Below are 54,731 nucleotides of genomic sequence, written 5' to 3'. Positions count from 1 at the left end.
ACCGCCGCCGCGAACGGAACGATCTTCGCCTCCGCCAGCGCACGCACCGACTCACGGAGCATGTCGTGCTCCTCGGAGGGCCGATACAGGTCGAAATCAGACGAACCCGCCACGTTCACTCACTCCCACGCTTGCTAACTACCGTTAAGTAACTCAAAGGGTACGGGCGCGCCCCGGCTCCGGGCCAGGGCACGACTATGCTCGGGCAGGCATTCCGCCCGACCTCACTGGAGTACCGCATGGCCCTCAAGATCACCGTGATCGGCACCGGCTACCTCGGCGCCACCCATGCCGCGGCGATGGCGGAGCTGGGCTTCGAGGTGCTCGGTCTGGACGTCGTCCCCGAGAAGATCGAGCTGCTGTCCTCCGGGCGCGTCCCGATGTACGAGCCGGGCCTCGAGGAGCTGCTCGCGAAGCACGTGGCCGGCATCGAGGGGTCGACCGGCCGGCTGCGCTTCACCACCTCCTGGGAGGAGGTCGGCGCCTTCGGCGACGTGCACTTCGTCTGTGTGAACACCCCGCAGAAGCACGGCGAGTACGCCTGCGACATGAGCTACGTCGACGCCGCCTTCGCCTCCCTCGCCGCGGTCGTCCGCGAAGGGGCCCTGGTCGTCGGCAAGTCGACCGTCCCGGTCGGCTCGGCGGAGCGGCTCGCGGGCCTGCTGCCCGAGGGCGTCGACCTCGCCTGGAACCCGGAGTTCCTGCGCGAGGGCTTCGCCGTCCAGGACACCCTGCGCCCGGACCGCATCGTCGTCGGCGTGCGCGAGGAGCGCGCCGAGAAGACGCTGCGCGAGGTGTACGCGGTCCCCGTCGGCGCGGGCTCGCCGTTCGTGGTGACCGACTTCCCGACCGCCGAGCTGGTCAAGACGTCCGCGAACTCCTTCCTCGCGACGAAGATCTCCTTCATCAACGCGATGGCCGAGCTGTGCGAGGCCACGGGCGGCGACGTCGCCAAGCTCGCGGAGGCCATCGGCCACGACGACCGGATCGGCGCCAAGTTCCTGCGCGCCGGCATCGGCTTCGGCGGCGGCTGCCTGCCCAAGGACATCCGGGCGTTCATGGCCCGGGCGGGCGAGCTGGGCGCCGACCAGGCGCTGACCTTCCTGCGCGAGATCGACTCGATCAACATGCGGCGGCGCGGCCAGATGGTGGAGATGGCGCGCGAGGCGCTCGGCGGGTCCACCTTCCTGGGCCGCCGCGTGGCCGTGCTCGGCGCGACCTTCAAGCCGGACTCGGACGACGTCCGCGACTCCCCCGCGCTGAACGTCGCGGGCCAGATACACCTCCAGGGCGGCCAGGTCACCGTCTACGACCCGAAGGGCATGGAGAACGCGCGCCGCGTCTTCCCGACCCTGGGGTACGCCGAGACGGCCCTGGACGCGGTGCGCGGCGCGGACGTGGTGCTGCACCTGACCGAGTGGCGGGAGTTCCGCGAGCTCGACCCGGCGGAGCTCGCCGCGGTCGCCTCCTCGCGGGTGATCCTCGACGGCCGCAACGCCCTCGACGGCGAGCGGTGGCGCGCGGCGGGCTGGACCTACCGCGCGATGGGCCGCCCGCGGGCCTGAGACGACGAGACGTCGGACCTGAAACGACGAGACGTCGGACCTCGACGAGGAGGAGGGGCGCACCGCCACAGCGGTGCGCCCCTCCTTCATACGTGGCCCTGTGCGGCCCGTGCGCGCCGTCAGGCCGCGGCCGGGCGGATCCGGTTCGTCCGAGCCAGGAACTCCGTCTCGCGCAGCGCCCTGGTGACGTTGGCGTGGGCGAGCCCGACCAGGTCCTGGGCGGGCCAGCCCCGGCGGAGGAGCTCCGCGAAGAGAGGGACGTAGCCGCGGGCCGGGACGGTGGTGTGGGAGACGCCCGTGGAGCGCGGACCCGCCTCCGTACGCACCCGGTCGAGGACGTCGGCGTCGGCGGCCGGGTCGTCGGTGACCGTGACCATGCAGACGGCGCCGTTCTCGCCGAGCAGCCGCAGCACGTCGTCCGGGAGGCCCTCCGGCGCCGCCCTGGTCAGCAGGGCCGGGGCCCGGGTGACCGCGAGGGCGCGGCGGACCGTGTCCTGGTCGGCGCCCGAGAGGTCCACCGCCAGGCCGAGCCGGTTCATCTCCCGTACCGCGTCGCGGGCGAAGCGGTCGAAGCGGGTGAGGTTCACGGCCCGTACGCCCAGGGCGTGGTAGGCCCGCAGGGTGGCGGCCGAGCCGCCGAGCGCGGGCCAGCCGACCGGTCCCAGCAGGGCCGCGACCCGGCCGCAGTTCCCGGCGTGGGCCATCTCGGCCGTGGTGTGCACGAGCCGCAGGTCCTCGGGGCAGGCGGCGACGAGGGCGCGGATCGCGTCGATCCGCCGCAGCGTGCCGATGACGCCCTCGTCGGTGTCCACGTGCAGGGACCAGAACTGCGCTCCCGCCTCACCCGCGCGCACGGGTGGGAGGTCCTCGGGGTCGAGGGACGGGGGCAGTTCGGTGTGGCCCTCGACGACGGGCTGGGCGGCCAGGATGGCGCGGGCCCGGGCCGTCTCGTCGAGCGGTGGTGGGGACTCGGGGGGATCCAGCGCGCCGACGGCGGCGGGGGCGGCAGAGAAGGGGGAATGGTCGTCGTCGAGATCTGCCATGGTGTTACTCCGAACTCGGTGTTGCAGTACCGCCCCGCCGAGAGCGGCGGGGCAGTACCGTCCACCGTGCCACCGGCCGGGGACCGGGGCGCGCCGGAGTGGACCGTTCGGGTGATCGGACCATTACGGAGCGTCGTACGCCGTCGGAGTGTCCCGCGGCGGGACGCCCCGCACGGCCGGACGTCCTACTCCGCCGGAGCGTCCTGCGCCGGCGGTGCGTCCAGGACGTCGATCGTCGCGTTCGACGGGGACGTGCGGGCGCGCAGGTCGCGGGAGACCGCTTCCGCGTCGCGAAGGGCGCGGACCGCGTTGGACCAGGTCAGCTTGGCGAGGTCCGGCTGCGACCAGCCGCGGTGCAGGAGCTCCGCGATCAGGTTCGGGTAGCCGGCGACGTCGTCGAGGCCGGCCGGGGTGAAGGCCGTCCCGTCGTAGTCGCCGCCGATGCCGATGTGGTCGATGCCGGCCGCCTCGCGCATGTGGTCGAGGTGGTCGGCGACCGTGGCGACGGTCGCGATCGGGCGCGGGTTCTCCGCCTCGAAGGCGCGGTGCAGCTTCATGGCCGCCGCGGTGGTGTCGAGGTGGTCGAAGCCGTGCGCCCGGAGGTTGTCGTCCGCCCGCGCGGTCCACTCGACGGCCGCGGGGAGGATGAACTTCGGCACGAACGTGGCCATCGCGACGCCGCCGTTGGCGGGCAGCCGCTCCAGGACGTCGTCCGGGATGTTCCTCGGGTGGTCGCAGACCGTCCGGGCCGAGGAGTGCGAGAAGATCACCGGCGCGGTCGAGGCGTCGAGCGCGTCCCGCATGGTCGTGGCGGCGACGTGCGAGAGGTCGACGAGCATGCCGGAGCGGTTCATCTCGCCGACGACCCGCCGGCCGAAGGCGGAGAGCCCGCCGACGCCGGGCGCGTCGGTCGCCGAGTCGGCCCAGTCGTTGTTGTCGTTGTGCGTGAGCGTCATGTAGCGGACGCCCAGGGTGTGCAGCGCGCGCAGGGTGGCGAGGGAGTTGTTGATCGAGTGGCCGCCCTCGGCGCCCTTGAGGGAGGCGATACGGCCCTGCTCACGGGCCGCCTCCATGTCGTCCGCCGTCAACGCCGGGGCGAGGTCGGCGGCGTACCGCTCCAGGAGCTGGTCGACGATGTCGATCTGCTCCAGGGTCGCGCTGACCGCGTCGTCGCCGGCCAGCCGGCAGGGGACGTACACCGACCAGAACTGGGCGCCGACGCCGCCGGCCCGCATCCGGAGGAGGTCGGTGTGGAGGGCGCCGGTCTGGTCCGCGCCGATGTCCAACCGGTCCAGGTCGTACCGCACGTGCTCGCGGAGCGCCCACGGGAGGTCGTTGTGGCCGTCGATGACGGGGTGGCCCGCGAGCAGTTCGCGGGCCTCCGCCAGACGGTCCGCCGCCGTGCTCACTTGGCGAAGCCGAAGGACTCCGCGCCCTCGACCTTGGCCCGCAGGCGCTTGCCCTTCTCCGTGGCCTGGTCGTTGAGCTCCTGGAGGAACTCGTTCATACGGGTCAGCAGCTCGGGGTCGTGCGCGGCGAGCATCCGGGCCGCGAGCAGGCCCGCGTTGCGCGCGCCGGCGACGGAGACCGTGGCGACGGGGACACCGGCCGGCATCTGCACGATGGAGAGCAGCGAGTCCATGCCGTCGAGGTACTTCAGCGGCACCGGCACGCCGATGACCGGGAGCGGGGTGACGGAGGCGAGCATGCCGGGCAGGTGGGCGGCGCCGCCCGCGCCCGCGATGATCGCCTTCAGGCCTCGGCCCGCGGCCTCCTCGCCGTACGCGATCATCTCGCGGGGCATCCGGTGCGCGGAGAGGACGTTGACCTCGTACGCGATCTCGAACTCGTCCAGGGCCTGTGCGGCGGCCTCCATGACGGACCAGTCGGAGTCGGATCCCATGGCGATGCCGACGACGGGGGCGGTGCTCATGCTGCTCACTCGGTGATCGTTCCTCGCAGGTAGCCGGCGGCGTGACGCGCGCGCTCCAGCACGTCGTCCAGGTCGTCGCCGTAGGTGTTGACGTGCCCCACCTTGCGGCCGGGCTTCACGTCCTTGCCGTACATGTGGATCTTGAGCTGCGGGTCCCTGGCCATGCAGTGCAGGTACGCGGAGTACATGTCCGGGTAGTCGCCGCCCAGGACATTGCACATCACGGTCCACCGGGCGCGCGGCCGCGGATCGCCGAGGGGGAGGTCGAGAACCGCCCGGACGTGGTTCGCGAACTGCGAGGTGACCGCGCCGTCCTGGGTCCAGTGGCCGGAGTTGTGCGGGCGCATCGCCAGCTCGTTGACGAGGATGCGGCCGTCCGTGGTCTGGAAGAGCTCGACGGCGAGGTGGCCGACGACCCCCAGCTCCTTGGCGATGCGGAGCGCCAGCTCCTGCGCCTGCCCGGCGAGCTCGTCGTCGAGGTCGGGCGCGGGCGCGATGACCGTGTCGCAGACGCCGTCGACCTGACGGGACTCGACGACCGGGTAGGCCACGGCCTGGCCGTGCGGGGAGCGGACGATGTTCGCCGCGAGCTCGCGGGTGAAGTCGACCTTCTCCTCGGCGAGGACCGGGACGCCCGCGAGGAAGGGGTCGCGCGCGTCGTCCGCCGTGCGGACGAACCAGACGCCCTTGCCGTCGTAGCCGCCGCGCACGGTCTTGAGGATGATCGGGAAGCCGCCGACCTCCGCCGCGAAGGCCACGGCGTCCGCCGGGTCCGCGACGATGCGGTGGCGCGGGCTCGGCGCGCCGATCTCGTCGAGCTTGGCGCGCATCACCCCCTTGTCCTGGGCGTGCACCAGCGCGTCGGGCCCCGGCCGGACGGGGATGCCGTCCGCCTCCAGGGCACGCAGGTGCTCCGTGGGGACGTGCTCGTGATCGAAGGTGATCACGTCGCAGCCGCGCGCGAAGTCACGCAGCGTGTCCAGGTCGCGGTAGTCGCCGATGACGACCTCGCTCACCACCTGGGCCGCGGAGTCCTGCGGGGTGTCGCTGAGGAGCTTGAACTTGATACCGAGGGGGATACCCGCCTCGTGGGTCATGCGCGCGAGCTGACCGCCGCCGACCATGCCTACTACGGGGAACGTCACCCTCTTAGGGTATCCGCCCAATCGGGGAACACTCGTCCGCCTGTGGTTTGCGACAAGGACAGCGCAGGTCGGAGCAGGCTTTCCCCGTGCTTTGCGAGGTACTCGGGCGGGTGACAGGGGGGCTGGTTAGCATGGTTGGGTTGACGTCGCCCGGACGTCACCCGGACGGACGGGACAGGCCCATCACCATGAGTGAACCCGGCGCGCTGCGCATGCGACTCAACGGGCTCTTCCGTGAGGTCGCCAAGTTCGGGGCAGTGGGGGCTGTCGGTGTCCTGGTCGACCTCGGGGTGTTCAACCTCGTACGGCACTTCACGGACCTTCCGGTCGTGCGCGCGAGCATCATCGCCACGCTGGTCGCGATCGCCTTCAACTACGTCGGGTTCCGTTACTTCACGTACCGCGACCGGGACAAGAGCAGCCGCACCAAGGAGATGTCGCTCTTCCTCCTCTTCAGCCTGATCGGTCTGGTGATCCAGAACGGTCTGCTGTACGCGGCGACGTACGGCTTCGGCTGGGACGGGCCGCTCGCGAGCAACTTCTTCAAGTTCTTCGGCATCGGCATCGCGACCCTGTTCCGCTTCTGGTCGTACCGCACGTGGGTGTTCCGCGCGCTGCCCGCGAAGGAGGCCGTGCAGGCCGCCGAATCGTTCCTTGAGCAGCCTCCGCACCAGACGGCCCGCCGCCAGCCCGACCGCGTCTGACTCCCGCCGTCGGCCCGACCGCGTCTGACTCCCGCCGTCGGCCCGACCGCTTCTGACTCCCACCGCCAGCCCGACCGCTTCTGACTCCCACCGCCGGCCCGACCGCTTCCGATCACCTGACGGGGCGCTCCCGCGCGTCGTCCGAGACGCTCCTGACCTCCCGGCTCAGGAAGAGCGCGAAGACCGGCGGGTGCTGCTGGAGGAGCTCCAGTCGCCCGCCGTCCGCCTCCGCGAGGTCCCGGGCGACGGCCAGGCCGATGCCCGTGGAGCTGCGGCCGCTCACGGCCCGCTCGAAGATCCGGGCGCCGAGGTCGGACGGGACGCCGGGGCCCTCGTCCGTGACCTCGATCACCGACTGGTTGCCGGTGACCCGGGTCCGTACGGCCACGGTGCCGCCGCCGTGCATGAGCGAGTTCTCGATCAGCGCGGCGAGGACCTGGGCGACCGCGCCCGGGGTGCCGACGGCCCGCATCCCCTGCTTCCCCGAGTGCACGATGGCCCGCCCCGCGCTGCGGTAGGCCGACCGCCACTCCTCCAGCTGCTGCTTGACGACCTCGTCGAGGTCGAAGGCGACGGCGGAGCCCGTGCGGGGGTCGCGGGAGTTCGTCAGGAGCCGTTCGACGACGTCGGTGAGCCGCTCGACCTGGGTGAGCGCGATGGTGGCCTCCTCCTTGACCGTGTCCAGGTCGTCGGCGAGGGCGACCTCCTCCAGGCGCATGGAGAGGGCCGTGAGGGGCGTACGGAGCTGGTGCGAGGCGTCGGCGGCGAGCCGGCGCTCGGCGGTGAGCATCCGGGCGATGCGCTCGGCGGAGGCGTCGAGGACGTCCGCGACCCGGTCGAGCTCGGGCACCCCGTACCGCCGGCGCCGGGGCCGTGGGTCGCCGGAGCCGAGGCGCTCCGCGGTCTCGGCGAGGTCGGTCAGCGGGGAGGCCAGCTTGTCGGCCTGGCGTACGGCGAGGAGGACGGCGGCGATGACGGCGAGCAGCGCCACCGCGCCGATGATCAGCAGGGTGCGGCCGACCTCGGCGGTGACCGTGGAGCGGGACTCCTCGACCGTCACGGTCTCGCCGCGCTCGCCCTTGGCGACGCCGCTGATGACGTCCCCTTCGGGGCGGGTGCCGATCTCGATGGTGTCGCGGCCGGGGATGCGGATCTGCGCGTACCGCTTGGCACCGCTCTGCTCGGCCAGGATGTCGGGGTTGACCGGCTCGCCGCCGATGAGCCGGCTGTCGACGATGGAGACGATCCGCACCGCCTCCGCGTCCACGCTGTCCTGCGCGCTGCTGGAGATCGTGCGGGTCTCGACGATGACGAGCGAGACGCCGAAGACGGCGATGACGACGAGCACCACGGCGAGCGTGGAGTTGATCAGACGGCGGCGCACGACGCTTCCCTGGCTTCCTCGGCTTCCCCGGCGTCCCTAGCTCTTCTCGAAGCGGAAGCCGACTCCGCGCACGGTGGCGATGTAGCGCGGGTTGGCGGCGTCGTCGCCGAGCTTCTTGCGGAGCCAGGAGATGTGCATGTCGAGGGTCTTGGTGGAGGACCACCAGGTGGTGTCCCAGACCTCGCGCATCAGCTGGTCGCGGGTGACGACCCGGCCGGCGTCCCGGACCAGGACCCGGAGCAGGTCGAACTCCTTGGCCGTGAGCTGGAGCTCCTCGTCGCCCATCCAGGCGCGGTGCGACTCGACGTCGATCCGCACGCCGTGGGTCGAGGGGGCGGCGACGGGCTCGCTGGAGCCGCGCCGGAGCAGGGCCCGGACGCGGGCGAGGAGTTCGGCGAGGCGGAAGGGCTTGGTGACGTAGTCGTCGGCGCCCGCGTCGAGCCCGACGACGGTGTCGACCTCGTCCGCCCGCGCGGTGAGGACCAGGATCGGGACCGCGTGGCCCTCGGCGCGCAGCCGCCGGGCGACCTCCAGACCGTCCATGCCGGGCAGCCCCAGGTCGAGGACGACCAGGTCCACTCCGCCCTGGAGTCCGGCGTCGAGGGCGGTCGGACCGTCCTCGCGGACCTCGACCTCGTACCCCTCTCTCCGCAGGGCGCGGGCCAGCGGTTCCGAGATGGATGCGTCGTCCTCGGCGAGCAGTACACGGGTCATGGAGTGATGGTAGTCCGCACGGCCACCGGGTCGTGGCGGGATCGGATCACCCCGGACGGCCCCTGGGGATCCTGTGGCCATCCTGCTCATGACCTTCGAATGGCCTTGCGCGGTTGCACTGACGCCTGTGATCCATCTCTCAAGTCCTTCCATATCCGGCACTGTCGTGTCGTATGGTGGCGAGACGTCTGTAGCGGTAATCGGGGACCTTTGGCCAGCTTCATGCGCCAAGGTCCTCTTTCTGCGTGAGGTTGGCTCGGCCAATCTCGAAGACGGCGAACGACCTGTGGGCCGGGTCCCGGGACGCGATGACGCGCCTCCCGGGGCGTGGATCCCGGTGGAGTCCAACGGCTCCGCCGGTGCCGGCCTCCCCCACCGGGCGCACCCCGCTCACAAGGCGAGCGTCCCGACAGAGCAAGGATCGACATGGCGTCCAGCCTGACGACGGCTTCGAGCGGAACCTCTGGTTCCGAGAAGACGTTCCTCGGCCACCCCCGCGGCCTGGCCACCCTCTTCTTCACCGAGATGTGGGAGCGCTTCTCCTACTACGGCATGAGGGCTCTTCTCGTTCTGTACCTGGTCTCCGGCGGCGCGGACGCGGCCACCGGCAGCCAGGGCGGCGGCCTCGCGATGACCGCGGCCACGGCCACGGCCATCTACTCCGTGTACGTGTCGATGGTCTACCTGATGGCCATGCCCGGCGGCTGGTTCGGTGACCGCGTCTGGGGTGCCCGCAAGACCGTCACCATCGCCGGTTTCGTGATCATCGCCGGTCACGTCTCGCTGGCCCTCCCCGGCCAGGCGATGTTCTTCGTGGGTCTCGCGCTCGTCGCGGCCGGCTCCGGTCTGCTCAAGGCCAACATCTCGACGATGGTCGGCCACCTCTACGACGGCCCGGACGACCCGCGCCGTGACGGTGGCTTCACCCTCTTCTACATCGGCATCAACCTGGGTGCCTTCGTCGCGCCCTTCGTCGTCGGCACCCTCGGCGAGAAGGTCAACTGGCACCTGGGCTTCGCCCTCGCCGCCCTCGGCATGGCCCTCGGCCTCGCGTGCTTCCTGTCCTTCAGCAAGAGCCTGAGCCCGAAGAGCAACGTCGTCCCGAACCCGCTCTCCCCGGAGGAGCGGAAGAGCATCCTGGTCAAGGTCTCGCTCGTCGTCGTGCTCGCCGCCGTCTTCTACGGCGTCGTCGTGGCCCTGGGCATGTACACCCTGAACTGGGCGCTCGTCCCGATCACCCTCGCCGGTCTGATCATCCCGGTCGCCGTCCTCGTCCGCATCAAGCGCGACAAGGACCTCGACAAGACCGAGCAGTCGAAGATGACCGGCTACATCTGGTTCTTCGTCGCCGCCGCCGTCTTCTGGATGATCTACGACCAGGGTGGCTCCACGCTGTCCCTGTTCGCCGACGGCAAGACCGCCGACAGCGTCCTCGGCTTCGGCTTCCCGGCCACCTGGTACCAGTCGCTCAACCCGCTCTTCGTCATGGCGCTGGCCCCGGTCTTCGCCTGGCTGTGGCTGTGGCTGTCCCGCAAGAACCAGGAGCCGAACACCATCGTGAAGTTCGCGATGGGTCTCGTGCTGGTCGGCGCGTCCTTCTTCGTCTTCGTCGTCCCGATGAACATGGCGGGCGACGGCACCAAGGTCTCCCCGATGTGGCTCGTCTCGATCTACATGATCCAGACCATCGGCGAGCTGTGCCTCTCCCCCGTCGGCCTCTCCGTCACGACGAAGATGGCGCCGCAGAAGTACGCCTCCCAGATGATGGGCGTCTGGTTCCTCGCCGTCACCGCCGGCGACTGCACCACCGGTCTGCTCTCGCTGGCCGGCGTCGACCTCAACGGGACGGGGATCATCGCGATGGAGGCCTCGTTGGCCGTCCTCGCGGGCATCGCGATCTACATGTACCGCAAGAAGGTCCAAGGGCTCATGGGCAGCGTCCACTGACCTGCTCGCCCTGCCGTACGCGCGAAGGCCGCCGCACCGTTCCGGTGCGGCGGCCTTCGCCGTTCCCCTACCTCCTGAGACGCGCCCACGGTGTGAAGGTGAACACCGCGCCGCCGACGAGGATGACCGTGCCCGCGACCAGGGCGAGGGCGCGCAGGGCGCCGTCGCTCTCGGCGCCGGTCTCGGCGAGGTTCCCGCCGGAGGACGTGCTGCCGCCGGAACCTGAGCCGGAGCCGGAGCCCGAGGTGCTCGAACCGCCGCCCGACGCCCCGCCGGCCTGCTTGCTGGTGTCCAGTTCGAGCGAGGCGTTCACCGCGCCCTTGACCTGGCACGGGATGTCCATCTTCGCCCCGCCGAGCGTGACCTTGATGGTCAGCGCGCCCGGGCTCAGCGTGGACTTCCCCGTCGCGCCGGGCTTGTACGTGCCCTTCATGTCCTCCAGGCTCACCGGGGCGCCCGCCGCGACCGCGGTGGGGTTGGGGGCGCCGGTGACCGTCACCGTGCCGCTGTCGGCTCCGCCGATCTTGACCGCCATGGTCGGTACGAGCGCCCCCTTGGGGAGGGGGGCGGGGCTGTCCATGACGCCCTTGGCCGTCTTGACGGTGAGGTCGTAGACGGCGCCGTTCTTCTTGGCGCTGATCGTCACCTTGGAGTTGATGTTCGGCGGGCCGGGGGACTGGCAGGCGAAGGCGACGGTCACCTCCTTGCCGGGGAAGTCGGTCTGGCCGCCGCCGCCACCGGACCCGCCGGAGGACGAGGAGGAGGCCGAGCCGCCGGAGGAGGAGGACGCCGAGCCGCCCGTACCGCCGCTGGAGCTGGCCGCGGCGCCGCCCGTGTGGCCGCCGTTGGTGGAGGTGCCTCCGGAGGTGGTGGTGCTGTTGCCTCCGCCGGACGTGGTGCTGCTGTTGCCGCCGCCGGACGTCGTCGTGCTGTTGCCGCCGCCGGACGTGGTCGTGCTGTTCCCGCCACCCGACGTCGTCGTGCTGTTGCCGCCGCCGGACGTGGTCGTGCTGTTCCCGCCACCCGACGTGGTCGTGCTGCCGCCGCCGGAGCTGGTGCCGCCGGCCGCCGTGACCTTGATCGTCGCGGCGACCGGGACCGCTTCCTTCGGCGCGCACTTCGTGTCCGTCGACAGCGGCTTGGACACGTTGATCGTGTACTTGTCGGGCGTCAGCGTGATGTCGCCCGCCTTGTCCAGCTTCAGCTTCCCCTTCATCTCGGGCAGCACCATCGGGCTGTTCTTGGGGATCGGCGGGTTCTTCCGCGGTCCCTCCATCGCGACGGTGCCGCTCCCCGCGCCGCCCACCGTGAGGACACCGCTCGGCTTCACCGTGTCCGCTCCGAGGTCGAGCACGTCGGGGTTCTTCGAGGCGGCCTGGACCGTCTTCCAGACGATCTCGACCTCGTCGCCGACCTTGGCCTCCGCCGGTGCGGTGATGAGCACCTTCGTGGTGCCCTGCACGGGCGGGAGCCCGGAGATGGACGGCGGGATGCACTCCGTCTTGTACGAGACCTCGGCGGCCTGTGCGGGGCCGGCGGAAATCAGGATCCCCGCGCCGCCGAGCATCAGCGCGACCCCGGCCGCGCTCATCCTCCGTTGCGTACTCACGCATGTCCCTTCGTCGTCGGACTGCTCTCTGGCGCTGACGGTGCGGAGTCAGGGCTGAACCACGGCAGGGCCGTGGCCGGTTCGTCGTCCCTCGCTTCCCCGGTGGCGGGGGCGGGGACGGACGCGCGGGTACGGCGGCGCGGTGCGGCCGTACGGGGAAGGCGGAGGCCCGGCCGCCCGGCGGACGGGCGTCCCTCAGCGGGACGTCCGGCGGGTCGGGCGCGGTCCACCACGGCCATCCCGATGCGGAACAGCGCGGCCGGCACGACGACGGCGAGCAGCACCCAGAAGAGCGTCACGCCCCAGGGGCGGCCCACCCCCCACGGCTGCTCGACGAGGACCTTGCCCGCATACCGCACGGAGACCTGGTAGTCGCCGTGCGCGCCCGCCGCGAGTTCGGCCGGGAGCCGGACCTGGGCCTTCTTGCCGGGTTCGATCGTGCCGCGCCACTGGCGTTCCTCGTACTGCGGCGCGAAGACGCCGTGGCTCGTGCCGACCTCGAAGACCGGGTCCTTGACGGCGGCCGAGCCGAGGTTGCCGACGGTGAAGACGACCTCCCGGCTCGGCGGCGCCCCGAACCAGACGAGGAGGCCGCTGGAGCCGTCGAGGCGGACGGCGGCGAGGACGGCGAGCCGCCCGTTGCCCGAGGGTTCGGGAAGCGGGGCGGTGGGGTGTCCGGCGACCGTGAACTCCTTGTCGACCGCTTCCTGTTGGCCGGTGACACCGGCCACGTGCACGACGCAGGGGCAGGGTGCGGGCGGTTCGGCGACCGGGAGCTTCGCGCTGAAGGCGCCCCGGGCGTCGACCGTGGCGGCCCGGCCCTCGCTGTTGGCGCAGGAGTTGGTGCCGCCGATGACACCCGTGCCGGGGGCGGACCGGCCGCAGATCAGGAGCATGAGGAGCGCGCCCGGTTTCCAGCCGCTGCCGCTGACGGTGATCGTGCCGCCCTTGTCGGCCTCGGTCTCCGAGAGCTCGACGACGGGCCCGGGCGCGGCCGTCGCGGTGACCGCGGGCGGCAGGGCGAGGGCGAGAACCGTGAGCAGGGCGGTGACCAGGGCCGCGGCCGTGCGCGACCCTCTCGTCGGGCTCATGATGTCGCTCCCGTCGACGCGCGCTGGGTACGGGTACGGGGGCCCGCGCCCGTACGGCTCCGGGCCCGGCCCCGTCGTCGTACCGCCCAGCCTCCGCCGCCCGCGGTGGCGAGGAGCAGCCCGGCAGCTCCCGCGAGGGCGGGGAGTTCGGCGAAGGCGGCCTCGGCGCGGGCGGTGGCGTCGGGCGCGCCGGGGGCCCCGGCGGTGAGCCGGACGGTGACGGAGTCGAGGGCGGGCGGGTCGGGCCAGGGCTCGGTGCGGGTGGTCCGCTCGCCGGGGCGGAGGGTGAGCGGCAGGGCGCGCTCCGGCCGGTCGAGGACCGTGCCGAGGAGGCCTTCGGCGCGGACGGCGAGGGTCGGGGCGAGGACAGTCGTGCCGCGGTTGACCAGGGTGTAGCGGAGGGCTCCGGTGGCCTCGTCGACGCGGACGTCCTCGACGGTGAGCGCGGCGAGGCGCGGGCCGCTCACCCGCAGGCGCAGCTCGACGCTCCGCTCGCGTCCGGCGGCCGTGGCGCGCACGGTGCCGCGGTGGTCGCCGGGCGGGGTGTCCGCGGTGACGGTCACGGCGAACGGCACGTCGGCGCGGGTCCTGGCCGGGACGGTGACGGTCCGCTCGGCGAAGGCGACCGGCGCGCCCTCGCCCGCGAGCCGTACGGTGAGCGGTCGCGCGCCCGGGTTGGTCACGGAGAGGCTGTCCTGGAGGACGCTCCCCGCGGGGCCCTCCAGGTAGGCGTACGGCCGTCCGGCGGCGGGCGCCGCCGTCCAGGCCTGGGCTGCCGGGGGTGCCGCCGCGACCGCGCCGAGGAGGGCGGCCGCGGCGGCGAGCAGCCCGGAGCGTGTCGCCGCCGCCCGCATCAGCGTGCCGTGCGCCGCGTGAGCCAGAGGACTCCGGCGGCGCCGGTCAGCAGGACGGTGCCGCCGAGGGTCCCGAGGGCCACGGCGGAGTCGAGCGGGCCGGTCTTGGGCAGTTCGGCCCCGGAGCCGTTGTCGTCGCCTTCGTCCTCCGCGGGCGGGTCGGTGTCACCGCCGCCGGAGAGGCCCGCCACCTCCAGTTCGAGGGAGGGCGCGGGGTTGTTCTCGGGCTTGCAGACGGCGGCGTCCATGCCGAGGGCGTGCACGATGAGCGTGCCGGCCGTGAAGGTGACCTTGCCGTTCTTCGTCGGCGTGAACGTCCCGGTCAGTGTGCCGATCCTGATCGGCGTGTCCGGCGGGATGGCGGCCGTGTTCGGCGTGCCCTTGACCTTCACCGTGCCCGAGGCGGCGCCGCCCAGGACGAGCTCGGCGCGCGGGGTCATGACGCCCTTGCCGAGCTCGATGGGGCTGTCGGAGACGCCCTTGTCGAAGGACATCGTGATCGTGTAGCTGCCGCCGTTCCTGACGGCCTTGATGTCGACGGGTGAGACGGCGTCCTTCGGCCCGATCTTCGTCTCGCACGCGTAGTTCACGTCGACGACGGTCGCCAGGGCGGCGGGCGCGCCGGCCAGCACGGCGGCGCCCGCCACCGCGACCGCCGCCGTGAGGCCGGCGGCCGTTCTCCTTCGGTTCGGCACCTTGGACACCCGAGCACCCCTCACCGCAACGTAACTGACGGTCTTTCAGATTGGCCGTCAAGGTACGCCCGGGGCCTTGCGGAGGGAAGGCAGGGGAACGGGTGAACTTGTGAAAGTCCTCGGGGGTTCCTGCCGATCGGGCCCTGCTCGATCGGCAGGAGACCCTCTAGGGCGTGTTGCGAAAGTAGCGCCGGCCGCCCGAAGGGCGGGCCCGACGGCGTCTGGTGCGTGCGATCGCAAGGCGGAGGGTCGCCCCGATACTGGATGTATCGGGGTGATCCCGACAACGCGGCGAGCGTGCGTGCCAGGCGCCGTCGGGCAGGCGGGACTTTCGCAACACGCCCTAGGGTGCGGCCAGTTCGGCCCAGACCGTCTTGCCGGGGGCGCCGGGGGTGCGGTCGATGCCCCAGTCCAGGCAGAGGCGCTGGACGATGAACATGCCGTGGCCGCCGGGGCGGCCGGAGCGGTGCGGGGTGCGGGGGGCGGGCTGTCCGGCGCCGCGGTCGGTGACTTCGAGGCGGACGACCTGGGGGCCGCGCAGGACGCGCAGCCGCTCGGGGCCCTCGGCGTGCAGGCAGGCGTTGGTGACCAGTTCGGAGACGACGAGCAGGACGTCCTCGGCGGCGGCCCTGCGGTCGGCGGTGGCGGCCGGGAGCCAGCCCCACTCCGTGAGCGCCGAGCGCGTGAAGTCGCGGGCGAGCGGGACGGTGCCGCTGGTCTCGCCGAGGGCGAGGGTACGGACGTCGGTAGCTTGGTCCATCAGCGCTTCACCTCACCGATTGACGAGACAGAGGGGTGGTACGTACGGAGCGGAGGGGCCCGCCGGGCTCAGCCGGGGAGGGCCGTGCCGAGCGTGTCGTGCAGCGTGAAGACGGCCTCCGCGCCGGTGATGCGGAACACCCGGGCGACCGCGGGCCGCATCGCCACCAGATGGACCCCGCCGCCCGCCGCGTCCGCCCTGAGCCGGGCGCCGAGCAGGACGTTGAGTCCGGTCGAGTCGCAGAAGTCGAGGCCCGAGCAGTCGACGACGAGCCGCGAGCGGCCCGCGTCGAGCGCGGATTCGAGTGGCGTACGCAACAGTTCGGCGGTGTGGTGATCGAGCTCACCCACGGGGGTGAGGAGTTCGCTGCCCCCGCCCACGTTCCGGACCTCGACCCGCAGGCGCGCGGGTTGCGCGCTGCCGATGTGCTGGCGGTCCATGGCCGTGCCTCTTCTCGCTCTCGCGGGTGCCGACTGACGTGCCTCGAACCCTACAAGCGGGGCACCCTCCCGCGCACACACCCCCCTCCGCAAACCCACCCAAAGCGGATTATTGGTACTTGCAACCATCGGTGTCCACCAGGTAGGGCTAGAGGGCAACACCTGACAGGACACCCGACACGACCGGCCTCGGAGGCGCCGCAAACCGCAGCAGAAGACCGACGAAGGAGACCCATGTCACCCCGGCTCGACGCCCCGCGTACCCCCGACGCGCCGTCGGCGGTCACCCCCCTCGACCACCTGCCCGACGGGCCCCTCGACCGCATCGGCGCGGTCGACGCGCGCGCCCTCTCGAAGCAGCTCTTCGCCCGCCTCTCCGAACTGGAGGAGGGCACCCACGACCACGCGTACGTCCGCAACACCCTCGTCGAACTCAACCTGGCCCTGGTGAAGTTCGCCGCGGCCCGGTTCGGCAGCCGCAGCGAGCCGATGGAGGACATCGTCCAGGTCGGCACGATCGGCCTCATCAAGGCCATCGACCGCTTCGAACTGACCCGCGGCGTCGAGTTCCCCACGTTCGCGATGCCGACGATCATCGGCGAGATCAAGCGCTTCTTCCGCGACACCTCCTGGTCCGTGCACGTCCCCCGCCGGCTCCAGGAGCTGCGGCTCGACCTCGCGCGGGCCGGTGACGCGCTCGCCCAGCGCCTCGACCGCGCCCCGACCGCCGCCGAACTGGCGGAGGAGCTCGGGATCTCCCCGGAGGAGGTCGTCGAGGGCATGACCGCCAGCAACGCCTACACGGCGAGCTCGCTCGACGCCAGGACCGAGGAGGACGAGAGCGGCAACGGCGACGCCACCCTCGCCGACCGGATCGGCTACGAGGACGACGGGCTCACCGGCATCGAGTACGTCGCCTCCCTGAAGCCGATGATCGCCTCGCTGCCCTCCCGCGACCGGCTCATCCTCTCCCTCCGCTTCGTCTCCGGCATGACCCAGTCGGAGATCGGCGCGGAGCTCGGGATCTCGCAGATGCACGTGTCCCGGCTGCTCTCCCGCACCCTCGGCCGGCTGCGCCGCGGCCTCACTCTGGAGGAATGACCTCCACGGCCTCCCCCGAACCGCCAAAATGGCTCCGGAAAGGGCCCGTTCACGGTCGACCGACCCGGAACGGGCCCCTTTCGTACCGCCGGGCGCCGACCCGTACGACCACCACCGCGTACGACCGCCCGGCCGGCCCTCGCGGGGCCAACCGCGCTACCGGCAGGCCTTGTTGACGAGGCCGTCCGGATTGGGCCACATTGAGCCCGGGGATTCAGGGGGGATTCACATGGTTTCTGCGTACGCGGAACTGGAAGGGCGGATGCGCGAGCGGCTCGGGGGCAGGGAGTGCCTCTACGTGCCGTCGTGCCGCTTCGGCCTGTACCTCGCGCTGCGCCACTGGTGCGAGCCCGGCGGCCGGGTGCTGATGTCACCGGTCAACGACGACGTCATCTTCTTCGTCGTCCTCGCCGCCGGCCTCCGCCCCGTGCAGGCACCGCTCGACCCCCGGGACGGGTCGATCGACGCGGCGGCCGTCCCCGAGTCCGTCTGGCGCGGCCTGTCCGCCGTCCTCACGACCAATCTGTACGGGAACCCCGACCCGGCACCGGAGCTGCGCGCCCACTGCGACCGGCTCGGCATCCCGATGATCGAGGACGCCGCCCACGCGATCGGCTCCACGGTCGGCGGGCGACCGGTCGGCACGTACGGCGAGGCCTCCGTCTTCAGCCTCTCGAAGCACACCGGCGCCAAGACCGGCGGCTTCGTCGCCCTCGCCGAGCCGAAGCTGCGCGAGGAACTCACCTCCGCCCGGGACGAGTTGCTGCACCCGACCCGCGCCCTCGGCGAACTCGCCTACCTGGCACGGCCGTACGCGGAGGCGACCCTGCGCGGGACGCGCCTCGTCGGGCCCGCGCGCGCGGCGGTGCGGCTGCTCGGGATGGAGGAGCGCGAGGAGATACGGATGCCGCTCCGCGCCGAGGAGCTGCGGCGGGCCCTGCCGGCCGCACCCGCGCTCGCCCCCTTCCACTCCTGGGTCCGGGTCGACATGCACGACTACCGGCTCCGGCCGGGCCGCGCCCGGCTCCGCCGCACCGCCCGCCGGCTGGCCGGCCTCGACGGCGTCCTCGCCACCCACCACACCGGCACGGCCCGGCTCCTGGCCAGCGAGTACGGCACCCCTGCCGACACGGTCCAGCCGCTGTTCCGGGTGCCGCTGCTCGTCGAGGACCGGGACGCGGCGATCGCCGCCCTCGCCCGGCACCGGATCACCACGGGCTACGTCTACGACCCTCCGCTCGACAGCTACGCGGGTGAGACGTTCACCGACCCCTCCCCCGCGCCGGAGGCGGCGGCACGGTTCGCCCGGCACGCCCTGCCGGTGGACCCGCGCCGCGCGGACGAGGTCCTGGCCGTGCTGCGCGCGGCCGGCACCCGGCCCGCCCGCCTGTCGGAGGCCCCCGGCGGCGCCCGGTGACCGACACCGTACGACTGCGGGAGACGGCCGACGCGACGGCCGGGCAGCACCCGGGCACCGCCGTGCCGGAACCCGCCGGCAAGGACCTCACCGAGACCAGGGGCGACTCCGGCGAGAACTCGATGTTCCGCAACGCCTACGCGCTGATGCTCTCCACCGGCGTCTCCGCCGCCCTCGGTCTCGGCTTCTGGCTGGTCGCGGCCCGCTACTACACGGAGGAGGCCGTCGGCCAGGGCTCCGCCGCGATCGCCGCCCAGCGGATGCTCGCCTCGCTCACGGCGACGACGTTGACCGGCGCGGTCGTCCGGTACGTGCCCCGGGCGGGCCGGGCCACCGGGCCGCTCGTCGTCCGCCTGTACCTGGTCAGCACGGCCGTCGTGGGCGTCGCCTGCGGCGTCTTCCTGCTCACCCTGGACTGGTGGGGGCCCTCGTACGCCCCGCTCGGCACCGTGTCCGCCGGGATCTTCTTCACCGCCGCCAGCATCGGCTGGGCCCTGCTCACCCTCCAGGACGCGGTCCTCACCGGGCTCCGACGGGCGATCTGGGTGCCCGTCGGCAACGCCGTCTTCTCGCTCGGCAAGCTGGTCCTGCTCGTCGTCCTCGCCGTCGGCCTGCCGGTCCTCGGCGTCTTCGTCTCCTGGGCCGCGGCCATCGTGCTCTCCGTCGTGCCGCTCGGCTGGCTCGTCTTCCGGCACCTGATCCCCCGGCAGGCGCACGCCGACCGGGACCGCGAGCCGCCGACCATGCGCGAGATCGGCCGCTTCCTCGCCGGGGACTCCGTCGGCTCCGTCTTCAGCCTGCTGATGATCAGCCTGCTGCCGATGATGGTCGCCGTCCGCTTCGACGCCGCCCACAACGCCTTCTTCTACACGGCCTACACGGTCGGCGGCACGATGGAGTTCATGGCCATCAACATGGCCTCCTCGCTCACCGCGCACGCCTCGCACAGCCCCGAGTCCCTCGCCGAGGGCGTCAGGGGCGCCCTGCGCCGCATGGTGCTGCTCCTCGTCCCCGTCGTCCTCGTCCTCGTCGTGCTCGCACCGGTGCTGCTCACCCCCTTCGGCGAGGAGTACGCCGAGAACGGCACCACCGTGCTGCGGCTGCTCGCCGCCGCCGCGCTGCCCCGGGTCGCCGTCGAGCTGTACATCGGGGTGCTGCGCGTCCAGGGCCGTACGGGCATGCTCGCCGCGCTCCAGGGCGCGATGTGCGTCCTGGTCCTCGGCAGCGCGGTCTTCCTCCTCGGGCCCTTCGGCATCGCCGGCGCGGGGTGGGCCGTCCTCGGCTCCATGACGCTGATGGCCGTGGTGTGCGTGCCGGGCCTGCGGGCCGCCCTCAAGGGCAAGGAGCCCGCCGAGGGGGCGCGGGCCGCGGCGCGGGTGAAGGAGCGCGAGGAGGACGGGTACGGCACGAACTGGGCGCGCGAGAGCGCCTATCTGCGCGGCACGCACGACTCGGTGACACCCGCCTTCGGCATCCCCGTCTACGTACCCCGGCAGCACGCGGACCGGCCGGCGCCGCTGCGCGCGCCCGGACGGGGAAGGCCGCGCCTCGGCGACCACGTGGCAATCCTCCGGTGGGGGCTGCTCGGGGCGGCGGCCGTCGCCTTCTGGCTGCCGCTGGGACTGGCCACGCCGCTGGAGGTGGAGAGCCTCTCCGGCACCGGTCTGCTCTCCGCGGTGCCGCCGGTGACCCTGCTGGCCGGTCTGCTGCTGGTCGCCCTCCAGGGCGTGGCGGTCGGGCTGCGCGACTTCCGTCCCGGCTTCGCCGGGACCGTCCTGCTCGCCACCTTCCTCGCCCTGCACACCGCGCCACCGCTCCTCGGCCTGCTGCCGCCGGCCGCTGCCGGACCCGGCGCCGCGCTGCTCGGCCCCGGGGTGGCCGCCTGGTCCGCCCCCGTCGTGGCCCAGGCCCTGTGTCTGGTGCTGGCGGCGACGGTACTGCGGGGGCTGGGTGCCGGCGAGCGGATCACGGCCGGGGCGGTGTGGGTGCTGGTCTGGGCCGGATGGGCGGGGCAGCAGCTCTTCGCCGCCGCCCCGCTCCCGGTGCTGCTCGGCCTGGCCGGGATGACCATGGCGGTGTACGCGGTCCGGGGCCTGCGCCGCTGAGTCCGTTCAGCGGCCCGGCAGGGGCTGCTTGAAGTAGAGGTCCTGTCCGGCCTTCCGGTATCCCTGGAGCCCCGGCCCGGAGTTGACCGTGAGGTCGCAGCCGGGCCCGGGGACGGCCCGGTTCCAGTGGACGTACGCCTTGGCCTCCGGGAGGGTCGGGGCGGCCTCGGGGATCTTCGCGTACCAGGCGCGCTGACGGTCCGGGTTCCGGGGGTCCGGAGCGGTGGCGAACTCGGAGAGCATGATCGGCTTCTCGGCGGAGACGTTCTTCCTGAGCCAGTCGTAGCTCGGGCGCTGGCTCTCCTCGAAGTCCAGCCACTTGTCGGTGCCGTGGCAGAGGTAGTAGTTGTACTGGTCCATGCCGATCCAGTCGACGTACGCGTCGCCCGGGTAGAGCCGCTTCATCGAATCGGCGCTGCCCAGGTAGCCGGAGACCGTCCACACCCAGACCACGTTGTCGGCCCCGAGCTTCCGGAAGCGCTCGTGAAGGTGGCGGTAGGCGGCGACGTACTCCTCCGGGGACCCGGCGCCCTCCTTGATGCGGGCGTCGACCTCCTGGTCGAAGGAGAGGAAGACCCGCTTGCCGTACTCCTTGACCCGGCGGATCTGCGGGTCGACGATCTCGGCGTCGTACCGTCCCGAGGCGATGTTCTTCCAGCCGAGCTGCGTCTCGGTCCACCCGGCGTGGTGGGGCTCCTTCCAGACGGTCGACTCCCAGGCGAGCATGAGCAACCGGTCCCGGCCGAGCTCGCGCTCGTCGTCCGTGAGGAGCGTCCCGTCGAGCTCGTTGCCCGACATGTCGTGATAGGTGTACACGAGGTCGAGCCGTCGGCCGATCTTCCGCTCGAAGGCGTGCACCGGCCGGATCAGCGAACTGTCCTCGTCGTAGGGAATGTAGGCGCCCCACCAGGCCCCGCAGGGGGCGACGAGCCTGTCGTCGGGTGCGCAGTGGTCGTCCCCCTCGGCGACGGTCGCCCACACCCCTATCCCCGCGATCAGCGCGCCGACGGCGGCGAGTGCCACCGCCAGCCTGCCGGCCGCCCCGCCCTCGGCGCGCCGCCGACCGGTCATCGGCCGCCACCCGGCCCTCGTTCACGGGACAGGAAGGATTCGGAGCCCTCGGGTTCGACGGCGCCTCTGGTGGCGGCGGGCAGGGGCAGCCCCGGCAGCAGGGCGACGGCCGTGGAGAACGCGGCGAGCGGAACGAGGAAAGCGGGCACGGAGAAGCCTCCGATCAGGAAGAGAAGGGTGGCGGTGAGCGCGGCCAGGGCGAGGCTCAGCGGCGCCGCGAGCGCGAACGCCTCCAGCCGGGCGCCGGGCCGCAGTCCGCGCGGCTGGGGGTGGAGCAGGGCGAAGCCGGGTCCGAAACAGACGAAGAGGAGGACCGGCAGCCAGCGCAACGGCGAGCCGCCGGGCAGCAGGGTCGCCGCGAGGGCGAGCCAGCCGGATACGGCGACGGCGGCTCTGATCCGGTTCGTGGTCACGAGGCACCGCCTGTGGTGGTGTTCGACGGGGTGTAGGCGAGGACGATCCCGTAGGGGTGTTCCTCGACGGTCCGGAAGAGCGGCGATGCCTTCAGCCGGTCACGCAGGACGGTGAAGCCGCCGGGTGGCAGCAGTCCTTCTCCCGCCGTGTAGATGTCCTGGGTGCGGGTGAGGACGACGTGGGCGGTGACGCCCCGCGGTAGGCGGTCGGCGAGATAGCGGGCCGGGTCGGCGAGCATCTTCTCGTTCTCGGGCAGTTCCTGCTCGGCGAAGAACCAGTGCTCGACCTCGTCGTAGCGGTGCAGGGCCTGCGGGAAGGAACCGGAGGTGGCGAGGATCAGACCGCCCTCCGGCAGCCGGTCGATGGCCCGGGTGACGAGGGCGGACTCGACGGGCGGGGTGTAGTACATGGCGTCCTTGCCGTAGTACGCGGGCAGGAACCCGGCGGTGAGGGCGAGCAGGACGGTCGGCAGGGCGACGGAGGCGACGGTCCGCCGGACGCGGGCGCCACGGCTGCGGCGGGCGCCGCCCGCGGCAGGCACCAGCGCTGCCGCGGCGAAGAACGCGGCGCCGGGCAGCCCGAACAGATAGACGCGGAAGAGCATCTCGCCGCCGTAGTCGTTGACGGCGAAGAGAGGTACGGGGGCGGCCGACGCGAGAAGCAGCGGAAGCGCGCTGCGGACGAGCCGGCGGCGGACGAGCACGGCCACGCCGGCGAAGAGGACCACGGCGAGGGTCATGGTGATGCCGGCCGCGCCGGCCAGTTCGGGTCCGGGGCCGGTGAGCTGTCCGGCGTACCCGGCGCGGGAGTTCTGGGTGAGGCGCCCGAGCGATTCCTTCAGGGTGCCGAGCGTCTCCATGAAGAGCGGCCGCCCCATGGTGAGGTCCCAGGCCAGCATGATCAGCCCGGCGACGGCGAGCAGGCCGAGGTTGCGGTAGCGCCGTGTGAGGCAGAGGGCCGCCAGGACGACGCACAGCATGACCGGGGTGAGCTGGTGGACGGCGTTGATCCCCAGGATCAGCGGCGAGAGGATCAGGACTCCGACGGCCCGCTGGCGGGTGGTCGTGGGCGGCGGCACGGCGGCCGCGGCGGGATCGAGAACGGTCCGGTCGCGCAGCCGTCCGGCCGATCCGGGCCGCACGAAGTGGCGGAGCACCAGGGCGAGGACCGTCAGGTGCAGGACGTACGCGAAGCCCTGCGGCGCCAGGTAGTCCTGGCCGACCCAGTTGGCGAGCTGGAAGATCCAGACGGCGGTCCACACCAGCCGCCAGTCCTCGGTGAAGGTGCGGTAGAGCAGCACGAGTACCGGGAGGAGGATCAGGCCGAGGACGATCGGAGCCCAGTTGAGGTAGACGGCCGTGGATTCGACGCCGAAGGCCCGCACGAGCGCGGCGTTGAGAGTGAAGAACCCCGGCCACTGGTCGTAGGCGGACATGTTCCCGGACAGCGCGGCGTACGGCCGCAGTTCACCGGCGCCGAGGAGGGTGTTGACGACGGCGTCGTGCTTGGACGCCCAGGGGTAGCGCACCGAGTCGTAGAGCACGGCCGGAGCCGCTTTGAGCGCGATGAGCAGCGCCACGCAGTAGAGGAGCGGCCAGCCCGGCGAGGTCCCGGCGCGCCTCAGCGTCACCAGGAAACCGCCGGTGAGCACGAGCAGGGACACGTAGAAGAGGACAGGCAACCGGTCGAGGAGGCCGAAGTCGTCCATGGAGCGGAAGTCGACCAGCGGCAGGGAGATCGCCCAGAGTCCGAGGCCGATCGCCAGGAGGGCGGGCGCGAGCCAGGTGTCGACGAGCCCGGCTGCGCGCCCCGGGCCGGTCGGACGTACGGCTCCACGGCGGTCGGGGGCTGCCGACTGGGCGGGGACCCCGCCCTCGGTGACCGGTACTGACACATGGCGTTGCACGACGGCTCTCCCCCCACTCTCCCTGTCCCCCTGGCGAGGCAAGGGAACGTACTTCGCTTGTGCACCCGCATTCAACTCTCGTCCCGAATGGCGGAGTTGACGATCTTGTACGGCGCCGGGGCGCCGTGTCTCAGCCTGCGAACTCCGGCCCGTTGAGCACGGCGCGCGCCCTGCGGTACATCCGCCAGCCGACCGTGGGCAGCGAGTCCGGGTACGGTGCGGCCTTCGCGCCGCGCCCCTCCATCCACTGCTCGACGTCGGCGACGGTGTGCCCGCGGCGCAGGATGAGCCGGGCGATGCGGTAGATCTCGTCCGACCCGGAGCTGAGCGCGTGCCGGACGGCGACCGCCGAGGCGTAGCCGGCGGCTGCGGCGGCCCGGCGCACGGCGGGGCTGTTGTAGCCGTGCGGGTAGGCGAGGTGGCGGACCTCGTGCCCGAGGACGTCCTCCAGGACCGCCTTCGCCTCGCGGAGTTCGCGCCGCAGGAGGCCGGGCGTGAGGGTGTCGAGCTGCGGGTGGGTGACGGTGTGGGCGCCGACCTCCATCCCGTACTGCTCCAGCCGCGGGGCCTGGGAGAGGTTCATCATCGGCGCGGGCGGGAGGAGGCAGGGCCGGCCGGGGGTGATGGCCCCGGTGGTGAGGTACACGGTGGACGGCAGGTCGCGGGCGGCCAGCGCCTCGGCCGTCGGCCCGACGAGGTCGGCGAAGCCGTCGTCGAAGGTGAGGACGACGGGGCGGGGCGGCAGCGGGGTGCCGGCCGCGAGGTGCGCGGCGAGGGCGCCGACGGTGATCGCGGTGCGGCCGCTGGCGACGATCGCGTCGAGCTGGGAGGCGAACTCCGTCGGGGAGACGGTGAATTCGGCGATCCACTCCGGGGGGTCGTCCATCACGGCGTGGTACAGGAGGACGGGTATCCGGGTGGAGACGGGTGCGCTCCTCATCGGGCCGCCGCCTTCCGTGCACCGGCCCGCAGGCGGGCCTTCGCCCGGGCCTTCGCGTATCCGATCGGGCCGTAGAGCATGCCGCGTCGCTCCAGTCGGGACAGGCTGCGGGGCCAGGGGTGGTGCTGGGTGCCGTGCTCCCCCGGGACCCCGCCGCCGGCGTCGCTCTCGCCGCGCCGGGCGGTCATGGTCCGCGCGTGCGCGAGGCCGCGCGGCAGCCGGGACAGCAGCGCGGGCAGGGTGCGGGGGCGGCGGAGGAGGGTCGCCGTGAGGTACGCGGTGAGGCCGGCGCCGTAGCCGTACGCCTGGTTCCGCAGGTCCTGCCAGGTCTCGCGGTGGTGGTGCCAGACGAGCGCCTCGGGCGTGTAGCGGAGCCGGAAGCCGGCGGAGAGGACGGCGACGAAGGCGTACAGGTCGTCGCCGCCCCTGGCCGGGGTGCCGGTGCCGGTGGCCGGGTCGAAGCCGCCGGCCTCCTTCAGCGCCTCCGCCCGGAAGGCCATGTTGGCGCCGGAGCCGAAGCTGCCCGCCGTGAAAGGGAAGAGCGGCTCGTCGGCGGGCGGCTGCGCGGGGTCGTACAGGCGGGGCGCGAAGCCCTTGGCGAAGCCGCCGTGCGATTCGAGGAGGACCTGGGCGGGGGTGCCCAGCCGGGCGGGCAGGATCAGGCCGGTGACGCAGCCGAGGCCGGGGTCGGCGGCGAAGGGCTCGGTGAGGGCGGTCAGCCAGTGCGGGTCGGCGATCACGTCGTCGTCGGTGAAGGCGAGGACCTCGCCGTCGGCGGCCGCGGCGCCGGTGTTGTGGGCGACGGCGAGCCCGGGGGTGTCCTCGCGGACGTACCGGACGCGGTCGGCGTACTTCCCGGTGACGAGGTCGTACGTGTCGGTGGTGCGGGGCGCGTTGTCGACGACGATCAGCTCGTGGTCGGGGTGGTCCTGGGCGAGCAGCGAGTCGAGCGCGCGGGCGAGTTGCTCCGGCCGCTCGCGGGTGGCGACGACGACGGAGGTGCGGGGCGGGGTGAGCCGCCCGCGGGCCTCGGCGGGGAGGTCGGGGCGGGCCGACGGGCGGGCGGCGGCGAGGCGTTCGGCGTCGGTGCGCGGCCGGGCGGCGGCCTCGACCCGCTGCCGCGCGAGCGCCCCGAGGACCTCCCTCGGGTCCACGCCCTCGGCGACCGTCCCGATGACGGTGGCGGCGGGCCGGCCCCGGAGCCGTACGAGCGCGTAGACGTCGCCGGTCGCGAGGGGCGGTCCGCCGGGCGCGGGTCGCAGGTCGAGGACGGGCCCTTCGGGCGCGTCGAGTTCGAGCTCGGCGACGGAGACGGTGCGCGGCGGGGGGAGGGGGCGGTCGGGGAGACGGCTCGGTCGGCTGCTCAATGGGGATCCCTCAGGGAAGTACGACGGCGGGCTCGGCGGCGCGGCGGCCGGGGAGGGGCGTCGGGGGGCGGAACCCGGCGCGGACGAGGAGGAGCGAGGGCTATCGGTTGCCCCGCAGCCGGGCGAGCCCGTTGAGGGTGGTGCGGGCCCGGGCGGCGAGGGCCGGGCGCTCGCGGACGAAGCGGTGGACGCGGCGGGCGGGTTCGCGTCCGAGCCAGTGCAGGGCGGCGCGCGCGCCCGGGACGAAGACGGCCCCCTCGTACACGGTGATCTCGCCCGTCTTCAGCGCGTCCTTGTACTCGGCCGCGCCGCGCCCCAGGTCGAGCAGCCCGATCCCGGCGGCTGCCGCGGCCTCGGCCATCCGCAGGTGGAGGACGAGGCCGGGCGAGTACTTCGCGAACTCGGGGTCGTACGAGGGGAACCAGCAGGAGAGCACGGTCGCGGACCGCAGCCCGAAGTGGGCGGCGATGGGCCGGTCCCCCACGTACAGCACGGACAGGAGGCCGGAGCAGCCGGGCGTGCGCTGCTCGTGGAGGCGGCGGACGAGGGCGCTGATCCACTCCTTGGCGAAGCGGTCGCCGCGCCCGGTCCTGCGGTACTGGGCGGACTTCCACTCCATGAGGGTGCGCAGGGCGGCCGGGTCGCGTTCGTCGAAGACGAACCGCACCTCGCCGTCGGCCTGGCGGCCCAGCTTGCGCTCCTTGGCGAGGGTGGTCCGGAGGAACTTGGGCGACTGGACGCGCAGCAGCGCCTCGTAGGCCGCGTACCCCTCGCCGACGTCGATCACGGGCGAGGCGAAGGACTCGGTGGCGGCGCCCTCGAAGACGGGCTGACCGGACTCCAGGTTGTCGAACTCCCACACGGCGGCCCCGCAGGCGCGCAGCAGGGCGCGGGCGCCGGGCCGCAGTCCGGGGCGCAGGACCGCGCCGTGACTGTCGGAGACGCCGAAGCCGATGGCCCGCCCCTGCCCCAAGGGCCCCTTCTCGTAAGGGAAGAAGCCGACGGGCTCGTCGCCCTCCCACCAGACGGCGACCCGGGACCGGGGCCTGACCTCGGCGACGGCGCGGGTGAACTCGGGCTCCATGAAGGGGTTCGCGGGCGATCCGGACGTGGCGCGTAGTTCCCGCCACGCCGCCATCTCGCGCTCGCTCAGCTCCCCCGGCCGCACGATCCGCACACGAACAGCACTCACTCGCCGACCCCCCGGTCCGCCCCCAGCTGACAGGACAGGACGGTACCGGTCCGAACGCCTCCCCGGCAGGCATACTCGGCCATTGGCCCACGGAGGGGACGGGGGCCGAGGGGCAGGACGGTACGGGCCGCTCCGCGAGCACCCCGACGCGGAGTCCGTCGTTCCTCACCTCACGACGGCACCTGGGTCGTGGTTCTCGGTCGCCGTCGTGACGCCTCGTCATGCCTGCGTCAGACCGTGCGGACGCCCTTCCGCCAGACCTCGGCGACCAGCGGCACGCCCGGGCGGTAGGCCAGGTGGACGTGGGAGGGGGCGTCGAGGACGGTGAGGTCGGCGCGGGCGCCGGGGGTGAGGCGGCCGACGTCGGTGCGGCGGAGGGCCGCGGCGCCGCCGGCGGTGGCGGACCAGAGGGCCTCGTCGGGGGTCATGCCCATGTCCCGTACCGCGAGGGCGATGCAGAAGGGGATGGAGGACGTGAAGGACGAGCCCGGGTTGCAGTCGGTGGAGAGGGCGACGGTGACGCCCGCGTCCAGGAGGCGGCGGGCGTTCGGCCACTGGGCTCGGGTGGAGAACTCGGCGCCGGGCAGGAGCGTCGCGACCGTGTTGCCGGAGGCCAGGGCGTCGACGTCGGCGTCGGTGAGGTGGGTGCAGTGGTCGGCGCTCGCCGCGTCAAGCTCCACCGCGAGCTGCACGCCGGGGCCGTACGTCAGCTGGTTGGCGTGGACCCGCGGGTGCAGGCCCTTCGCCTTGCCGGCGGTGAGGATCGCGCGGGCCTGGTCGCCGTCGAAGGCGCCCTTCTCGCAGAAGACGTCGACCCAGCGGGCGTGGGGGGCGCAGGCGTCGAGCATCTCGCCGGTGACGAGCTCGACGTAGGCCGCCGGGTCGTCGGCGTAGTCCGGGGAGACGATGTGCGCGCCGAGGTAGGTCACCTCGTCGGTGTGCTCGGCGGCGATCCGCAGGGCGCGGGCCTCGTCCTCGACGGTCAGGCCGTAGCCGGACTTCGTCTCGAAGGTCGTCGTGCCCTGGCGGAGGGCTTCCCGCATGAAGCGGGCCACGTTGGCCGAGAGGGCCTCGTCGCTCGCCGCCCTCGTCGCCTTGACCGTCGTGCGGATGCCGCCCGCCGCGTACGCCTGGCCCGACATGCGGGCGTTGAACTCGGCGGTGCGGTCGCCCGCGAAGACGAGGTGCGAGTGGGAGTCGACGAAGCCGGGGATCACGGCCCGGCCGCCGGCGTCGACCCGATTGTCAGTGGCGGGTGTTCTGCTTGATTCACCGACCCAGACGACCCGGTCGCCGTCGACGACGACGGCCGCGTCCTGGATCAGACCCAGAGGACTGCCGTCGCCGAAGGAGGGATCGTTCGTGACGAGACTGGCGATGTTGACGATGGCGGTGGCGGTCTTCGCCACCGCGCTGTTCGCGCTCGTGGGGGCGGAGGTCGCCGCCGGGTTGTTCGTCGCCGCGGGGCCGGTGTTCATGTTGAGGGGTGTCTCCTTCAGCCGCGCAGGGCGGCGATCGAGTCCGCGAGGGCGCCGGCCACGTCCGGTACGGAGCGGTGGACCCCGTCCCGTACGACGTGACGGCCGGCGACGACCGTGTGACGCACGTCCGCTGACGACGCGGCGAATACCGCCGTCTCGGCTGCCAGACGCGGCAGCGGTCCCGCTGTCCTGACCGTGTCCAGGGCGATCGTCATGAAGTCGGCGAGCGCGCCGGCCTCCAGGATGCCCGCGTCCGGCCAGCCGAGGGCCGCGTGGCCGTCGGCGGTCGCCGCGCGCAGGAGCGCGGCCGCCGTCCAGTGACCTCGCGTGCGGGTGCGCAGGCGCTCGTTCAGCTCCATGGCCCGCGCCTCCTCCAGGAGGTCGATGACCGCGTGGCTGTCGCTGCCCAGGGAGAGCGGGGAGCCGGCCCGCTGGAGGGCGACCGCGGGGCCGATGCCGTCGGCGAGGTCGCGCTCGGTCGTCGGGCACATGCAGGTGCCGGTGGTCGAGGAGCCGAGGAGGGCGATGTCGCCGTCCGTGAGGTGCGTGTTGTGGACGCCGGTGGTGCGGGGTCCGAGGACGCCGTGCTCGGCGAGGAGCTGGGTCGGGGTGAGGCCGTGCGCCGCGAGGCAGGCGTCGTTCTCGGCGGTCTGCTCCGACAGGTGGACGTGGAGGGGGGCCTGCCGGTCCCGGGCCCACCGGGCCACGGTGGCGAGCTGGTCGGCCGGGACGGCCCGTACGGAGTGGATCGCCGCGCCGACGCGGACGCCGTCCCGTTCCTTGAGCGTCGAGACACGCTCGGCCCACTTCTCCGCCGTGCCGTCGGTGAAGCGGAGCTGGTGCTGCTCGGGGGCGGCGCCGAAGCCGGAGGAGAGGTAGGCGGTGTCGAGGAGGGTGATGCGGATGCCCGCCTCGGCGGCGGCGGCGATCAGCGCCTCGCCCATCGCGTTGGGGTCGGCGTACGGGCTGCCGCCGGGCGCGTGGTGGAGGTAGTGGAACTCTCCGACGGAGGTGATGCCGGCCAGCGCCATCTCCGCGTACACGGCGCGGGCGAGGGCGAAGTAGCTGTCGGGGGTCAGGCGCTGGGCGACGGTGTACATCACCTCGCGCCAGGTCCAGAAGGTGCCGGAGCCGACCTGGACGGTGCCGCGCAGGGCGCGGTGGAAGGCGTGCGAGTGGGCGTTGGAGAGGCCGGGGACCGTCAGGCCGCGGAGCACCTCCGCGCCCGGCGGGGGCGTCTCCACGCCGGTGCGGACGGCGGTGATGCGGCCGTCGTCGGACACGTCCAGGGCGACGCCCGGCTCGACGTTCGTGTCGAGCCAGGCGTGCTCCAGCCAGTACGTCGTCAGCGACACGCCAGGCCCTCCAGTACGTCGGCGAGTGCGAGGACCCCGGCCACGCAGTCGTCCTCGGCCGCGAATTCGGCCGGGGAGTGCGAGACACCGGTGGGGTTCCGTACGAACAGCATGGCGGTCGGGATCGACTCGGAGAGGATTCCGGCGTCGTGTCCCGCGCCCGTGCCGAGGACGGGGACCTTCCCGGTGGACCCGGTCCTCTCGCCCAGGAGGCGGGACAGCTCGTCCCGCAGCGTGTGCGAGAAGTCCACGACCGGCGTGAAGGACTCCCGGACGACCGTGAGGTCGATGCCGTGGCGTTCGGCGTAGGCGCGGGCCTCCGTCTCGATGCCCGTGACGACCTTGTCCAGCGCGCCCTGGTCGGCGGCGCGGGCGTCGAGCCAGCCGCGGACGAGGGACGGGATGGCGTTGACGCCGTTGGGCTCGACCGCGATCTTGCCGAAGGTGGCGACGGCGCCCGCGAGTTCGGCCTCGCGGCGGGCCGCGAGGACCGTCTCCGCGTAGGTGAGCATGGGGTCGCGGCGGTCGACGAGCCGGGTGGTGCCGGCGTGGTTGGCCTCGCCGGCGAAGTCGTACCGCCAGCGGCCGTGCGGCCAGATCGCGGAGGCGAGGCCGACGGCGTCCCCGGACAGGTCCAGGGCCCGGCCCTGCTCGACGTGCAGCTCGACGAAGGCGCCGATGCGGGCGAGCCGCTCGGGGTCCGGGCCGATCCCCGAAGGGTCGTACCCGGCGGCCTCCATCGCCTGCGGGAGGCTGGTCCCGTCCGCGTCGCGGAGCTCGTACGCCTGCTCCTTCGTCAGCCGGCCCGCGGTGAGGCGGGAGCCGACGCAGGCCAGGCCGAAGCGGGCGCCTTCCTCGTCGCCGAAGTTGACGATGGCGAGCGGCCGCTCGAACACGGCGCCGCGGGCGCGGAGTTCGTCGAGGGCGGCGAAGGCGGAGACGACGCCGAGGGGCCCGTCGAAGGCGCCGCCGTCGGGGACGGAGTCCAGATGGGAGCCGGTGACGACGGCGTCGCCGCGCTCGGGGTCGCCGAGCCAGGCCCACTGGTTGCCGTTGCGGTCGGTCTCGACGTCCAGGCGGCGGGCCTCGGCCTGCATCCGGAACCAGAGGCGGCAGTCCGCATCGGCCTCGGTCCAGGCGTAGCGGCGGTAGCCGCCCGAGGCGGCGCTGCGGCCGATGGGCCGCAGCGACCGCCACATGGCGTGGAAGGTCTCGCTCACGCGGAGGCCTCGGCGCCGGTGGTCTCCGTGTCGGAGCCCTCGCGCATCGGGACGCGGACGCCCTTCTCCTCGGCGACGCGCTCGGCGATGTCGTAGCCCGCGTCGACGTGGCGGATGACGCCCATGCCCGGGTCGTTGGTGAGCACGCGGCGGATCTTCTCGCCGGCGAGCTTGGTGCCGTCGGCGACCGAGACCTGGCCGGCGTGGATGGAGCGGCCCATGCCGACGCCGCCGCCGTGGTGGAGGGAGACCCAGGAGGCGCCGGAGGCGACGTTGACCATGGCGTTGAGCAGCGGCCAGTCGGCGATGGCGTCGGAGCCGTCGAGCATGGCCTCGGTCTCGCGGTACGGGGAGGCCACCGAGCCGCAGTCGAGGTGGTCGCGGCCGATCGCGAGGGGCGCGGCGAGGGTGCCGTTGCCGACCATGTCGTTGAACATGTCGCCGGCCTTGTCGCGCTCGCCCTGGCCGAGCCAGCAGATGCGGGCGGGGAGGCCCTGGAAGTGGACGCGCTCGCCGGCCATCTTGATCCAGCGGTGGAGGGACTCGTTCTCCGGGAAGAGGTCGAGGATCGCCTTGTCCGTCTTGTGGATGTCGGAGGCCTCGCCGGAGAGGGCGGCCCAGCGGAAGGGGCCCTTGCCCTCGCAGAACAGCGGGCGGATGTAGGCGGGGACGAAGCCGGGGAAGGCGAAGGCGCGGTCGTAGCCGGCGAGCTGGGCCTCGCCGCGGATCGAGTTGCCGTAGTCGAAGACCTCGGCGCCGGCGTCCATGAAGCCGACCATGGCCTCGACGTGGCGGGCCATGGACTCGCGGGAGCGGCGGGTGAAGCCGGCCGGGTCCTTCGCGGCCGCGTCGGCCATGTCCTCGAAGGCGACGCCGACGGGGAGGTAGGAGAGCGGGTCGTGGGCCGAGGTCTGGTCGGTCACGATGTCGATGGGGGCGCCCTCGGCGAGCATCTGCGGGAGCAGCTCGGCGGCGTTGCCGAGGAGGCCGATGGAGAGCGGGCGGCGGGCGTCGCGGGCCTCGGTGGCCAGCTGGAGGGCGTGGGCCAGGTTGTCGGCCTTGACGTCCAGGTAGCGGTGCTCGATGCGGCGCTCGATGGCGCGCGGGTCGACGTCGATGCAGATCGCGACGCCGTCGTTCATCGTCACGGCGAGGGGCTGGGCGCCGCCCATGCCGCCGAGGCCGGCGGTGAGGGTGATGGTGCCGGCCAGGGTGCCGTTGAACTTCTTCGCGGCGACGGCGGCGAAGGTCTCGTAGGTGCCCTGGAGGATGCCCTGGGTGCCGATGTAGATCCAGGAGCCGGCGGTCATCTGGCCGTACATGGTGAGGCCGAGGGCCTCCAGGCGCCGGAACTCCTCCCAGTTCGCCCAGTCGCCGACCAGGTTGGAGTTGGCGATGAGGACGCGCGGGGCCCACTCGTGGGTCTGCATGACGCCGACGGGGCGGCCGGACTGGACGAGCATCGTCTCGTCCTGCTTCAGCGTGCGCAGCGTGCGGACCATGGCGTCGTACGAGCGCCAGTCGCGGGCGGCCTTGCCGGTGCCGCCGTAGACGACGAGCTTGTCGGGGTGCTCGGCGACCTCGGGGTCGAGGTTGTTCTGGAGCATCCGGAGGGCGGCTTCCTGCTGCCATCCCAGGGCGCTCAGTTCCGTACCGCGTGCTGCTCGGACGGGGCGGGGTCCTGACATGGGGGTGCCTCCTCGAATGTCGATCAGATATTCACATCTTGGCTCGCTGAATAGTTGTAGTCAACAGGGCAGCCCTCACCCGTACCGGTGAAGCGATGGACGAGGATGGGCCGCATGGCCTCCTACCGCCGTGATCTCGCCGTCCGAGCCTCCGTCGACCAAGGACTCCTCTCCCCCGCCGAACCCGTCGTCGCCCTCCTCGACACCACCGGCATCCGCGCCTCCGCCGCCGCCCTGACCAGCGCCTTCGCCGCCGTCACCGACGCCCACGTCCTCCACGCCTTCGCCGTCAAGGCCACCCCGCTCGTCCCCGTCCTGCGCCTCCTCCACGACGCCGGGCTGGGCGTCGAGGTCGCCAGCCCCGGCGAGCTCGCCCTCGCCCGCGCCGCCGGGATCCCGCCCTCCCACACGGTGCTCGACTCCCCCGCCAAGACCCCGGCCGAGCTGCGCCAGGCCCTCGCGCTCGGGATCGCGGTCAACGCCGACAACCTCCAGGAGCTGGACCGCCTCGACGCGCTCGTCGCCTCCGCGCCCACCGCCTCGCCCCTCGGACTCCGAGTGAACCCGCAGGTCGGAGCCGGTGCCATCGGCGCGCTCTCGACCGCGACCGCCACCTCCAAGTTCGGCGTGGCCCTCCGCGACGAGGGCGCCCGCGCGGTCGTCGTCCAGGCCTTCCTGGACCGCCCCTGGCTCACCCGGCTGCACACCCACACCGGCTCCCAGGGCGTCCCGCTCGCGCTGATGGCCGAAGGCGTCGGGGAGGCCTACGCCCTCGCCGAGGAGATCAACCACAAGGCGGGCCGGCAGCAGATCGACACGCTCGACATCGGCGGCGGCCTGCCGGTGAACTTCACCTCCGACGAGGAGACGCCGACGTACGCCGAGTACGCCCGGCTGCTCGCCGAGACCGCGCCCGGCCTCCTCGACGGCCGCTACCGGCTCGTCACCGAGTTCGGCCGCTCCCTGCTCGCCAAGCACGGCACGGTCCTCGCCCGGGTCGAGTACACGAAGACCGCCGGGGGCCGCCCGATCGCCGTCACCCACGCGGGCGTCCAGCTCGCCACCCGTACGGTCTACGCCCCCGACTCCTGGCCGCTGCGGATCCTCGCGTACGACTCCGAGGGCCGCCCCCGCGCCGGGGAGACCGCCGTCCAGGACGTGGCGGGGCCCGCCTGCTTCGCCGGGGACCTGCTCGCCACCGGCCGGGAGCTGCCGCTCCTGCGCCCCGGCGACGTCGTCGCCGTCCCGGACACCGGCGCGTACTACTTCGCCCACCACTACGCGTACAACAGCCTGCCCCGGCCCGCGGTCCACGGCTTCACGGTGGAGGAGGACGGGGCGGTGACGTTCTCGACGGTCCGGCGGGCCCAGACGCTCGACGAGATCGTCGCGGAGGCGGGCGGGAGCCACGCGAACGCCCTCGTCGGGTAGCGCGGGCGCGGCGGCACGGCTTCGATGAGGACATGACTGGATCGGGTACGGACACCACCTCCGTCGTCGTCGAGCGCCGGGTCGCCGCCTCCCCCGGGCGGGTCTGGGAGGCGATCACCGACCTGCGGGACATGCCCCGCGTCCTCTCCGGCGTCGAGAAGGTCGAGGTGCTCACCGAGGGCGGCTTCGGCGTCGGCACGCGCTGGCGCGAGACGCGGCGGATGCTGGGCAAGGAGGCGACGGAGGAGATGACGGTGACCGAGTGCGTGCCGCCGGACCGGTACGTCACGGTCGCCGAGTCGCACGGCATGCACTACGAGTCCGAGATCACCCTGAAAGCCGACGGCGAGGGCGCCACCACCCTGAGAATGGCCTTCTCGGGCCGCCGGATGGCAGGCCGCCGGCCGGGGTTCGTCGCCAAGCTGCTCGCCCGCTTCGGCGCGAAGGCCGTCGCCAAGGCGCTCGCGAAGGACCTGTCCGAGATCGCGAAGGCGGTCGAGTCCCGCGCCTGACGAGCACGGGCGGTCAATTCTCGCCACGCTCGGGCATGTTCCGATGGAAAATGCCAGAACTCCCACCACGAGCCGGAACGTTCAGTAGCGTCACCGTCACAGCCGTTCGTTCGCGCGCCGTATCGGGAGGGGAATCCGCGTGCCCGGAATCGACGAGTGCCTGCTGGAGGCCATGGCCCTGCCAGGTGCTCTCGGAGCCTCCCTGGTCGACTGGACCAGCGGGCTCGCGCTCGGGACCGCGGGGGACTCACCGGTCGGAGACCACGAGACGACAGCCGCCGAGACGGCCGAACTCGCCCGGTCCGCCGCCGAGTTCGACTCCTTCGCGGCGATGGGCGAGAAACCCTTCGACGGCCCGCCCGTCGAGGACCTCATCGTCACCACCCGCGCCGGCTACCACGTCATACGTTTCGTCGAGACCTCCTTCGACAGCAGCGTCTTCCTCCATCTCTGGCTCGACCGCGACGCGGGCAACCTCGCCCTCGCCCGGATACGGCTCCGCGACCTCGCCGAGAGGCTGGTCCTCGGATGACCGCGGTCGCCACCCCCGTCTCCCCGATGCTGGTCCGGCTCGCCGCCGAGAAGGCCACCGGCGCCCTGCTGCGCGACCACGGCACGCTCTACCTCGTCGACGGCCGCGTCGTGCACGCCGAGAGCCCCGCCGCCCCCGGCGTCGACGTCCTCCTGACCACCGGCGGACGCCTGCCCCGCGAGGGCTGGGACGAGGCCGTCGACCGGGCAGGCGCCCACCGCGCCGTCGGGCGCTTCCTCGTCGACAGCGGCCGGCTGCGCGACGGCGAGCTGGAGATCTGCCACCTCGGCGCCGTCTTCGACGCCGCCTTCTTCGCCCTCTCCCCCACCAGCGGGCCGACCCGCTTCCGGTACGGGGTCGGCCACTGGTTCGGCACGGTCCGGCCGGTCTCCGCCGAGGCCGTCGAGCGCGAGACCGTCCGCCGCCGCGAACTCCTCGACGCCGTCTGGCCGTACGCCTCCGTCGACACCGCCCCCGTCGTGCCCCGGCCCGCCGCCCCCGGCCAGACCGTCGGGGTCCGGCAGCGCGCCCTGCTCGCCGCCGCCGACGGGGAGCGGACCCCGGCCGAGCTCGCCCGGCTGCTCGGCCGCCCCGCCTTCCACACACTTCTCGACGTCCGGCGGCTCGCCGCCGCCGGGCTCGTCGAGACCCCCCAGGAGCCGGAGCCCGAGCCCGAGCCCGTACCGCCCCCGCGACCGCTCCTGACGGCCCCGCAGATGGCCGACCCCGACATCGCCCTGCTGCGCCGGCTCCGTGACGCCCTGGAGGCACATCTGTGATGCGCCGTGCCCTGCGCCTGCGCGCCGAGAGGAGACAGCTCATGACTGCGGAGACCGAGGTCCTCGGCGAGCTCAGACGGCTGCGGGCCCGGCTGCCCCAGCTGACCGGAGCCCTCGCCGCCAGCGCCGACGGCCTCGTGCTCGCCCACGACACCGTCGACGGCGAGGCGGAGAGCGTGGCCGCCCTGACGGCGGCGGCGCTCGGCGTCGGCCAGCGGCTGACCGACTCCACGGGCCAGGGCCGCTTCCGCGAGCTCCTCGTCCGCGGCGAGAGCGGCTACGTGGCGACCTACGCGGCGGGCGGCGCGGCCGTCCTGACGCTGCTCGCCGAGCCCCGGATCAACGTGGGCCGGCTCCACCTGGAGGCCCGCAGGTCCAGCGCCCGGATAGGGGTACTCGTCGACGACGCGCTGGAGCGCAAGGACCTGAACCGACTCTGAGCGACCTCGACAGAACCTGATCGACCCCTGACTCCGACCGACCTGTTCGAACCGTCCGAACAGCACTCTCGAAAAGGAAGTACGACACCATGGCGAACACCGAGACCTCCCTCAAGGAAGCGGCCTCCATCGAGGGCGCCATCGGCGCTGCCCTCGTCGACTACACCAGCGGAATGGCGCTCGGCACGATCGGCGGCGGCAAGGAGCTCGACCTGAACGTCGCCGCGGCGGGCAATACCGACGTGGTCCGGGCCAAGGTCCGGGCCATGGAGATGCTCGGCCTCGGCGAGGAGATCGAGGACATCCTGATCACCCTTGGCCGGCAGTACCACCTGATCCGGCTGCTCAGGACCTCGGGCTCGAACGGCCTGTTCATGTACCTCGCCCTGGACAAGGAGCGCGCGAACCTGGCGATGGCCCGCCACCAGCTCAAGAAGATCGCCACCGAGCTCCAGGTCTGACCCGGAACACCCCCGCCCGGCGGACTACTCCACGAACAGGCCCCGCGCGGCCGCCTTCGTGTCGAACTCCTCCAGACGCGCCTGCGCGTCCGGGAGTTCGTCCGCCATGGCCTCCAGCAGGACCCGGCCGAGCATCATCGGCGCGCAGGCCGTGTCGAAGGCGAGCCCCGTGCCGACGGCGGCCGGGATCAGCAGGTCGCTGTGGGCGGCGACGGGCGCGAACGCGGAGTCGGCGACGGCCACCACCGTGAGCCCGGCCGCCCTGGCGTACTCCAGGGCCTCGACGACCTCCCGGGGGTGCCGGGGCAGGGCGAAGCAGAGCAGCGCCGTGGCCCCGGCCCGGACGGCCGCGTCGACGCGGTCCGTGAGCATCGACCCGCCCTCGTCGAGGAGCCGCACGTCGGGGTGGACCTTGGCGGCGAAGTAGGCGAAGCCCCGCGCCTGCGAGGAGGCCGCCCGCAGGCCGAGCACGAGCAGCGGGCGCGAGGAGGCGAGGAGCCGGCCGGCCCGCTCGACGGGCCCGGGGTCGGCGAGCAGCCCGGCGAGGTGCCGCAGGTTCTCGATCTCGGCCAGCACGGCCTGCTGGTACTCGTTGCCCTGCTCACCCCCCGCGTCACCGGGCTCCGGGGGCGCGACCTCCCGCAGGTGCTTGCGCAGCGCCGGGTACCCGTCGAAGCCGAGGGCGACCGCGAAGCGGGTGACGGAGGGCTGGCTGACCCCGGCGAGCTCGGCGAGCTCGACGCTGGACAGGAACGGCACGTCGGCGGCGCGGCGCACCATGCAGTGGGCGATCCGCCGCTGCGTCGGCGTCAGCCGGTGCCCCTCGAAGAGCGCCTGCAGCCGTCCGGCCGGGCTGTCACTCATGCCGCCCCCTCGCTTATTCACCCGCCAATGACTCTGCATAAGGATATGCAGCCAGGCGGAGGGAGGGAAAGGCGAGGGAGGGCGGGAAGGCGGAGATGTGGCGCGGGGACCGCCGCACCCCCGGTGAAGGGGGGGCGGGACGACGGCGGTCCCCGCGAGGGACACGGGCCCGGGTCAGGGCCGGTCTCCGCGTCCGCGGCGTCCATGGAGGCCCGGGAGCCGCTCCGGAAGTCCTTGACGCCGACAAGCACCAATGTGCCGGACGCGTGTTAAGCGGGTGCTGCGCGTACGTGTCACGCTCGTACCGGTTGTACGAAGTACCGGTTTCACGTGCGCCGGAGCACCCGCCCCTCGGATCCCTCCGGCTACTTCGAGCCGCCGTTGGCCAGGAAGGCCAGCAGGTCCTGGCGGCTGACGACGCCGGTCGGCTTGCCCTCGACGAGGACGATCGCCGCGTCGGCGGACTCGCCGAGGACGGTCATCAGGTCGGCGACGGGCTCGCCGGAGCCGACCTGCGGCAGCGGCGGGCTCATGTGGCGCTCCAGCGGGTCCTCCAGGGAGGCGCGCTGGGTGAAGAGCGCGTCGAGGAGCTCGCGCTCGACGACCGAGCCGACGACCTCGGCGGCCATGACGTCGGGGTGACCGGCGCCGGGCTTGACGATGGGCATCTGGGAGACGCCGTACTCGCGCAGCACCTCGATGGCCTGCCCGACCGTCTCGTCCGGGTGCATGTGGACGAGGGAGGGCAGGCCGCCCTCCTTGTGGCGCAGGACGTCGGCGACGGTGGCGGAGGAGGTGTCCTCCAGGAAGCCGTGTCCCGCCATCCACTCGTCGCTGAAGATCTTCGACATGTACCCGCGGCCGGAGTCCGGCAGCAGCACGACGACGACGTCGTCCGGGCCGAGCTCGCGGGCGACCTCCAGGGCGGCCACGACGGCCATGCCGCAGGAGCCGCCGACGAGCAGGCCCTCCTCCTTGGCGAGGCGGCGGGTCATCTGGAAGGAGTCCTTGTCGGACACGGCGACGATCCGGTCCGTGACGTTCCGGTCGTACGCGGTCGGCCAGAAGTCCTCGCCGACGCCCTCGACCAGGTACGGCCGGCCGGAGCCGCCCGAGTAGACGGAGCCCTCGGGGTCGGCGCCGATGACCTTCACGGAGCCGCCGCTGGCCTCCTTGAGGTAGTTGCCGGTGCCGGAGATGGTGCCGCCGGTGCCGACGCCCGCGACGAAGTGGGTGATCTTCCCCTCCGTCTGCTCCCAGAGCTCGGGACCGGTGGTCTCGTAGTGGGAGCGCGGGTTGTTCGGGTTGGAGTACTGGTCGGGCTTCCAGGCACCGGGGGTCTCACGGACGAGCCGGTCCGAGACGTTGTAGTACGAGTCCGGGTGCTCGGGGTCCACGGCGGTGGGGCAGACGACGACGTCGGCACCGTACGCCCGCAGGACGTTGATCTTGTCGAGGGACACCTTGTCGGGGCAGACGAAGATGCACTTGTAACCCTTCTGCTGGGCCACGATCGCGAGGCCGACGCCGGTGTTGCCGGACGTGGGCTCGACGATGGTGCCGCCGGGCTTGAGCTCGCCGCTCTGCTCGGCCGCCTCGATCATCCGCACGGCGATCCGGTCCTTGACCGAGCCTCCGGGGTTGAAGTACTCGACCTTGGCCAGGACGGTCGCCTGGATGCCCGCTGTGACGTTGTTGAGCTTCACCAGCGGGGTGTTGCCGACGAGGCTGATCATCGAGTCGTGGAATTGCACCGTAATCTCCGGGGTCTCCGTAATGGTGTGGCCAGCGTATGCGTAGTCGGAGCGGGTTACGGGGCACTTAGACCCTGAACGGCTTGAAGGGTCCGTGCGGCCCGGAGGAGGTGACGGCCCCCATGTCGAGGGCGAGGGTGGCACGGCGGATCGCGGCGGGTGCGGCGTACGGCGGCGGGAGCATCGGTCTCCTCGGCGTGGCGGCGGTCGGGCTCCTGCTGACCGAGATGCAGCTGGCGAAGCGGTCGGTGGGGAACGGGACGGCGCCCCTGCCGCCGGTTGCGGACGGCCTGTACGGCCGGGCGTTCGGCACGGAGGAGCCGCTGCGACTGGCCCTTCTGGGTGATTCCACGGCGGCGGGCCAAGGGGTCCGCCGCACGGGTCAGACGCCGGGCGCGCTGCTCGCCTCGGGGCTCGCGGCGGTCGCGGAGCGGCCGGTGGTCCTGCGGAACGTGGCGCTGTCGGGGGCGCGCTCGGACGACCTGGAGCGCCAGGTGTCGCTGCTCCTGTCCCAGCCGGTGACGCCCGACGTGTGCGTGATCATGATCGGGGCGAACGACGTGACGCACCGGATGTCGCCGACGGAGTCGGTGCGGCACCTGGCGGCGGCGGTGCGGCGGCTGCGGACGGCGGGCGCGGAGGTGGTCGTCGGGACCTGCCCGGACCTGGGGACGATCGAGCCGGTCTACCAGCCGCTGCGCTGGCTGGCCCGGCGGGCCTCGCGGCAGCTGGCGGCGGCGCAGACGATCGTGGTGGTGGAGCAGGGCGGGCGGACGGTGTCGCTGGGCGACCTGCTCGGCCCGGAGTTCGCGGCGAACCCGCGCGAGATGTTCGGCGTGGACAACTTCCACCCCTCGGCGGAGGGGTACGCGACGGCGGCGATGGCGGTGCTGCCGACGCTGTGCGTGGCGCTCGGCGCCTGGCCGGAATCGGACCGGCTGGAGCCGGCGCGCCGGGAGAACATCCTGCCGGTGGCGAAGGCGGCGGCGGAGGCGGCGAAGGAGGCGGGCACCGAGGTCACGGGCGCCCGCGCCCCGTGGGCCCTCCTCAAGCACCGCCGCCGCAGGCGCCTCCCCGCCGCGGAATCCCCGGCCCCGGCCCCGGAGGACGCCCAGACCTGACCCGTACGGGCCGGCTGCGGCTGAGCGCTCGCTTAGAAAAGAGGTCCGCGTCACACCGTCCGGGCGGTGACCCGTGCGGTACGTACGGGTAACTTCCCTTTCAGTCCGACCCCTCCGCACCCTCATGGAGCCGTGATGCCCGAAGCCGTGATCGTCTCGACCGCCCGCTCGCCCATCGGCCGGGCCTTCAAGGGCTCCCTCAAGGACCTGCGGCCGGACGACCTCACCGCGACCATCGTCGAGGCCGCCCTGGCGAAGGTGCCCGAGCTGGACCCGCGCGACATCGACGACCTGATGCTGGGCTGCGGTCTGCCCGGCGGCGAGCAGGGCAACAACCTGGGCCGGATCGTCTCCGTGCGCATGGGCATGGACCACCTCCCGGGCTGCACGATCACCCGCTACTGCTCCTCCTCCCTGCAGACCTCCCGCATGGCGCTGCACGCGATCAAGGCGGGCGAGGGCGACGTCTTCATCTCGGCCGGCGTCGAGATGGTGTCCCGCTTCGTGAAGGGCAACTCGGACTCGCTGCCCGACACGCACAACCCGTTCTTCGCCGAGGCCGAGGCCCGCACCGCCGAGGTCGCCGCCTCCGAGGGCTCCACCTGGCACGACCCGCGCGAGGACGGCATCGTCCCGGACGCGTACATCGCGATGGGCCAGACCGCCGAGAACCTGGCCCGCCTGAAGGGCATCAGCCGCCAGGAGATGGACGAGTTCGGCGTCCGCTCGCAGAACCTCGCCGAGCAGGCCATCAAGAACGGCTTCTGGGAGCGCGAGATCACCCCCGTGACGCTGCCGGACGGCACCGTCGTCTCCACGGACGACGGCCCCCGCGCCGGCGTCACCCTGGAGGGCGTGCAGGGCCTCAAGCCGGTCTTCCGCCCCGACGGCCTCGTCACCGCCGCCAACTGCTGCCCGCTGAACGACGGCGCCGCCGCGCTCGTGATCATGTCGGACACGAAGGCCCGCGAGCTCGGCCTGACCCCGCTCGCCCGCATCGTCTCCACCGGCGTCTCCGGCCTCTCCCCCGAGATCATGGGCCTCGGCCCGGTCGAGGCCTCGAAGCAGGCTCTCAAGCGCGCCGGCCTGACCATCGGCGACATCGACCTGGCGGAGATCAACGAGGCCTTCGCCGCCCAGGTCATCCCGTCCTACCAGGAGCTCGGCCTGGACCTGGACAAGGTGAACGTCAACGGCGGTGCGATCGCCGTCGGCCACCCCTTCGGCATGACGGGCGCCCGGATCACCGGCACGCTCATCAACAGCCTCCAGTTCCACGACAAGCAGTTCGGCCTGGAGACCATGTGCGTCGGCGGTGGCCAGGGCATGGCGATGGTCATCGAGCGCCTCTCCTGACCTACCGGGGCTAACCCCACCGCGTCCGAGCCGTGACCGAATCTCCCCCAGGATGTGACCTACGTCCCGGGGGAGGTCCATATTCGCAGGTCAGAGGGGTTTCGGGACTAAACACCCGGCCAAAATACCTGTCCAATTCGTGACGTAATGCACTGACAGCGAGCACCACCCCAGGACAAGCTGATGTAGGAAGTCGGGGGATCGACTCGGAATCGGGAGTACGTCAGTGAGCGCCATGTCTCTTGCCCTGCTGCTGACCACGGCCGCTGCCACGGCCGTGGGCGCTGCTGCCCTGCACGCCGTCCACGGTCTCCGCAAGGAGGTCACCGGCCTGCGCGCCGAGCTGGCCGCCGCCCGCGGCGTCACGGTCCCCGCAGCGCGCACCTCGCCCGCCGCGGAGATACGGGCCGCGGTCGCCGAGGCGCTGGCCGAGGAGCGCGAGCGCGAGCTCGCGGAGGCCCGTGCCTTCTGGGCCGCACAGGAGGCGCGTGACGCGGCGGACGCCCCGTCCCTGCTCGGCGGGCTCGGCGGCCCGGTCGAGGACGGCACCTTCTACGTCCCGCGCCAGGCCGACTTCGCGGGCCTGGAGGCGATGGCCCTGGAGGCGATGGAGGCCGAGGCCGCCGCACTCGACGGCGTCGCCGACCTCGCCGACCCGCTGGACGAGTTCCCCGAGGACTCCGCGGAGCTGGCCGCGGCCCGCCGCCGCCACCCCTCGCACCCGGACTTCGTGCCGGTGCAGACCCCGGTCGTCACCGACCACGAGCGGACGGTGGCCCGCCTGGAAGAGCTCGCGGACACCCGTACGGAACTGACCGACGTGCGCCCGGGCCCGCTCGGCACGCTGGACGTGTACGTCTTCGCGGACGGCACGACGCTCTGTATGACCCCGGGGCACCGCGAGACCGCGGAGCGCCTCGCCGAGGCCCTGCGTTCCGGCCGTTCCCCGGTGCTGCTCGGCGGCTCGGGCGTCTCCGGCGCCTTCGCGCTCACCTTCTCGTACGGCGACACGGACGAGGAGAACGTCTACATCCTGGCGGACCGCGTCATCGCGTCCCTCTGATTCCGCACCCTCGCACCACCCGCCCCAGGGGGCCTCGGGGCGCCGCGACGGCCTCCGACCGCCGGACGTCCGGGGTCCGCGCCGCAGAAGCCCGCCGGCCCCCCCCCGGACACGCCCTAGAGCCCCGAGCGCTCCGCCGCCTCCCGTACCAGCCTCACGGCCTCGCCCAGTTCCCCCGCGCGGGAACCGGCCGGGGCCGTTCGCAGGATCTCGGCCAGATCGGTCCCGGCGACGACGAGCTGGTCGGCGACGGTGAAGACCCCCGCGTCCGGCATCGTCAGCGGCTCCCGCTCCGGGTTCTCGGCGCGCTGGGCGCGTACCGAGAGCTCCCGGGCGAGCGCCAGCCCCTCGGCCGCCGCCCCGCGCTGGAGGCGGCTCTGCGGGGCGGCCCGCAGGCGGTCGGCGAAGCGCTCGACGGCCGCGGTCAGTTCACTCGTATCAAGCACCCCGCGACCCTACGTCACTTCACGTGCCGGCCGAGGAAGTCGCGGACGAGCCCGGCGATCTCCTCCCCGTGCGTCTCCAGGGCGAAGTGCCCGGCGTCGAGCAGGTGGATCTCGGCGTCCGGCAGGTCGCGTGCGAAGGCCGACGCGCCCGCGGGACCGAAGATCTCGTCGCCGCGCCCCCAGGCCGCGAGGAGCGGCGGCCGGTGGGTGCGGAAGTACTCCTGGAAGACCGGGTAGCCGTCGAGGTTGAACTGGTAGTCCCAGAAGAGCTGGAGCTGGATCTCCTTGTTCCCGGGCCGGTCCAGGCCGGCCTGGTCCAGGGTCCAGGTCTCCGGGGCGATCCGGTCGAGCCGGTCCGCCGGGACGCCGTGGGTGTACTGCCAGCGGGTGGCCTCGGCGGTCAGCAGCTCCCGCACCCCGGCCTCGTTGGCCGCGCGGTCCTTGGCGTGGGCGAAGAGGACGTCCCAGAAGGGCGTGAAGCCCTCCAGGTAGGCGTTGCCGCTCTGACTGACGATCGCGGTGACCCGCTCGGGGTTCCGGGAGGCGATCCGCAGGCCGATGGGGGCCCCGTAGTCCTGGATGTAGAGCGCGAACCGCTCCACGCCCAGCTGGTCGAGGAGGCCGAGGGTGATCTCGGTGAGCTTCTCGAAGCTGTACGCGAAGTCCTCGACGGCCGGGGCGGCGGAGGCGCCGAAGCCGATGTGGTCCGGGGCGATCAGGTGGTACGAGTCGGCCAGCTCGGCCATGAGCCCGCGGTACATGTGCGAGCTGGACGGGAAGCCGTGCAGCAGCACGAGGGTGGGACCGGCCGGGTCGCCGGCCTCCCGGTAGAAGACGTCGAGCCCGTCGACGGTGGCGGTGCGGGCGCGCAGGGCGAAGGCGGACATGCGGGTTCCCCGTTTCCGATGTGGTGGCGCCGGGCGGGAGAACGATCGTTCTCCCGATGCCCTGTAGGCTACGAGAACGATGGTTCTCTACGCAAGGGGTGATCGGCAGATGGATGCGGAAGCCGCCGAACTGAAGGTGCTCGACACCGCCGAGCGGCTCTTCGACGAGCGCGGGGTGCAGGCGGTCGGCATGGACGCGCTGCGCACCGCCTCAGGGGTCTCGCTCAAGCGCCTCTACCAGCTCTTCCCCTCCAAGGACCTGCTGGTCGAGGCGGTCCTGCGGCGGCGCGACGAGGCCGTGCGCGAGGCCCTCGCGGCGCACGGGGAGCGGGTCGCCGACGGGCCGTACGAGCGGGCCCTCGCGGTCTTCGACTGGCTCGGCGCCTGGTTCGCGGAACCCGGCTTCCGCGGCTGCGCGTTCATCAACACCTTCGGGGAGCTCGGCGGCGTCGCCCCGAACGTCTCCACCCTCGCCCGCGACCACAAGGAGGCCCTGCGGGCGTACCTGGCCGCGCAGACGGACGCCCTCGGCGCCCCGCCCGCCCTCGCCGACCAGCTCGCCCTGCTCGCCAACGGCGCCATGGTCGTCGCGGGCATCACCGGCTCCCCCGAGCCCGCCGCCCAGGCGAAGGCCGCGGCCCGCGTCCTCCTCGACGCCGCGTAGAGGGCGTCCGGGAACGCGGAAAGGGCCCGCCCGGCGCGAAGCCGGACGGGCCCTTCCCCCGAGCTCAGAGGCGTCAGTCGTCGCCCTGCAGGATCGACAGCAGACGCAGCATCTCCAGGTAGATCCACACCAGGGTCATGGTGAGACCGAAGGCGGCCAGCCAGGCCTCCTCGCGCGGGGCGCCGTAGTTCACGCCGTCCTCGACCTGCTTGAAGTCGAGGGCGAGGAAGCAGGCGCCCAGGATGACGCCGATGACACCGAAGAGGATGCCGAGGCCACCGCTGCGGAAGCCGAGGCCGTCACCGCCGGCGAAGACGGCGAACAGCAGGTTGACGACCATGAGCAGCATGAAGCCCATGGCGGCGGCCATCACGAAGCCGTAGAAGCGTCGGTTGACCCGGATCCAGCCCATCTTGTAGGCGATCAGGACACCGGCGAAGACCGCCATCGTGCCCAGGACCGCCTGGATGACCACGCCGTCGGCGATGTACGTCGAGACGGCGGCCGAGATCACACCGAGGAAGACGCCCTCGAAGGCGGCGTAGCCCAGGATCAGCGCGGGGGACGGCTTGCGCTTGAAGGACTGCACCATCGCCAGGACGAAGGCGACCAGGGCGGCGCCGATGGCGATGCCGTAGGACTTGCCCAGGTTCGCCGAGTCGACCGGCAGCAGGAACCAGGACAGGACGGCGGTGAGCACGACCGTGCCGAGCGTCATGGCCGTACGGCTCACGACGTCGTCGATCGTCATCACGTTGCCGCGGGCCTGCGGCGGGGCGCCCACCTGCGCGTCCTGCGGGGCGTACGGGTTGGTGGCGTACGGGTTGGTCGCGCCTTCGGCGTACGGGTTACCGGTGGCGTAGGGGTTGGTTCCTACGGCGGGGCCCCCGGCCTGCGGCTGCTGGCCGAAGCCGGCGGTGCCGTTGTCGCGGCTGAACCCCCGTCGCGAGAAGACCGGGTTGCTGCTCCTCATCTCACTCCTCCATGGCAGACCGCACGGCGCGGCCTTGCGTCAAGAGTAATGCGTAGGCAAAAGAAACTCCCTAGTGCTCGGGGAGGATCTTTTCCCGCACACAGGGGAGCGCTGATCGGGATCTGCGCCGCCGGGCCCCAGGCACTCGCCTGCGGCCCGGGGTGGTGCCCGGAACCGGACTTGAACCGGTACGGCCCGAGGGCCAGCGAGGTTTAAGCTCGCCGTGTCTGCGTATTCCACCATCCGGGCGTTGCGCGAAGCTCCGCGTTGGCACAGGAGCCTATCGGGGCCCTATCCCTCGTTCAGCGGAACATCGGCCCGATGTTGTCTTATTTTATTGACGCTTGAGGGTGCGTCAGTGCAGGTGAGAGGCTTTTCGGCGAACTGTGACAGGGGTCGCAGGCGCAAAGGCGAGCCCACCGGAATGACGAAAAGTCGTCGCACGTCTGTCACCTCGGCGCGATGCCGACTCTCGGGGGCGCCGTCATACCTCAGGAGGAGTGCGGGGGGCTCCGGTCCGACTCGAGTCTGCCCCGAGAACGGGCACGTGGACGGACGTCCCGGGCCGGAACGCTCGACACGATGGAGTGGTTCCCGCAGCAGCCCCGCAGTGACAGGAGTCCCCCTCGTGACCACCACCCCCACCGTGTCCCGCGCCACCGCGGTGGCCGCCCGCGCCACGGATCTCTCGAAGGTCTACGGACAGGGCGAGACCCAGGTGGTCGCGCTCGACCACGTCACCGTCGACTTCCGGCAGGGCGAGTTCACCGCGATCATGGGCCCCTCCGGCTCCGGCAAGTCGACCCTGATGCACTGCGTCGCCGGCCTGGACTCCTTCTCCTCCGGCTCGGTGCGGATCGGCGAGACCGAGCTCTCCACTCTCAAGGACAAGCAGCTCACGCAGCTCCGCCGGGACAAGATCGGCTTCATCTTCCAGGCCTTCAACCTGCTGCCGACGCTGACGGCCCTGGAGAACATCACGCTGCCGATGGACATCGCCGGCCGCAAGGCCGACAAGCAGTGGGTCCAGCAGGTCATCGACATGCTCGGCCTCTCCGCCCGCCTCAGCCACCGCCCCACCGAGCTCTCCGGCGGCCAGCAGCAGCGCGTGGCCGTGGCCCGCGCCCTGGCCTCCCGCCCCGAGATCATCTTCGGTGACGAGCCGACCGGAAACCTGGACTCGCGCTCGGGTGCCGAGGTCCTGGGCTTCCTGCGCAACTCGGTCCGCGAGCTCGGCCAGACCGTCGTCATGGTCACCCACGACCCGGTCGCCGCCTCCTACGCGGACCGCGTGATCTTCCTCGCGGACGGCCGGATCGTCGACGAGATGCTGAACCCGACGGCCGACGGGGTGCTCGACCGCATGAAGGCCTTCGACGCCAAGGGCCGTACGAGCTGACGCACGCGCGTCACCCCGTACCCACCCGCTTCTCCCAGGACTCCAGGACACACCCATGTTCCGTACCGCCCTGCGCAACGTCCTCGCGCACAAGGCGCGGCTGCTGATGACCGTCCTCGCCGTGATGCTCGGCGTGGCCTTCGTCTCCGGCACCCTCGTCTTCACCGACACCCTCGGCCAGGCCTTCCGCAACCAGTCGGCCAAGAGCTACGACGACGTCTCCGTGGCCGTCGAGATGTGGCCGAACCCCGAGCAGGCCCGCAAGGCCCCCGGGCTCTCCCAGCAGGACGTCGACGAGGTCGCGAAGCTCGACGGGGTCACCTCCGTCTCGCCGCGCGTCGACGGCTTCGCGGGTGTGCCCGACAAGAACGGCAAGCTGATCGGCAGCGGCTGGTCCAACAAGGGCACCAACTTCGCCCCCGGCAAGGACGGCAAGGACCGCGCCCTCACCTTCACCGCGGGCGACGGCCCGGCCGCGGCCGGCCAGGTCGCGCTCGACAAGGACACCGCCGACAAGGGCGGCTACAAGGTCGGCGACACCGTCCGCGTCGCCACCAACGGCCCGGTGAAGGAGTACACCCTCTCCGGTGTCTTCACCACCGAGGACGGCGCCGTCAACGCCGGCGGCAGCCTCGTCGTCTTCGACACCGCCGTCGCCCAGAAGCTCTACCTGAAGCCCGGCTTCTTCCAGAACCTGACCGTCACCGCCGCCCCCGGCACGGACGACGGCAAGCTCCTCGACGAGGTCCTGAAGGTCGTCCCGAAGGCCGCCACCGCGCAGACCGGCCAGGCCCTCGCCGACCAGCAGGCCAAGGACATCGAGGCCGGCCTCGGCGCCCTCAACCAGGTCCTCCTCGGCTTCGCCGGCATCGCCCTCTTCGTCGGCGTCTTCCTGATCTCCAACACCTTCACGATGCTGGTCGCCCAGCGCACCAAGGAACTGGCCCTGATGCGCGCGGTCGGTGCCTCGCGCAAGCAGATCACCCGCTCGGTCCTCGCCGAGGCCGGCCTCGTCGGCCTGGTCGCCTCCGCCGTCGGCTACGCCCTCGGCATCGGCCTGGCCGCCGGGCTCCGCTCGGCCATGAGCGCCTTCGACATGAAGGTCCCGGCCGGCGACCTGGTCCTGGGCGCCACCCCGGCCCTCAGCGCCTTCGCCGTGGGTGTCCTGATCACGATGCTCGCCGCCTGGCTGCCCGGCCGCCGCGCCGCGAAGATCCCGCCGGTCGCCGCCATGAGCAGCGTCCACGCCACCGCGAGCACCAAGTCGCTCGTCGTGCGGAACTCCATCGGTGCCGCGCTCACCGCGCTCGGTGTCGTCCTGATCGTGCTCGGCGCCGGCCAGGGCGGCGACGACGGCCGCATGCTCATCGCGGGCGGTGCCTTCCTCACGCTCATCGGCGTGATCGTGCTCATCCCGTTCCTGTCCCGGCCCGTGATCGCCCTGATCCGCCCGGTCTTCGTGAAGCTCTTCGGGGTCTCCGGCAAGCTCGCCGGCCTGAACGCGGTCCGCAACCCGCGCCGCACCGGCGCCACCGCCTCCGCGCTCGCCATCGGCCTGACCCTGGTCACCGGCCTCTCGGTGCTCGGCGCCACGGTCGGCTCGGCCCTCGACAAGGTGACGACCGACCAGATCAAGGCCGACTACATGGTCACCATGGCCAGCGGCGACGGGCTGAGCACGGAGGCGCTCACCGCCCTGCAGAAGGCCCCCGGCGTCACCGCGGTCTCCCCGCAGCAGGCCGGCGCCTTCGAGCTGAAGGGCGACTACGTCTCGGTCTCCGGCGTCACCCCCGGGGCCATCGAGAAGGTCCTCAAGCTGGACGTCCTGAAGGGCTCGCTGTCCTCCCTGGGCGGGAACACGATCGCCGTCGACGACGACGTCGCCACGAAGCGCGGTCTGAAGGTCGGCGACACCGTCCCGGCCGAGTTCCTCGACAAGCAGAAGGGCAAGCTGACCGTCGGCGCCGTCTACAAGGCCAACGAGTTCGTCTCGCCGGTCATGGCCGACCGGAAGCTGGTCACCGCGCACGAGGAGCAGGCGTCCATCCGCCAGATCTTCGTCTCCACGGACGGCGGCGCGAGCGCGGCCCACGAGCGGGCCCTGTCGAAGGCCATGGGCGACAACCCGGCGATCACGGTGATGGACCACAAGGACATCCGTGACTCCTTCGGCGGCCCGATCAACATGCTGCTCAACATCATGTACGGCCTGCTGGGCATGGCCCTGATCATCGCCGTCCTCGGTGTCGTGAACACCCTCGCGATGTCGGTCTTCGAGCGCCAGCAGGAGATCGGCATGCTGCGGGCGATCGGTCTCGACCGGCGCCGCGTGAAGCGGATGGTCCGTCTGGAGGCCGTGGTCATCTCGGTGTTCGGCGCGGTCGTCGGCATCGGTCTCGGCTCGTTCCTCGGCTGGGCGATCGGCGAGACCTTCAAGAGCAGCCTGCCGGGCTACGTCCTGGTCCTGCCCTGGGACCGGATCGGACTCTTCCTGGTCCTGGCGGCCCTGGTCGGCGTCCTCGCCTCCCTGTGGCCGGCCCGCAGCGCGGCGAAGCTGAACATGCTCTCCGCGATCAAGGCCGAGTAGCCCGACACGGGCCGAAGGGCCGGTCTCCCCACCCGGGGAGGCCGGCCCTTCGCGTGCGTACGGGGGTCAGGGCCGCTCGTTCCAGACGCGCGGCCGCAGCGCCGTCCCGCTCCGCCCCGACACCGGGGTCTTCACGGCGAGGAACTGGTTCACGCCGATCCGGTTGCGCTCGAAGGAGACGGCGGAGGCCGCCATGTAGAGCCGCCAGATGCGGGCCCGGCCGGGCGAGGTGAGCCGGACCGCCCGGTCCCAGTCACGCTCCAGGTTGGCCACCCAGCGGCGGAGCGTCAGCGCGTAGTGCTCGCGGATCGCCTCGACGTCCCGGACCTCGAAGCCGGCGTCCTCCAGGGTGGACAGGGTGCGGCCCATGGGGGCGAGCTCGCCGTCGGGGAAGACGTACGCGTCGATGAAGGGGTCGATCTCGTAGGCCGTCTCGTCGGGCTCGGGGCGGCGCGAGATCTGGTGGTTCAGGAGCCGTCCGCCGGGTCTGAGGAGCCCGTACAGGGTGTCGGCGTACTCCCGGTACCGCACGGCCCCGACGTGCTCGGCCATGCCGATCGACGAGATCGCGTCGTACGGGCCGTCCGCGACGTCCCGGTAGTCCTGGACGCGGATCTCGACCAGGTCCGTGAGGCCCTCGTCGGCGACGCGCTTGCGGGCGTACGCCGCCTGCTCGCGGGAGAGGGTGATGCCGACGACCTTGGCGCCGTACTCGCGGGCGGCGTGGATGCCCATGGAGCCCCAGCCGCAGCCCACGTCGAGGAGCCGGTCGCCCTCCGCCAGGTTCAGCTTGCGGGCGATGAGGTCCAGCTTGTCGCGCTGGGCGTCCTCCAGGGTGCCGTCGGGCGTCCAGTAGGCGCAGGAGTACACCATGGACGGACCGAGGACGATCTCGTAGAAGTCGTTGCCCACGTCGTAGTGGTGACTGATCGCCTGCTTGTCGCGGCGCCTGCTGTGGCTGCGGCCGCTGCGGCCGCGCATCTCCTCGGCGGGCGGCGGCGGGGGCGGCAGGGGCCCGGCGAGCCGCAGCAGGGCGCGGGCGGCGGCGCGGAGCCGCGGGTCGCGTACGGAGTCCCGCAGGGCCGCGAGGCGGCTCCTGGTGTCCTCGGGGCGCTCCCAGAGGAGACCCGAGAGCCGGTCCAGGACCTCGTACAGGTCTCCCTCGACGTCGAGCTCCCCGGCCACCCAGGCGCGGGCCAGGCCCAGTTCGCCGGGCCTCCAGATCATTCTCCGCAGGGCGCGGCGGTCGCGGACGATCAGGACGGGAGCCCCCGCGGGTCCGGCCTCGCTGCCGTCCCAGGCCCGCAGCCGCACCGGCAGCGGTCCTCCGAGGAGTTCCTCGGCGAGTGTCGTCAGCCGCGACGCGGCGTCGGCCATGGTGCACACCTCCGTGATCTCGTGCCCCAGAAATGCTCGTCACCAAGGGAACACCCTGCGTAGGCGTTTGCCTTCCCGGCACAGCGCAAGGAGTCGGCAAAACACGCGAAGGGCCGTCCGCACCACGGATGGCGGACGGCCCTTGACGGGGTGTTGCGGGTACTGCGGGTCCTACGCGTACTGCTGTGGCGTACTGCCGTGCCTCAGGAGGCCTTGGCCTTCTCCTGCACCGGGGCGGCCGGGGCGGGGGCGGGCTTGGCGGCCTCGTAGAACTCCTCGCGCGGCGTCTCCATGGCGCCGAGCGAGACGACCTCGCGCTTGAGGAACATGCCGAGGGTCCAGTCGGCGAAGACACGGATCTTGCGGTTCCAGGTCGGCATGGCCATGCCGTGGTAGCCACGGTGCATGTACCAGGCGAGACGGCCCTTGAGCTTGATCTTCACCTTGCCCATGACGATCATGGCGACGCCCTTGTGCAGACCGAGTCCGGCCACCGCGCCCTTGTTGGCGTGGCTGTACTCCTTCTGCGGGAAGCCGCGCATGCCGGCCACCACGTTGTCGCCGAGGACCTTGGCCTGGCGCAGGGCGTGCTGGGCGTTCGGCGGGCACCAGGCGCGCTCGACCGGGACGCCGGCCTTGACCGCGGCCAGGTCCGGGACCTGGGCGTTGTCGCCCGCGGCCCAGGCGTAGTCCAGGCCGTTGATCTGGAGCTTCTCGTTGCAGTCCACGTGGCCGCGGGGGCCGAGCGGCAGACCGAAGCGGGAGAGCGCCGGGTTCGGCTTCACGCCGGCGGTCCACACGATCGTGCTGGAGTCGACCTCGAGGCCGTTCTTCAGCACGACGTGGCCGTCGACGCAGGAGTCCATGGAGGTCTCGAGGTAGATCTCGATCCCGCGGGACTCCAGGTGCTCCTTGCCGTACTGGCCGAGCTTGGGGCCGACCTCGGGAAGGATCTTGTCCGCGGCGTCGACCAGGATGAAGCGCATGTCCTCGCGCTTCACGTTCTGGTAGTACTTCGCGGCGTCGCGGGCCATGTCCTCGACCTCGCCGATCGTCTCGGCGCCGGCGAAGCCACCGCCGACGAAGACGAAGGTCAGCGCCTTGCGGCGGACCTCCTCATCGGTGGTCGAGTCGGCCTTGTCGAGCTGCTCGAGGACGTGGTTGCGCAGGCCGATGGCCTCCTCGATGCCCTTCATGCCGATGCCCTGCTCGGCGAGACCGGGGATCGGGAAGGTGCGGGAGACCGCGCCCATGGCGATGACGAGGAAGTCGAAAGGCAGCTCGTACGCCTCGCCGACGAGCGGCGAGATCGTGGCGACCTTGCGGTCCTGGTCGATGGTGGTGACCCGGCCGGTGAGCACCTCCGCTCCGCGGACGACGCGTCGCAGCGGGACGACGACGTGACGCGGCGAGATGCTGCCGGCGGCGGCTTCGGGCAGGAAGGGCTGATAGGTCATGTACGACCGCGGGTCGACGACCGTGACGGTCGCTTCCGCGTAGCGCATCTTCTTGAGGATGCGCCGAGCTGCGTACAGGCCTACGTACCCGCCGCCTACTACGAGGATCCTGGGACGCTCCGTGGTGCTCATGGGATCGAGTATCCACCCCGCACTGGGGGGGTGCTCGTGCGCCCCTTCACAAGGTCCTGGCGGACCTCTGCTACACTCCGCCGCCCACGTGATCCATGTCATGGCGCTGCAAAGGAACCGGGGTGCGCCGGTGAACGTTGTTCACCCCTTGTGAACTGGCCTGGAGAGCCCTCGTTAACGCTGAACCACCAGATGCGTTCACGCGATGGAAACAACGAGCGAAGTGGCCCCCGAACCTGCGAAAGGGCCCTGAGACGCCCCTCGGAGGGGCTAAAGACCCTCCTCGGGCGCCGTCAGGGCCCTTTTCCTTGTGAAGAACTTCACGAACCTTTTCCGACAGGGTGTCGCCGGAGGGCTCGATAGGCGCCCACTATGCGACGGATAGGGCGATCCCATCGAGAATGTCGTGCTCGCTGACGACGACCTCGCTCGCTCCGACGCGCTCCATGATCTCGCTCAGGACGAGCGCCCCGGCGATGATCACGTCGACCCGGCCGGGGTGGATGACGGGGATCGCGGCCCGCTCGTCGTGCGTGGAGGCGAGGAGCCGGCCGGTGACCTCGGCGACGCGCTCGGCGGAGATCCGCGCGTGGTGGATCTTCTCGGAGTCGTACTCCGGGAGGCCGAGGGCGATCGCGGCGACGGTGGTGACCGAGCCGGCGAGCCCGACGAGGGTCTCGGCCGTGCCGATCGGCACGGTCTCCGCGGCCAGGTCGAGCGCGGACCGGACGTCGGCGCGGATCGCGTCGACCTCCTCGGCGGTCGGCGGGTCGTGGCGGACGTGCCGCTCGGTCAGCCGGACGCAGCCGATGTCGACGGAGCGGGCCGCCTCGACGTGCTTGTTGCCGGTGACGAACTCGGTCGAGCCGCCGCCGATGTCCACGACGAGGTACGTCTCCGTGCCGTGCAGCTCGCCGGTGGCACCGGTGAAGGAGAACGCGGCCTCCTGGTCGCCGGTGATCACCTCGGGCTCGACGCCCAGGATCTCCACGACCCCGTTCACGAACTCGTCGCGGTTCTCCGCGTCGCGGGAGGCGGAGGTGGCGACGAAGCGGAGCTTCTCGGCGCCCAGCTCCTTGATGACCTCGGCGTACTCGCGGCAGGCCGCGAAGGTGCGCTCCAGCGCCTCGGGCGCGAGGCGCCCCGTCCTGTCGACGCCCTGGCCGAGCCGGACGATCGTCATCCGCCGGTCCAGCTCGACGAGGTCGCCCGTCTCCGGGTGCACGTCGGCGACGAGGAGGCGGATCGAGTTCGTACCGCAGTCGATTCCGGCGACCCGGGTCATTCCGCGGACTCCTTCTCTTCCTTGTCGGCGCAGGGGTTCACGCACGCGCCCTTCGCCCACCACTCCGGCA

At 72.4% G+C, this 54,731-nt stretch carries 49 protein-coding genes and 1 tRNA gene (1 of these 50 cut by a window edge); 18 read left to right on the top strand and 32 right to left on the bottom strand.

Features of this window, described 5'->3' with window-relative positions; all coding sequences use genetic code 11:
• Positions 1–239: 239 nt before the first annotated feature.
• Positions 240–1,565: a UDP-glucose dehydrogenase family protein gene (locus ACF08F_RS24190; RefSeq protein ID WP_392300613.1), complete on the top strand. Its 1,326-nt coding sequence runs from the start codon at positions 240–242 to the stop codon at positions 1,563–1,565.
• A 119-nt stretch (positions 1,566–1,684) separates the two neighbouring features.
• Here the strand turns inward: ACF08F_RS24190 and ACF08F_RS24185 are convergent, their stop codons facing one another.
• The 4 genes from ACF08F_RS24185 to ACF08F_RS24170 form a co-directional block, all read right to left on the bottom strand.
• Positions 1,685–2,608 (bottom strand): membrane dipeptidase, encoded by a 924-nt coding sequence (locus tag ACF08F_RS24185; protein WP_392300612.1) that lies wholly within the window; start codon positions 2,606–2,608, stop codon positions 1,685–1,687.
• A 185-nt stretch (positions 2,609–2,793) separates the two neighbouring features.
• Positions 2,794–4,017 (bottom strand): dipeptidase, encoded by a 1,224-nt coding sequence (locus tag ACF08F_RS24180; RefSeq protein ID WP_392300611.1) that lies wholly within the window; start codon positions 4,015–4,017, stop codon positions 2,794–2,796.
• Entirely contained in the window at positions 4,014–4,541 is a 528-nt protein-coding gene (gene purE / locus ACF08F_RS24175) for a 5-(carboxyamino)imidazole ribonucleotide mutase (RefSeq protein ID WP_392300629.1), read from the bottom strand. The genes ACF08F_RS24180 and purE overlap by 4 nt, the downstream gene beginning before the upstream one ends.
• 5 nt (positions 4,542–4,546) lie before the next feature.
• On the bottom strand, positions 4,547–5,686 hold the full coding sequence (locus ACF08F_RS24170; RefSeq protein WP_392300610.1) for a 5-(carboxyamino)imidazole ribonucleotide synthase: 1,140 nt from the start codon (positions 5,684–5,686) through the stop codon (positions 4,547–4,549).
• A gap of 188 nt (positions 5,687–5,874) precedes the next feature.
• Between ACF08F_RS24170 and ACF08F_RS24165 the strand changes: the two genes are divergently transcribed.
• Positions 5,875–6,390 (top strand): GtrA family protein, encoded by a 516-nt coding sequence (locus ACF08F_RS24165; protein ID WP_392300609.1) that lies wholly within the window; start codon positions 5,875–5,877, stop codon positions 6,388–6,390.
• A 112-nt stretch (positions 6,391–6,502) separates the two neighbouring features.
• Here the strand turns inward: ACF08F_RS24165 and ACF08F_RS24160 are convergent, their stop codons facing one another.
• A complete protein-coding gene (locus tag ACF08F_RS24160; RefSeq protein ID WP_392300608.1) occupies positions 6,503–7,774 on the bottom strand; it encodes an ATP-binding protein in 1,272 nt (423 codons plus the stop codon).
• Between the two features lie 36 nt (positions 7,775–7,810).
• A complete protein-coding gene (locus tag ACF08F_RS24155) occupies positions 7,811–8,488 on the bottom strand; it encodes a response regulator transcription factor (protein ID WP_055643128.1) in 678 nt (225 codons plus the stop codon).
• A gap of 426 nt (positions 8,489–8,914) precedes the next feature.
• On the opposite strand from ACF08F_RS24155, the gene ACF08F_RS24150 reads away from it, so the two are divergent.
• Positions 8,915–10,435, top strand: coding sequence for a peptide MFS transporter (locus ACF08F_RS24150; protein ID WP_392300607.1), 1,521 nt, complete (start codon positions 8,915–8,917; stop codon positions 10,433–10,435).
• 67 nt (positions 10,436–10,502) lie between these two features.
• Here ACF08F_RS24150 and ACF08F_RS24145 read toward each other — a convergent pair whose 3' ends face one another.
• The 6 genes from ACF08F_RS24145 to ACF08F_RS24120 form a co-directional block, all read right to left on the bottom strand.
• Complete coding sequence (locus ACF08F_RS24145; protein ID WP_392300606.1) at positions 10,503–12,026, bottom strand: hypothetical protein; 1,524 nt, start codon at positions 12,024–12,026, stop codon at positions 10,503–10,505.
• A 14-nt stretch (positions 12,027–12,040) separates the two neighbouring features.
• Positions 12,041–13,135, bottom strand: coding sequence for a neocarzinostatin apoprotein domain-containing protein (locus ACF08F_RS24140; protein ID WP_392300605.1), 1,095 nt, complete (start codon positions 13,133–13,135; stop codon positions 12,041–12,043).
• Positions 13,132–13,989: a hypothetical protein gene (locus tag ACF08F_RS24135; protein ID WP_392300604.1), complete on the bottom strand. Its 858-nt coding sequence runs from the start codon at positions 13,987–13,989 to the stop codon at positions 13,132–13,134. Before ACF08F_RS24135 ends, ACF08F_RS24140 begins: the two co-directional genes overlap by 4 nt.
• On the bottom strand, positions 13,989–14,684 hold the full coding sequence (locus ACF08F_RS24130) for a peptidase (RefSeq protein ID WP_392300628.1): 696 nt from the start codon (positions 14,682–14,684) through the stop codon (positions 13,989–13,991). Before ACF08F_RS24130 ends, ACF08F_RS24135 begins: the two co-directional genes overlap by 1 nt.
• Positions 14,685–15,027: 343 nt before the next feature.
• A complete protein-coding gene (locus tag ACF08F_RS24125; RefSeq protein WP_392300603.1) occupies positions 15,028–15,444 on the bottom strand; it encodes an ATP-binding protein in 417 nt (138 codons plus the stop codon).
• Between the two features lie 68 nt (positions 15,445–15,512).
• Positions 15,513–15,884, bottom strand: coding sequence for an STAS domain-containing protein (locus ACF08F_RS24120; protein WP_392300602.1), 372 nt, complete (start codon positions 15,882–15,884; stop codon positions 15,513–15,515).
• Between the two features lie 234 nt (positions 15,885–16,118).
• Between ACF08F_RS24120 and ACF08F_RS24115 the strand changes: the two genes are divergently transcribed.
• From ACF08F_RS24115 to ACF08F_RS24105, 3 genes are all read left to right on the top strand, one after another.
• Positions 16,119–16,985: an RNA polymerase sigma factor SigF gene (locus ACF08F_RS24115; RefSeq protein ID WP_392300601.1), complete on the top strand. Its 867-nt coding sequence runs from the start codon at positions 16,119–16,121 to the stop codon at positions 16,983–16,985.
• 229 nt (positions 16,986–17,214) lie between these two features.
• Positions 17,215–18,402: a DegT/DnrJ/EryC1/StrS family aminotransferase gene (locus tag ACF08F_RS24110; RefSeq protein ID WP_392300600.1), complete on the top strand. Its 1,188-nt coding sequence runs from the start codon at positions 17,215–17,217 to the stop codon at positions 18,400–18,402.
• Positions 18,399–20,507 carry a lipopolysaccharide biosynthesis protein gene (locus tag ACF08F_RS24105; protein ID WP_392300599.1) on the top strand — a complete coding sequence of 703 codons (2,109 nt, stop codon included), beginning with the start codon at positions 18,399–18,401 and terminating at the stop codon, positions 20,505–20,507. The genes ACF08F_RS24110 and ACF08F_RS24105 overlap by 4 nt, the downstream gene beginning before the upstream one ends.
• A gap of 6 nt (positions 20,508–20,513) precedes the next feature.
• Here the strand turns inward: ACF08F_RS24105 and ACF08F_RS24100 are convergent, their stop codons facing one another.
• The 10 genes from ACF08F_RS24100 to hutU form a co-directional block, all read right to left on the bottom strand.
• The gene (locus tag ACF08F_RS24100; RefSeq protein WP_392300598.1) at positions 20,514–21,578 is read right to left on the bottom strand and encodes a glycoside hydrolase family 26 protein; all 1,065 of its coding nucleotides are present in this window, start codon (positions 21,576–21,578) and stop codon (positions 20,514–20,516) included.
• Positions 21,575–21,991, bottom strand: coding sequence for a hypothetical protein (locus ACF08F_RS24095; RefSeq protein ID WP_392300597.1), 417 nt, complete (start codon positions 21,989–21,991; stop codon positions 21,575–21,577). The genes ACF08F_RS24100 and ACF08F_RS24095 overlap by 4 nt, the downstream gene beginning before the upstream one ends.
• Positions 21,988–23,898: a hypothetical protein gene (locus ACF08F_RS24090; RefSeq protein ID WP_392300596.1), complete on the bottom strand. Its 1,911-nt coding sequence runs from the start codon at positions 23,896–23,898 to the stop codon at positions 21,988–21,990. The genes ACF08F_RS24095 and ACF08F_RS24090 overlap by 4 nt, the downstream gene beginning before the upstream one ends.
• 130 nt (positions 23,899–24,028) lie before the next feature.
• Positions 24,029–24,838, bottom strand: coding sequence for a polysaccharide deacetylase family protein (locus ACF08F_RS24085; protein ID WP_392300595.1), 810 nt, complete (start codon positions 24,836–24,838; stop codon positions 24,029–24,031).
• A complete protein-coding gene (locus ACF08F_RS24080) occupies positions 24,835–26,205 on the bottom strand; it encodes a glycosyltransferase (protein ID WP_392300594.1) in 1,371 nt (456 codons plus the stop codon). Before ACF08F_RS24080 ends, ACF08F_RS24085 begins: the two co-directional genes overlap by 4 nt.
• Positions 26,206–26,305: 100 nt before the next feature.
• The gene (locus tag ACF08F_RS24075; protein ID WP_392300627.1) at positions 26,306–27,343 is read right to left on the bottom strand and encodes a GNAT family N-acetyltransferase; all 1,038 of its coding nucleotides are present in this window, start codon (positions 27,341–27,343) and stop codon (positions 26,306–26,308) included.
• Positions 27,344–27,627: 284 nt separating this feature from the next.
• Entirely contained in the window at positions 27,628–28,875 is a 1,248-nt protein-coding gene (gene hutI / locus ACF08F_RS24070; RefSeq protein WP_392300593.1) for an imidazolonepropionase, read from the bottom strand.
• A gap of 17 nt (positions 28,876–28,892) precedes the next feature.
• On the bottom strand, positions 28,893–30,233 hold the full coding sequence (locus ACF08F_RS24065; RefSeq protein WP_392300592.1) for a formimidoylglutamate deiminase: 1,341 nt from the start codon (positions 30,231–30,233) through the stop codon (positions 28,893–28,895).
• Positions 30,224–31,432 carry an allantoate amidohydrolase gene (locus ACF08F_RS24060; RefSeq protein ID WP_392300626.1) on the bottom strand — a complete coding sequence of 403 codons (1,209 nt, stop codon included), beginning with the start codon at positions 31,430–31,432 and terminating at the stop codon, positions 30,224–30,226. The genes ACF08F_RS24065 and ACF08F_RS24060 overlap by 10 nt, the downstream gene beginning before the upstream one ends.
• A gap of 17 nt (positions 31,433–31,449) precedes the next feature.
• Entirely contained in the window at positions 31,450–33,141 is a 1,692-nt protein-coding gene (gene hutU / locus ACF08F_RS24055; protein WP_392300591.1) for a urocanate hydratase, read from the bottom strand.
• 105 nt (positions 33,142–33,246) lie between these two features.
• On the opposite strand from hutU, the gene ACF08F_RS24050 reads away from it, so the two are divergent.
• From ACF08F_RS24050 to ACF08F_RS24025, 6 genes are all read left to right on the top strand, one after another.
• Positions 33,247–34,572, top strand: a complete 1,326-nt coding sequence (locus ACF08F_RS24050; protein ID WP_392300590.1) for a diaminopimelate decarboxylase — start codon at positions 33,247–33,249, stop codon at positions 34,570–34,572.
• Between the two features lie 32 nt (positions 34,573–34,604).
• Positions 34,605–35,084, top strand: coding sequence for an SRPBCC family protein (locus ACF08F_RS24045; protein ID WP_392300589.1), 480 nt, complete (start codon positions 34,605–34,607; stop codon positions 35,082–35,084).
• A gap of 139 nt (positions 35,085–35,223) precedes the next feature.
• Positions 35,224–35,616, top strand: a complete 393-nt coding sequence (locus ACF08F_RS24040; RefSeq protein ID WP_392300588.1) for a hypothetical protein — start codon at positions 35,224–35,226, stop codon at positions 35,614–35,616.
• Positions 35,613–36,395, top strand: coding sequence for a transcriptional regulator (locus ACF08F_RS24035; protein ID WP_392300587.1), 783 nt, complete (start codon positions 35,613–35,615; stop codon positions 36,393–36,395). The genes ACF08F_RS24040 and ACF08F_RS24035 overlap by 4 nt, the downstream gene beginning before the upstream one ends.
• A gap of 41 nt (positions 36,396–36,436) precedes the next feature.
• The gene (locus ACF08F_RS24030; RefSeq protein ID WP_392300586.1) at positions 36,437–36,835 is read left to right on the top strand and encodes a roadblock/LC7 domain-containing protein; all 399 of its coding nucleotides are present in this window, start codon (positions 36,437–36,439) and stop codon (positions 36,833–36,835) included.
• 89 nt (positions 36,836–36,924) lie between these two features.
• Positions 36,925–37,296, top strand: coding sequence for a hypothetical protein (locus ACF08F_RS24025; RefSeq protein WP_392300585.1), 372 nt, complete (start codon positions 36,925–36,927; stop codon positions 37,294–37,296).
• Positions 37,297–37,320: 24 nt separating this feature from the next.
• On the opposite strand, the gene ACF08F_RS24020 is transcribed toward ACF08F_RS24025, so the two are convergent.
• Together ACF08F_RS24020 and ACF08F_RS24015 are read right to left on the bottom strand one after the other, a co-directional pair.
• On the bottom strand, positions 37,321–38,160 hold the full coding sequence (locus ACF08F_RS24020) for a MurR/RpiR family transcriptional regulator (RefSeq protein WP_392300584.1): 840 nt from the start codon (positions 38,158–38,160) through the stop codon (positions 37,321–37,323).
• Positions 38,161–38,525: 365 nt separating this feature from the next.
• A complete protein-coding gene (locus ACF08F_RS24015; protein ID WP_392300583.1) occupies positions 38,526–39,914 on the bottom strand; it encodes a cystathionine beta-synthase in 1,389 nt (462 codons plus the stop codon).
• Positions 39,915–40,036: 122 nt separating this feature from the next.
• On the opposite strand from ACF08F_RS24015, the gene ACF08F_RS24010 reads away from it, so the two are divergent.
• The 3 genes from ACF08F_RS24010 to ACF08F_RS24000 all read left to right on the top strand — a co-directional run bounded on the left by ACF08F_RS24010 (position 40,037) and on the right by ACF08F_RS24000 (position 43,454).
• Positions 40,037–41,035 carry an SGNH/GDSL hydrolase family protein gene (locus ACF08F_RS24010; protein WP_392300582.1) on the top strand — a complete coding sequence of 333 codons (999 nt, stop codon included), beginning with the start codon at positions 40,037–40,039 and terminating at the stop codon, positions 41,033–41,035.
• Between the two features lie 135 nt (positions 41,036–41,170).
• Positions 41,171–42,391 (top strand): acetyl-CoA C-acetyltransferase, encoded by a 1,221-nt coding sequence (locus tag ACF08F_RS24005; RefSeq protein WP_392300581.1) that lies wholly within the window; start codon positions 41,171–41,173, stop codon positions 42,389–42,391.
• Positions 42,392–42,626: 235 nt separating this feature from the next.
• Positions 42,627–43,454, top strand: a complete 828-nt coding sequence (locus tag ACF08F_RS24000; RefSeq protein ID WP_392300580.1) for a hypothetical protein — start codon at positions 42,627–42,629, stop codon at positions 43,452–43,454.
• Between the two features lie 116 nt (positions 43,455–43,570).
• Here ACF08F_RS24000 and ACF08F_RS23995 read toward each other — a convergent pair whose 3' ends face one another.
• Both ACF08F_RS23995 and ACF08F_RS23990 read right to left on the bottom strand, forming a co-directional pair.
• A complete protein-coding gene (locus tag ACF08F_RS23995; protein ID WP_392300579.1) occupies positions 43,571–43,900 on the bottom strand; it encodes a hypothetical protein in 330 nt (109 codons plus the stop codon).
• Positions 43,901–43,914: 14 nt separating this feature from the next.
• Complete coding sequence (locus ACF08F_RS23990) at positions 43,915–44,787, bottom strand: alpha/beta fold hydrolase (protein WP_392300578.1); 873 nt, start codon at positions 44,785–44,787, stop codon at positions 43,915–43,917.
• Positions 44,788–44,896: 109 nt separating this feature from the next.
• On the opposite strand from ACF08F_RS23990, the gene ACF08F_RS23985 reads away from it, so the two are divergent.
• A complete protein-coding gene (locus tag ACF08F_RS23985) occupies positions 44,897–45,451 on the top strand; it encodes a TetR/AcrR family transcriptional regulator (RefSeq protein ID WP_392300577.1) in 555 nt (184 codons plus the stop codon).
• A gap of 73 nt (positions 45,452–45,524) precedes the next feature.
• On the opposite strand, the gene ACF08F_RS23980 is transcribed toward ACF08F_RS23985, so the two are convergent.
• Complete coding sequence (locus tag ACF08F_RS23980) at positions 45,525–46,424, bottom strand: Bax inhibitor-1/YccA family protein (protein WP_392300576.1); 900 nt, start codon at positions 46,422–46,424, stop codon at positions 45,525–45,527.
• A 162-nt stretch (positions 46,425–46,586) separates the two neighbouring features.
• Positions 46,587–46,673 (bottom strand) — tRNA-Leu (locus tag ACF08F_RS23975).
• Between the two features lie 379 nt (positions 46,674–47,052).
• On the opposite strand from ACF08F_RS23975, the gene ACF08F_RS23970 reads away from it, so the two are divergent.
• On the top strand, positions 47,053–47,823 hold the full coding sequence (locus tag ACF08F_RS23970) for an ABC transporter ATP-binding protein (protein WP_055643093.1): 771 nt from the start codon (positions 47,053–47,055) through the stop codon (positions 47,821–47,823).
• A gap of 55 nt (positions 47,824–47,878) precedes the next feature.
• The gene (locus tag ACF08F_RS23965) at positions 47,879–50,410 is read left to right on the top strand and encodes an ABC transporter permease (RefSeq protein WP_392300575.1); all 2,532 of its coding nucleotides are present in this window, start codon (positions 47,879–47,881) and stop codon (positions 50,408–50,410) included.
• Between the two features lie 66 nt (positions 50,411–50,476).
• On the opposite strand, the gene ACF08F_RS23960 is transcribed toward ACF08F_RS23965, so the two are convergent.
• From ACF08F_RS23960 to ACF08F_RS23945, 4 genes are all read right to left on the bottom strand, one after another.
• Positions 50,477–51,787, bottom strand: coding sequence for a class I SAM-dependent methyltransferase (locus ACF08F_RS23960; protein ID WP_392300574.1), 1,311 nt, complete (start codon positions 51,785–51,787; stop codon positions 50,477–50,479).
• A gap of 203 nt (positions 51,788–51,990) precedes the next feature.
• A complete protein-coding gene (locus tag ACF08F_RS23955; protein WP_392300573.1) occupies positions 51,991–53,376 on the bottom strand; it encodes an NAD(P)/FAD-dependent oxidoreductase in 1,386 nt (461 codons plus the stop codon).
• Positions 53,377–53,746: 370 nt separating this feature from the next.
• Positions 53,747–54,661, bottom strand: a complete 915-nt coding sequence (locus ACF08F_RS23950) for an exopolyphosphatase (RefSeq protein ID WP_392300572.1) — start codon at positions 54,659–54,661, stop codon at positions 53,747–53,749.
• On the bottom strand, positions 54,658–54,731 hold the 3' end of the coding sequence (locus tag ACF08F_RS23945) for a DUF501 domain-containing protein (protein WP_392300571.1). The gene runs 472 nt beyond the window's last position; only the last 74 of its 546 coding nucleotides appear in the window; its start codon lies off the right edge, out of view — the gene reads right to left on this strand; the stop codon is at positions 54,658–54,660. Before ACF08F_RS23945 ends, ACF08F_RS23950 begins: the two co-directional genes overlap by 4 nt.

Origin of the sequence: Streptomyces sp. NPDC015130, assembly GCF_043080005.1 — a bacterium.
Lineage (GTDB): Bacteria > Actinomycetota > Actinomycetes > Streptomycetales > Streptomycetaceae > Streptomyces.
This window is presented reverse-complemented; position numbering and strand designations above follow the sequence as displayed.

Bases quoted from the DNA above. Each gene is read 5' to 3' on its own strand.
- ACF08F_RS24110 (WP_392300600.1), top strand. From the start codon at position 17,215: ATGGTTTCTGCGTACGCGGAACTGGAAGGGCGGATGCGCGAGCGGCTC.
- ACF08F_RS24120 (WP_392300602.1), bottom strand. From the start codon at position 15,884: ATGGACCGCCAGCACATCGGCAGCGCGCAACCCGCGCGCCTGCGGGTC.
- ACF08F_RS24000 (WP_392300580.1), top strand. From the start codon at position 42,627: ATGTCTCTTGCCCTGCTGCTGACCACGGCCGCTGCCACGGCCGTGGGC.
- ACF08F_RS23950 (WP_392300572.1), bottom strand. From the start codon at position 54,661: ATGACCCGGGTCGCCGGAATCGACTGCGGTACGAACTCGATCCGCCTC.
- ACF08F_RS23990 (WP_392300578.1), bottom strand. From the start codon at position 44,787: ATGTCCGCCTTCGCCCTGCGCGCCCGCACCGCCACCGTCGACGGGCTC.
- ACF08F_RS24165 (WP_392300609.1), top strand. From the start codon at position 5,875: ATGAGTGAACCCGGCGCGCTGCGCATGCGACTCAACGGGCTCTTCCGT.
- ACF08F_RS24075 (WP_392300627.1), bottom strand. From the start codon at position 27,343: ATGGCGGCGTGGCGGGAACTACGCGCCACGTCCGGATCGCCCGCGAAC.
- ACF08F_RS24060 (WP_392300626.1), bottom strand. From the start codon at position 31,432: ATGTGGCGGTCGCTGCGGCCCATCGGCCGCAGCGCCGCCTCGGGCGGC.
- hutU (WP_392300591.1), bottom strand. From the start codon at position 33,141: ATGTCAGGACCCCGCCCCGTCCGAGCAGCACGCGGTACGGAACTGAGC.
- ACF08F_RS24190 (WP_392300613.1), top strand. From the start codon at position 240: ATGGCCCTCAAGATCACCGTGATCGGCACCGGCTACCTCGGCGCCACC.
- ACF08F_RS24135 (WP_392300604.1), bottom strand. From the start codon at position 13,989: ATGCGGGCGGCGGCGACACGCTCCGGGCTGCTCGCCGCCGCGGCCGCC.
- ACF08F_RS24155 (WP_055643128.1), bottom strand. From the start codon at position 8,488: ATGACCCGTGTACTGCTCGCCGAGGACGACGCATCCATCTCGGAACCG.
- ACF08F_RS24025 (WP_392300585.1), top strand. From the start codon at position 36,925: ATGGCGAACACCGAGACCTCCCTCAAGGAAGCGGCCTCCATCGAGGGC.
- ACF08F_RS24145 (WP_392300606.1), bottom strand. From the start codon at position 12,026: ATGAGCGCGGCCGGGGTCGCGCTGATGCTCGGCGGCGCGGGGATCCTG.
- hutI (WP_392300593.1), bottom strand. From the start codon at position 28,875: ATGAACACCGGCCCCGCGGCGACGAACAACCCGGCGGCGACCTCCGCC.
- ACF08F_RS24150 (WP_392300607.1), top strand. From the start codon at position 8,915: ATGGCGTCCAGCCTGACGACGGCTTCGAGCGGAACCTCTGGTTCCGAG.
- ACF08F_RS23980 (WP_392300576.1), bottom strand. From the start codon at position 46,424: ATGAGGAGCAGCAACCCGGTCTTCTCGCGACGGGGGTTCAGCCGCGAC.
- ACF08F_RS24100 (WP_392300598.1), bottom strand. From the start codon at position 21,578: ATGACCGGTCGGCGGCGCGCCGAGGGCGGGGCGGCCGGCAGGCTGGCG.
- ACF08F_RS24085 (WP_392300595.1), bottom strand. From the start codon at position 24,838: ATGAGGAGCGCACCCGTCTCCACCCGGATACCCGTCCTCCTGTACCAC.
- ACF08F_RS24035 (WP_392300587.1), top strand. From the start codon at position 35,613: ATGACCGCGGTCGCCACCCCCGTCTCCCCGATGCTGGTCCGGCTCGCC.
- ACF08F_RS24005 (WP_392300581.1), top strand. From the start codon at position 41,171: ATGCCCGAAGCCGTGATCGTCTCGACCGCCCGCTCGCCCATCGGCCGG.
- ACF08F_RS24045 (WP_392300589.1), top strand. From the start codon at position 34,605: ATGACTGGATCGGGTACGGACACCACCTCCGTCGTCGTCGAGCGCCGG.
- ACF08F_RS24125 (WP_392300603.1), bottom strand. From the start codon at position 15,444: ATGGACCAAGCTACCGACGTCCGTACCCTCGCCCTCGGCGAGACCAGC.
- ACF08F_RS24020 (WP_392300584.1), bottom strand. From the start codon at position 38,160: ATGAGTGACAGCCCGGCCGGACGGCTGCAGGCGCTCTTCGAGGGGCAC.
- purE (WP_392300629.1), bottom strand. From the start codon at position 4,541: ATGAGCACCGCCCCCGTCGTCGGCATCGCCATGGGATCCGACTCCGAC.
- ACF08F_RS24115 (WP_392300601.1), top strand. From the start codon at position 16,119: ATGTCACCCCGGCTCGACGCCCCGCGTACCCCCGACGCGCCGTCGGCG.
- ACF08F_RS23960 (WP_392300574.1), bottom strand. From the start codon at position 51,787: ATGGCCGACGCCGCGTCGCGGCTGACGACACTCGCCGAGGAACTCCTC.
- ACF08F_RS24030 (WP_392300586.1), top strand. From the start codon at position 36,437: ATGACTGCGGAGACCGAGGTCCTCGGCGAGCTCAGACGGCTGCGGGCC.
- ACF08F_RS24140 (WP_392300605.1), bottom strand. From the start codon at position 13,135: ATGAGCCCGACGAGAGGGTCGCGCACGGCCGCGGCCCTGGTCACCGCC.
- ACF08F_RS24010 (WP_392300582.1), top strand. From the start codon at position 40,037: ATGTCGAGGGCGAGGGTGGCACGGCGGATCGCGGCGGGTGCGGCGTAC.
- ACF08F_RS23985 (WP_392300577.1), top strand. From the start codon at position 44,897: ATGGATGCGGAAGCCGCCGAACTGAAGGTGCTCGACACCGCCGAGCGG.
- ACF08F_RS24185 (WP_392300612.1), bottom strand. From the start codon at position 2,608: ATGGCAGATCTCGACGACGACCATTCCCCCTTCTCTGCCGCCCCCGCC.
- ACF08F_RS24050 (WP_392300590.1), top strand. From the start codon at position 33,247: ATGGGCCGCATGGCCTCCTACCGCCGTGATCTCGCCGTCCGAGCCTCC.
- ACF08F_RS23965 (WP_392300575.1), top strand. From the start codon at position 47,879: ATGTTCCGTACCGCCCTGCGCAACGTCCTCGCGCACAAGGCGCGGCTG.
- ACF08F_RS23955 (WP_392300573.1), bottom strand. From the start codon at position 53,376: ATGAGCACCACGGAGCGTCCCAGGATCCTCGTAGTAGGCGGCGGGTAC.